The sequence below is a fragment of the Kribbella sp. NPDC003505 genome (assembly GCF_040610875.1).
Classification (GTDB): Bacteria; Actinomycetota; Actinomycetes; order Propionibacteriales; family Kribbellaceae; genus Kribbella.
This window is the reverse complement of sequence record NZ_JBEXNA010000001.1, coordinates 1-57,671: the sequence shown is the minus strand read 5'-3', so window position 1 is coordinate 57,671 and position 57,671 is coordinate 1. Positions and strand designations below refer to the sequence as shown.

Below are 57,671 nucleotides of genomic sequence, written 5' to 3'. Positions count from 1 at the left end.
CGGGCGCAAGCCTCTGTGGTGGGCGTCGTTGACCGGGCTGTTCGTGTTCGGCGTACCGATGTTCCTGCTGATGGGCACGAACCTGGCCGGCGCGATCATCGGCTTCGCGGTGCTCGGTCTGCTGTACGTGCCGCAGTTGGCGACGATTTCCGCGACGTTCCCCGCGATGTTCCCGACGCACGTGCGGTACGCCGGGTTCGCGATCGCGTACAACGTGTCGACGTCGCTGTTCGGCGGGACGGCGCCCGCGGTCAACGACTGGCTGACCGCGAAACTGGGCGACTCGCTGGTGCCGGCGTACTACATGATGGCCGCCTGCCTGGTGGGTGCGCTCGCACTCGCCCGGGTGCCCGAGACGTCGCGGTGCCCGCTCAACGGCACCGAGATCCCGGGGACCGAGGACGCCCCGCCGCCCGTGGCCCTCGACCCGGCTCACGCGAAGGCCTGACCGCAGGCCCGTCGAGGCAGGAAAAAGCCGGCCTGCGCTTTCCGGAACCGCATCACCTGGTGCGAACCATGTTCCGGAAAGGGCGGGCCGGCCCTCGTTCGCCGGTCAGCCGCGGCGCCGACCGGGGGTCAGCGGAGGGCGCCGGTGGCCGGGTCGGGGTCGGCCGAGGGCGGCGGTGGCTGTGGCCGGCGAGGGGTCAGCGGAGGGGTGGCCGGGTCTGGGTCGGCAGGGGTGGCGGTGGCCGGGTCGGGGTCGGCCGTGGCAGGGGCGGCCGAAGGCGGCGGTGGCCGTGGCCGCGGCGGGGGTCAGCGGAGGGCGGCGGTGGCTGGGGCCGCCGGAGGGTGGCGGTGGCCGGATCGGGGGGCTCGGCGGCGGTGGCCGTGTCCGGTGGGCCGAGGGTGGCCGTGGACGGGGCGGGGTCAGCGGAGGGTCGTGGCCGGGGCAGTCGAGGGTGGCGGTGGCTGGGTTGGGGTCAGTCGAGGATGGCGGTGACTGCGTCGGACCAGATGCCGGCGGCTTCGTCGACCTCGTCGGGGGAGACGACCAGCGCGGGAATGAAGCGGACGACCTGGCCCCAGGCGCCGCAGGTGAGCAGCAACAGGCCTCGCCGCGCCGCCTCCTGCTGGACCGCGGCGGCCGTCACCGGGTCCGGCGTGCCGTCGGCGTCACGGAACTCGTTGCCGATCATCAGCCCGAGTCCGCGGACATCGGTGATCTGCTCGTGCTTGTCCGCGACCAGCCGCAGCGCCTGCTTCAGCTGCGCGCCGCGGTCGGCGGAGTTCTGCACGAGCCCCTCGTCCTCGATCACGTCGAGCGTGGCGAGCGCCGCCGCGCAGGCGACCGCGTTCGCGCCGTACGTACCGCCCTGGGATCCGGGCCACGCCTTCTCCATCAGCTCCGACGACGCGGCGATCCCGGACAGCGGGAAGCCGGAGGCCAGGCCCTTCGCGGTGACCAGGACGTCCGGGTGCGACCCGAAGTGGTCGCCGCCCCAGAACTTGCCGGTCCGCCCGAAGCCGGTCTGTACCTCGTCCACCACCAGCAGCATCCCGTGCGCGTCGGCGCGCTCGCGCAGGCCGGCGAAGAACCGCTCGTTCGCCGGTACGTAACCGCCTTCGCCAAGCACCGGCTCGACGAAGAACGCCGCGGTGTCGGCCGGCGTGCTCAACGTCTGCAGGGTGTAGTCGAGCTGGCTGAGCGCGAAGTCGGTGGCCTGCTCGACCGGCCAGCCGAAGTGGCCCGGGTCCGGGAACGGCGACACATGAACGCCGGCCATCAGCGGGCTGAACCCGGAGCGGAACTTCGTGCCGGACGTGGTCATCGAGGCGGCGGCCACGGTCCGGCCGTGGAAGCCGCCGTGGAACACGATCACGTTCGGCCGGCCGGTCGCCTGCCGAGTGAGTCGCAGCGCGGCCTCGATCGCCTCGCTGCCCGAGTTCGCGAAGAACATCCGGTCGAGATGCCGGGGGAGCACCTCGCCGAGCCGCTCGACCAGGGTGAGCAGCGGCCGGTGCATGACCGTCGTGTACTGCGCGTGGATGATCCGCCCGACCTGCTCCTGCGCCGCCGCGACCACCCGCGGATGGCAGTGCCCGGTCGACGTCACGCCGATGCCGGCGGTGAAGTCCAGGTACCGCCGGTCGTCCTCGTCGAAGAGCTGGACGCCCAGACCGCGGGCGGCGACCACACCGGTCGCCTGTTTCAGGATCTGCGAGAGCTCGGCCACGGCTTCCCCTCCACACGTCGACTGGTAGATTGTCGACAATCAGCGTATCTCAGCAGTTGAGGCCGGTGAAGGGGTGCGAATGAGCAACGACGAGCCGAACAACCCGCCCTACGACAAGCCGGACGACCAGCCAGGCCCAAGGCTGGGGCATGGGCCAGGCGACAGGCCGGGCAGCGGGCCAGCGCACAGGCCGGGGCATGGGCCGGGCTACGGGCCGGGTGACAGGCCGGGTGCCGGGCCGGGTGACAGGCTGGCGGGTGAGGCGAGGGTGGTCGACGCGGTCGAGAAGCGGTTGTTCGTCGACGGGAAATGGGTGGAGGCGACGCGCGGCGCGATCTTCGACGTCGTCGATCCGTCGACCGGTGAGGTGCTGTGCGCGGTCGCCGACGCCTCGCCCGCGGACGGCCGGGCCGCGCTCGAGGCAGCGGTCGCCGCCCAGCGGGACTTTGCCCGGACCGCACCGCGCGAACGCGCCGACATGCTGATGACGGCGTACGAGCTGCTGATGAAACGCGCCGACGAGTTGGCGCTGCTGATGACGCTGGAGATGGGCAAGCCGCTGCGGGAGGCCCGTGGCGAGATCGCGTACGCGGCCGAGTTCTTCCGGCACTTCGCGGGCGAGGCGGTACGGATCGACGGGGGGTACCAGACCGCGCCGGCCGGAAACGCCCGTTTCCTGGTCACCAGGCAGCCGGTCGGCCCGTGCCTGCTGATCACCCCGTGGAACTTCCCGATGGCGATGGGCACCCGCAAGCTCGGCCCGGCGATCGCGGCCGGCTGTACGAGCGTGATCAAGCCCGCCCATCAGACGCCGCTGTCGATGCTGGCGTTGATGGGGATCCTGGCCGAGGCCGGCGTACCGGCAGGCGCCGTCAACTGCGTCACCGCGATGGACGCGGGCGGCGTGATGGAGCCGCTGATCCGCTCCGGGCTGGCGCGCAAGCTGTCCTTCACCGGCTCCACGCGGGTCGGCCGGATCCTGCTCGAGCAGTGCGCGGAGAAGGTACTGCGGACGTCGCTGGAGCTCGGCGGCAACGCGCCGTTCATCGTGTTCGAGGACGCCGACCTGGACGAAGCGGTGATCGGCGCGATCGCGGCGAAGATGCGGAACATGGGCGAGGCCTGTACGGCGGCGAACCGGATCTTCGTGCACGCCTCCGTGATCGACGAGTTCGGCCGGCGGCTCGCGGAGCGGATGGCCGCGCTGACGGTCGGGCGCGGGACCGAGCCGGGCGTCGACGTCGGTCCGCTGATCGACGAGGCGGGCCGCGAGAAGGTCCGGTCACTCGTCGCGGACGCGGTCGGGCGCGGCGCGATCGTGCTCACCGGTGGAGACGTGCCCGCGGGGAGCGGGTACTTCTATCCGCCGACGGTTCTGACCGGCGTACCACGGGAGGCCGCGATGGCCGACCAGGAGATCTTCGGCCCGGCGGCGCCGTTGACGCCGTTCAGCACCGAGGACGAGGTGGTGCAGGCGGCGAACGACACCGAGTACGGGCTGGTCGCCTACGTGTTCACGAACGACCTGCGGCGAGCATTGCGCGTCGCGGAGGCGATCGAGACGGGGATGGTCGGGCTGAACCAGGGCGTCGTGTCGAACCCCGCCGCGCCGTTCGGCGGCGTGAAGCAGTCCGGGCTCGGCCGCGAGGGCGGCGCGGTGGGGATCGACGAGTTCCTCGAGACCAAGTACATCGGGATCGCGGTCAACGACTGAACGGGTGGCCGGGTCAGCGGTTGACGAGGCGCTCGATGGCGTCGTCCATGTGCGCGATCAGGAGCCGTTCGGCGCGCTCGGCGTCGCCGTCGCGGATCGCCTCGCCGAGGTTGTTGTGCTCGATGGCGCGGGCGTCGGCAGCCAGGTACGTCTCTTCGAGTGCGTGGATGCACATCCGCGTCTCGATGATGGACGTCTGGTGCATCCGCGACAGCCGCGGGCTGCCGGCCAGCCGGACGAGGAGCTCGTGGAACTCGATGTCGAGCTCGCCGATCGCCGCCGGGTCGCCGTCGGCGGCCAGCATCCGGTCGGCGACCGCGCACAGCGCCGCCCCCGCGGACGCGTGGTCGCCGCAGAGGATCTTCTGGATCGCGGCGCGCTCGACCGCCTCGCGGGCGAGGTACATGTCGCGGATGTCGTCCGGCGTCATGTCGATGACGAACAGGCCGCGGTTGCGGATCGAGACCAGCAGACCCTCCTGGGTCAGGCGCTGCATGCCTTCGCGCAGCGGCCCGCGGCTGACGCCGAGCTTGCGGGCCAGGTCGGCCTCGCCGAGCTGCGCGCCGGGCTTCAGCTCCCCATGGCCGATGGCCTTGCGCAGTTTGTCGGCGATGATGCTCGGCGTCGACTCCTGGGCCAGCGGCTCGATGTATGTGGTCACTCCGAATTCCCCCTTGTGGCGAACAACGTCCCCAGATGTGGCAAAGACGGTACAGGCCCGGCCAACTGGAGCCCCTTCCAGACCGTCACCTGGTTCGCGGTCAGCACCGGTTTGCCGACCGCGGCCTCCAGGTCGTCGACGATCTCGAGCGTGTGCATCGCGGTGTCCGGCACCAGTACCGCCTCGGCGTCCGGGTGGTCGGCCGCCTTCACCATCGCCACCACCTGGTCCGGCGCGAGGGTCCCGACCTCCGCGGCGGTGACGATGCCGTTGCTGCCCATCGACACCACCTCCAGGCCGCCCGCGGTCAGGAACCGGACGAAGTGCTGCGCGACGTCCTCGGGGTACGACGCGGCGACGGCGACCCGTTTCAGGCCGAGCATCCGGCACGCGTCGACGAACGCGATCGACGTCGAGGACGCCGGGACGCCGAGCGCCTGCGCGACGCCGGCTGCCTGGATGGTCGCGCCCTCCGGGCCGAACACGAAGCTGCCCGAGGTGCAGGCCCACATCACCGCGTCCGGCCGCGACGGTGCGAGCTCGGCGGCGCCCTCGGCCAGTCGTTCCGCGCGGCCGAGGTCGAGCAGGGCGTCGACCCGGTGCGCGTCCTCGCCGACCGAGGTGATGACGACCGGCAGCTTCACCGAACCGTCGAGCCGGGCCTCGAGCGCCGGGTAGTCGTCCTCCGCGCTGTGTCCGGGGTAAAGGAGTCCTACCGTGACCATCTGGCCTCCTGGCTGGTCGAACGACCGAAAGGTAGATTGTCGACAATGTTAACCCCAGAGCGCTCCGGTGCCGGAGCTGCGGCGTACGACGCCGCGCGGCTGGTCGCGACGTTGCGCCGGGAGTTCCGGGGCGAGATCGGCGACGACCGGCGGACACGCGCGCTGTACGCGACGGACGGGTCGAACTACCGCGCGGTGCCGGACCTGGTCGTCGTGCCGGCCGATGCCGAGGACCTGGCGGCGGCTGTCTCGCTGACCGCAGCCGCCGGCGCGCCGGTCGTGCTGCGGGGCGGGGGTACGTCGATGGCGGGCAACGCGATCGGGGTCGGGGTCGGGATCGGGGCCGGTGTCGGGGCCGGTGTCGGGGTCGGCGTCGGCGTCGGTGGTGGCGTGGCCGGCGGGGGCGACGTCGGCGGCGTCGTGATCGACACGTCCCGGCACGTGTGCCGGATCCTCGGCATCGACGCCGCCGCGCGGACGGCGGTCGTCGAGCCGGGCGTCGTACTGACGGATCTGCTGGCGGCCGCGCGACCGTACGGGCTGGCGTTCGGCGCGGACCCGTCGTCGGCGAGCCGGGCCACTCTCGGCGGCATGATCGCGAACAACGCGTGCGGCGCCCACTCGGTCGCCTGGGGTACGACTGCCGACAATCTGCAATCGCTCGACGTCGTCCTCGCCGACGGAACTCGTCTGACCCTCGACGCGCCTGGTGACGGATCGGGCGGGGCGGCCGCTCCCGGGCAGGATCGGCGTGCGGAGCTGGCCGGTCGGCCGGGGCGGGAAGGGGAATTGCATCGGGCTCTGCAGGACTTCGCCGGCCGGAACGAGCTGCTGATCCGCCGCCGGTTCGGGCAGTTCACCCGGCAGATCTCCGGGTATGCGCTGCATCGTCTGCTGCCGGAGTACGGGTACAACGTCGCCGGTCTGCTGGCCGGCAGTGAGGGCGGCCTCGCCGCGACCCTCCGCGCCACCGTCCGGCTCGTGGAGTTGCCGAAGACAAAGGTTCTGTGCGTGCTCGGGTTCGCCGACTCGATCACGTCGGCGGACTGTGTACCGGTCGTCCTGCGGCACGCGCCGCTGACGATGGAGTCGATCAACAACGAGCTTGTCGACAGGCTGCCGACCGAGGTGCGGGACGCGGCGGTCCACGCCGGGCTTCCGGCCGGGAACGCCTGGCTCCTGGTCGAGATCGGCGGCGAGGACGAGCTGGCGGCCGCCTCCGCTGCCCGCGCGATGCTCGACGAACTGCGGGATTCCGGCGCGACGGCGTCGCTGGTGACCGATCCGCGGGCGCAGGCGGTGCTGTGGCGGTGCCGTACGGACGCCGCGGGTCTGGCGACGCGGCGCGCGGACGGAGCCGAGGCGTGGGGCGGTTGGGAGGACGCCGCCGTACCGCCGGAGCGTTTGGGCGCGTACCTGCGCGGCCTGGACGAGCTGCTGGGGCGGCACGGTCTGTCCGGCGCGTCGTACGGGCACTTCGGCGAGGGCTGCATGCACATGCGGATCGACTTCGACCTGCTGAGCGCGCGGGGCATCGCGACGTACCGGGCGTTCGTCGAGCAGGCCGCGGACCTCGTGGTCGAGCTTGGCGGCTCGGTGTCCGGCGAGCACGGCGACGGGCGGGCGCGCGGCGAACTGCTGAGCAAGATGTACGGCGCTGACGGGGTCGCCCTGTTCGGCGAACTGAAGCGGATCTGGGACCCGGCGGGCGTGCTGAACCCGGGTGCGATCGTCGACCCGCCGCCGCTCGACCTCGCGATCCGGCACGACGGGCCGGCCAAGGATCGTAGATTGCCGACAATCTTCGACTACCCGGATGACGGTCACGACTTCGCGCAGGCGCAGCGGCGGTGCGTGGGGATCGGGAAGTGTCGGCAGACGTCCGGGAGCGTGATGTGCCCGAGCTATCAGGTCACGCGCGAGGAACTGCACTCGACGCGTGGGCGTGCGCACCTGCTGTGGGAGATGCTGCAGGGCGACCTGATCACCGACGGGTGGCGGTCGGCCGAGGCACGCGACGGGCTGGATCTCTGCCTGTCGTGCAAGGGGTGCCTGTCGGACTGCCCGGTGAACGTCGACATGGCGACCTACAAGGCCGAGTTCACCCACCACCACTATGCGCGCCGCCCGTGGGCCCGCCCGCTGTCGCACTGGTCGATGGGCTGGCTGCCGCTGTGGTCGCGCCTCGCGTCGCACGCCCCCCGCCTGGCGAACCGCTTCGCCCGCCTACCCCTGACCAAGCGCCTCGGAGGCATCGCCCCCGAACGCGAGGTCCCACCTTTCGCCCCGGAGACCTTCACCCACTGGTTCACCCGCCAAGCCACCCGCCAAGCCACCCGCCAAGCCACCCGGCAGGAGCACGCCCGGCCGGAGCAGATTAGGCCGGAGAGCGCGCGGCCGAGGAGTGTGGCGTCGGGGAGTGCGGGGCGGGTTGTGTTGTGGCCGGACACGTTTACCAACTACCTTGCGCCGGAGATTGGCCGGGCCGCGGTGGCTGTGCTGGAAGCGGCCGGGTTCGAGGTAGTGGTGCCGGCGAGGCCCGTGTGTTGCGGCCTCACGTGGATCTCGACCGGCCAGCTCACCCGAGCGCGCCGTGTCCTGACCCGCTCCCTCGGCGTACTCGCGCCGTACCTCGAGGCCGGCACACCGATCGTCGGTCTCGAGCCCAGCTGTACGGCGGCCTTCCGCCACGACGCACCTGCTCTGCTTGTCGACAATCCACTCGCCGCGGCGGCGGCCGCGAACACGCGAACGCTGTCGGAACTCCTCGTCGAGTCCGGCTGGCAACCGCCGCAGATCGGTGGCGCGGCGTTCGTGCAACCGCACTGTCACCAGCACGCCGTTCTCGGCTTCGACGCCGACCGGAAGCTGATGGCTGCGGCCGGCATCGAGGCCGGTCTCGCGGAACCGGGCTGCTGCGGCCTCGCCGGCAACTTCGGCTTCGAGCGCGACCACTACGACGTGTCCCAGGCGGTCGGCGAACGCACACTGCTCCCCGCCGTACGATCGTTGCCCGAGACAACCACCGTCCTGGCCGACGGCTTCAGCTGCCGCACGCAGATCAGCCAGTCGACAACGCGCGCCCCTTACCACCTCGCGCAGGTGTTGGCCCAAGCGCTCGGAACACGGCCGGACTAGCTCATCAGCTTGTCGGTGGCGCGACGCAAACGGGTGACGCCCTCGTGGATCCGATCGGGGGCGGTCGACGCGAAACAGAGCCGGAAAGCGTTTCGGAAACGGCCGGTGGGCGAGAACGCCGGTCCGGGGATGAAGGCGACGCCTTCGGCGAGTGCAACCTCGAACAGTTCCTCGGTCTCGACGCCGTTCTCCAGCGTCACCCAGAGAAAGAAACCGCCTTCCGGATCCGTCCAGTGCGCGATGTCGGCGAAGTGTTCGGTCAGCGCGGCATGCATCGCTTCCTTGCGCCGCTTGTACTCGCGGCGCTGCCGGACCAGGTGTTCCTCGAGATGCCCGCCGGTCAGGAATCCGGTCAGCAGCCGCTGCGCCGGGAGGTTCGTGCAGGTGTCCATTGCCTGCTTCGCGTTGATCAGCAGCGGCTGCAGTTCGGGATCCGTGTCCACCCAGCCGACGCGCAGACCGGGCGCGACGATCTTCGAGAACGTTCGTACGGCGAACACCAGCGGATCGCCCGCGCCGAGCTCCCGCAGCGTCGGCAGGGGATCACCGGCGAACCGGAGCAGACCGTACGGGTCGTCGTCGATCACCATCGACCCCCAACCGCGGGCCAGCTCGAGCAGACGCTGTCGCCGGCGGAGCGACATCGTCGCGCCGGACGGGTTCTGGAACGTCGGGATCGTGTAGATCGCCTTCGGCGTTCGGCCGTCGAGCAGCCGCGGTAGATCGTCGACAATCATGCCGTCGTCGTCGACCGGCAACTCGAGCAGCTCCGCGCCGTACGAGAGCGCCGTCGCGCTGCCGTTGGTGTACGTCGGTGACTCGACGACGACCAGATCGCCCGGGTCGACAAAGATCTTGCAGAACAGGTCAAGGCCCTGCATGCCCCCGGCCGTGACGGTGAGCCGATCGGCGGTGGTCTCGTCGCTGGTCCCGCGCAGCATCTCCAGCAGCGCCGCGTGCAGCGGCGGGTCGCCCTCGGTCGCCGCGTAGTCGAAGGCGGCGGGACGGCTCAGCTCCTCGGCCGCGATCGCGGACAGGATCCGCGCCGGTACGGCCTCCGCCGCGGGCGATCCCATCGCGAACCGCACGATGTCGTGCGTCTGCTTGTGCAGGAGCGACATACTCGAGTCGATCACCGAACCCACCAGACCGATGGCGCGGGCGGCGTACGGGAGCGCTGAGGGTGCTGGGCGTGCTGACAAGGGGGTTACCTCCTGATGGTCAGTTCGTAGGACAGGCCGGTCAGTCGTTCCACTCCGTCGGCGCTGACCACGACGGGTTCGGACAGTTCGTATCCCCACCCGTCCATCCACATTCCGAGAATGACGTGGAACGCCATGCCCGCGGTCAGCACGGTGGTCTCGCCGGAGCGCAGGCTGACGGTGCGTTCGCCCCAGTCCGGCGGGTACCCGATGCCGATCGAGTACCCGATCCGCGATTCCTTCACCAGACCGTGCGCCGCGATCACCGCGTTGAACGCGGCGTGCACCGCGCTGCCGGTGACGCCCGGCCGGATTGTCGACAACGTCGCCTGCATGCCGTCGGCAACGATCTTCGCGGTCTCGCGGAGCCGTCGCGGCGGGTCGCCGAGCATCACGGTGCGGGCGAGCGGCGCGTGGTACCGGCGGTGGACGCCGGCCAGTTCGACCGTGGTCGCCTGATTGTCGACGAACGGACGATCGCTCCAGGTCAGGTGCGGCGTCCCGGCCGCGTCGCCGGTCGGCAGCATCGGCACGATCGCCGGATAGTCGCCCCCGTGCTCCGGTGTTCCGGTCGCCTGCGCGGCGAGAATCTCGGCGGCGACGTCGCACTGCCGCCGGCCCGGTCGGAGCCGGTCGAGCGCGACCCGCATCGCCTGCTCCGCGATCGCGCCGGCGATCCGGAGGTGGTCGAGCTCATCCGGCGATTTGACCAGCCGGACCCAATTCACCAGCTCGGCCGAGTCGACCAGCCTGCGGCCGGGCAGGCCGTTGCCCAGGGCAAGGTAGCCGCGGGCAGTGAAGTAGTGCGCATCGCTCTCGACGGCGACGTCCGCACCGGCTGGGATCAGCTCGTGGCAGATGGTCGCGATCCAGTCGTACGGATGGACGTCCGGCCGGTGTACCAGCACCTCGGGATACCCGTGGATCTGGTCGGCGCGCAGGTTGGAGGTGTACGACGCGCCGGCCGCATCCATCGCCCGCGCGAAGAACTGCACGTCACCGTCGGCCGGGACCAGCAGACACTGCGGCGTGTAGAACGACCAGGCGTCGTAGCCGGTGAGGTAGAAGAGATTCGCGGGATCGCTGACCACGAGCGCACCGAGGCCGCGCTCCGCCAGGACCGCGCGAACCCGGGTCAGCCGGGCGGCATATTCGCTCATCGGATTGTCAACAATCGTTGTCCCGGACCGACTCCTTCATGTCCGGCGAGTTCGAGCGCGGACCACATCGTGACCTGGTTCGCGGTCAGCACCGGCTTGCCGAGCGTGGCCTCCAGCCCGGCGATCACGTCGTACGTGGGCAGGTTGGTGCAGCTGATGAAGATCGCCTCGACCGCGTCGCTGTCGACGCTGCGGACCAGCTCGACCGTGGTCTCGTAGGGGACCGCCCAGATCTGCGCGATCAGACCGAGTCCGGCGGTCGCGACCACCTCGACCCCGGCCTGGGCGAGGAACGCGCTCAGCCCAGCGGTCAGATCGTTGGTGTACGGCGTGACCGTCGCGATCCGGTTGACCCGGAGCCGGCGCAGCGCGAGCAGCAACGCGCCGCTGGTGGTCACTGCGGCCGGCGCCCCGGCGCCGACCATCGCGTCCACGAGGGCGAGTTCACCGGTCAGCCCGCCGACGAAGCTGCCGAATGTGCAGGCGTATGCGACCACGAGCGGACCGACCGGCAGCACGTCGTACGTCGTCCGCGCGATCAACTCCGGATCCGAGATGTGCACGGCCATCTCGACTGTGGCGGCCATCGGCGCGTACGGCGTCCGCGTGACGTGCAGCGTGACGTCGTCGGGCACCCAGCGCCACAGCTCGCGGTCGAGCGCGAAGTCGTACGGCGCGACGACGCCGATCCCGGTCTGCAGCAGCGGCGGCACCACCGCCGGCAGCGGGTGGGTGGAGGGACGCGTGCTCATGCCAGTCAGTGTGCGGTGCGAGGGAGATTGTTGACAATCCTACTAGCGAGTTCCTAGCCTCGATCACGTGCCAGCCCTCCCGCCAGCAAGCACCGAGCGACCCGTGGTCGCGGTGCTCTGTGAGCGCGCGACGGATCGGCCGCCGGGGCTGGACGGGCTGCCGGTCGACTTCCGGTACTGCGCCGCGGACGGGCTGGCCACCGCGGTTCGGGGTGCGCGCGCACTGATGCTCTGGGATTTCTTCTCGACGGCGGTCCGGGATGCTTGGGCGGCGGCGGATGCGCTCGAATGGATCCATGTGACCGCAGCCGGTGTGGACACCTTGCTCTTCGACGAACTGCGCGACTCCGCCGTCGTGGTCACGAACGCGCACGGCGTGTTCGACCGGCCGATCGCCGAGTACGTGCTGGGCGCGGTGATCGCGCACGCCAAGGACAGCCTCCGCAGCTTCGGCCTGCAGCGCGAGCGGCGCTGGCAGCACCGCGAGACCCGGAGCGTCCTGGGGGCGAAGGCGCTGGTCGTGGGGACCGGCGCGATCGGGCGGGAGACGGCCCGGCTGCTGCTCGCGGCCGGGCTGGAGGTCCGGGGTGCCGGACGGATCGCGCGAGGGGGCGACCCGGACTTCGGCACGATCGTTGCCAGTAGCAACCTGCCGGCCGAGGTCGGCTGGGCCGACCATCTCGTGATCGCGGCGCCGTTGACCGCGGCGACCCGCGGACTCGTCGACGCCGCCGTGTTCGCCGCGCTGCGGCCGGGAGCGCACCTGGTGAACATTGCCCGCGGTCCGATTGTCGACGAAACGGCACTGCTCGCCGCTGTCGGCAGTGGACGGATCGCCGCCACGCTCGACGTGTTCGACACCGAGCCGTTGCCGCCGGACCATCCGCTCTGGGACGCGCCGAACGTCACCGTCACCGCGCACATGTCGGGCGACGTGGTCGGCTGGCGCGACACCCTGGCGGCGCAGTTCGCGACCAATGTGCGGCGCTGGCTGGCCGGCGAACCGCTGCTGAACATTGTCGACAAGAAGCTTGGCTACGTTCCGACGGGAGATCGATGACCGAGGCAACCGAGCTGGTCGAGGGCTACCGGACCGGCGCACTGTCGCCCGTCGAGGCGACGCAGCAGGCGCTGGACGCGATCGAGCGGTACGACGACCAGGTCAACGCCTTCGTCCTCGTCGACGCCGAAGGCGCGCTCGCCGCCGCGAAGGAATCGGAGACCCGCTGGCACGCCGGAACCCCGCTCGGGCCCGGCGACGGTGTACCGACGTCCATCAAGGACGCATTGTGGACAAAAGGCTGGCCGACACTGCGCGGCAGCACGATGATCGACCCGGCTGGGCCGTGGGACCAGGACGCGCCGTCCGTCGCCCGGCTGCGCGAGACGGGCGCCGTCATCCTCGGCAAGACGACCACACCGGAGTACTCCTGGAAGGGCGTCACCGACTCCTTCACCTACGGCGCGACCGGCAACCCGTGGGATCCGGCGAGGACATCGGGCGGCTCGAGCGGCGGCTCGGCGACCGCGGTCGGCCTCGGGATGGGTGTGTGGTCGCTCGGCACGGACGGCGGTGGATCCGTGCGGATCCCGGCCGCGTTCACCGGAACGGTCGCGCTGAAACCGACGTACGGGCTGATCCCGCTGTTCCCGCCGAGCGCGTTCGGGACGTTGTCGCACGCCGGGCCGATGACGCGGACCGTGCGCGACGCGGCTGCTCTGCTCGACGTGGTTGCCGGGTTCGACCCGCGTGACTGGTCGGCGATGCCGACACCGGCCCGGTCCTTCCTGGACGGTCTCGACGACGGCGTCGCCGGCCTCCGGATCGGTTTCTCGTCCGATCTTGGTTTTGTTGACAATCATCCGGAGGTCGACGCGCTGGTGCGCGCCGCGGTCGGCGTCCTCGCGGAGCTCGGCGCCGAGGTGACGGAGGTGGATCCCGGGTTCGCGGATCCGATCGACGCGTTCAACGTGCTCTGGTGGTCCGGTGCAGCGAAGGTGCTGTCGGCGCACGCGGTCGACGATCGCGTCGACCCGGGACTGCGCCGGGTCGCCGCGCAGGGGTCGGCTTTCTCGGCGTCGGACTTCCTGGACGCGACCAACGTCCGGATGGAACTCGGGACGCTGATGGGTCGCTTCCACCAGCAGTACGACGTGCTCGTGACGCCGACTCTGCCGATCACCGCGTTCCCGGTCGGCCAGGACGTGCCGGAGGGGTCGTCGTCGCCGGACTGGACCGACTGGACGCCGTACACGTATCCGTTCAACCTCACCCAACAGCCGGCGCTGAGTGTGCCGTGCGGCTTCACGAGCGACCGTCTGCCCGTGGGGTTGCAGGTCGTCGGAGCGCGGCATGCCGATGCGCTGACGTTGCGGGTCGGCCAGGCGTATCAGGCCGCGACCGACTGGCACCGCCGGACCCCGACCTTGGAGGGACGATGAAGCACATTACGGTCAGCCTGGACAAGCGCGGCGTGAGCTGCGTGGCGAAGCTGCTCGACGACGTTGCGCCCCGGACCTGCGCGGCGGTCTGGGATGCGCTGCCGCTGTCGGCGCCGGTGTTCCACGGAAAATACGCGCGGAACGAGATCTACACGCTGGTTCCGGCGTTCGCGTCCGATCCGGGCAAGGAGAACACCACCGTCACGCCGATTCCGGGAGACCTGTGCTGGTTCTCGTTCGACTCCGACGACCTGGGCAATCCCGCCTACGGGTACGAGAACACGACCGGTACCGGTACGACCGGCGCGATCGTCGACCTCGCGGTGTTCTACGGCCGGAACAACCTGCTGATCAACGGCGACCAGGGGTGGGTGCCGGGAAACGTTTTCGGCGCGATCATCGAGAACCTCGACGAGTTCGCCGCCGCCTGCCAGGACCTGTGGATGGGCGGCGCCCGCGGGGAGACGTTGTCGTTCAGCCGGTTGTGAGGGGCTGCTGCAATTCGGTGACCCAGTCGTCCGGGTTCTCCGGGGTCTCGAGGTAGAGCTCGCGGGCCGGCTCGGCGGCGCGCCGGCCGTTGTCGTCGAGCCAACGCGCGAGCGCCTGCCAGGACGGAAGTACCTGATCGATCGGTCCGCGGTGCACGAGCGTCGCTGCCTGCATTGCGGGCAGGTCGATCACCGCGAGGCCGTTGAGGTTGCCGTCGGCATCGACCGCGCCTGGGACCGTCGCACGTACGACGACCTCGTCCTCGGAGCTTTGTGCGTACAGACAGGTCAGCCGGCCGGCGGGGCGGACGTCTGCATCCGGTAGCAGCCGGCCGAGTTCTGCGCAGAGGGGATGGACCACGGGAGTGATGTCGTCGGGCGTGAAGCTGGCCGCCGTCGCGGTCAGTCCGACGAGTCGTACGGCTGGCAGGTCCTTGACCACGACGTCCGCGTTTGGGACGTCGTTCTCGAGGCCGCGCAGGCGTGACTCGACTTGCGCGAGCCGGGCCTGGCTCTCGGCCAGCGTGGTCTCCAGTTGTGCGCGTCGCATGGTGAGCATCGTGCGGAGCTCGGACAGGCTGAGATTGTCGGCAATCATCGTGTTGACCTGGTCGAGGGAGAAGCCGAGGTCCTTGAGTGCGACGATCCGATTCAGGTCGGCGAGCTGGGCGGCCGTGTAACTGCGGTAGCCGGTGGCGGGGTCGACGTACGCGGGGTGCAGCAGGCCGATGGCGTCGTAGTGCCGCAGCATCCGAATCGACACCCGGCCGTGGCGGGCGAACTCACCGATCGCGAACATGACGGCAGTCAACCAGCCAGGAGTTCCGCGAAGGTGATCGCGGTGTCGTCCTCGTGCCATGGGCCGATCACCTGAGCACCGATCGGCAACCCTGCCGGCGTGTGCCCGATCGGCATGCTGAGCGCGGGGTGCCCGGTCAGCGCGGCGTGGGCGATCCAGAAGACCTGCGTTTCGTACGGCAGGCCGTCGATTGTCGACGATCCGTGGGGGAACGCGACCGTGAAGCTGGTCGGGCAGAGGAAGACGTCGACATCCTCGAAGTACCGCTGCCATCGACCACGCGCCGCCATCCGCCGCCGATCCAGCCCGCGCACGTCCTCAAGCGTCAGACCACTCCCGGCCCCGCCGTCCGGGTCACCTTCGGAGTTGGCGTGGAGGGCGAAGAACAGTTCTACCTGGCGGCCGAACTCTTCGGCTTGCTCGGTGGGATCTACGCCGTCCGGCCAGTTGTCGACAATCTTCGCGCCGCTGTGGGCGAGCCGGTCGATCGTGTCGGACAGCGCGTCGCCGACCTCGCCGGTGACCGGGGCCGCGGGGTGGTCCAGGACCACGCCGACGCGATAGTCCGCGAGCCTGTCGTGCCGGGGGCGGGGCAGCGTGTACGAGTACGGCGCCTCGGGGCCGGCGGTGGCGTGGAGGGCGAGCCGTAGGTCGCCGGCGGTGCGGGCAAGTGGTCCGATTGTTGACAAGTTGGGCAGCTCGCTCGGGAGGTACGGCGTACCGGGGACCTGGAAGCCGCGCTGCGGGATCAGGCCGTTCGTGGGTTTGAGTCCGTACACGCCGCAGTACGCCGCCGGCAGGCGGATCGAGCCGACCAAGTCGGAGCCGTACTCCAGATAGGTGAGATCGGCGGCGAGTGCCGCGGCCCCGCCGCCGCTCGATCCGCCCGGCGTCCGAGTGAGATCGGCGGGGTTGTTCGTGCGGCCGTAGATCTCGTTCGCGGTCTGGCCGAAATCGGCGAGCATCGCGTGCACGTTGCTCTTCCCGATGACGATCGCCCCCGCGCGCTGCAGCCGCTCGACGACCGCCGCGTCACGGTCGGCGACGTGCTCAGCGAACGCCGGATTGCCCCACGTGGTGTGCAGACCGGCGACGTCGAAGCACTCCTTGACCGTCATCGGCACACCGTGCAGCGACCCGAGCGGCCCGAGCGATCCGAGCGATCCGCGCGCCGCCACCATCGCGTCGGCCCGATCGGCCGCCGCCAGGGCGTACTCCCGGCGTACCTCGACGACCGCGTTGACCTCCTGGTCGTCCGCGATCCGCGCCAGCAGCTCCTCGGTCACCTCACGCGACGACACCTGACCTGTGCGGATCCGGTCCGCGATCTCTCCTGCAGTCATCATGCGCCCGGTCTACGACCTGACACGGTGTCAGGGTCAACGCCCGACTTCGGCTCCGTTGTGAAAGACCCGCCGGATCCGGCCGTCGAGCGCGGTGCAGTCCAGCTCGGTGCCGTCGAGCAGCACCAGATCAGCACGCTTGCCCACCGCGATCTCGCCGCGGTCGTCCGCGAGACCCAGCAGTCTCGCCGCGCCGATCGTCGCCGCTCGCAGTGCACCCGCATCACCGAGGCCGGCGGCAGCCAGATGCCGCAGCTCCCACAGCACCTCGGTGTGCGGCCGGACCGGGTTGTCGGTGCCCATCGCGATGTTCACCCCCGCGGCGATCGCGAGTCGCATCGATTCGCGGTGAGCCTCCGCGGCGCCGTCCGGTACGGCGGCGGGGTCGGACTGGGTGACGGACAGCGTCGGTACGTACCAGGTCCCTGAGTCCGCCATTGCCTGTACGGCGGATTCGTCCAGGTACGTGCCGTGCTCGATGCTGCCCGCGCCGGCGCGGGCAGCGAGCTCCGCGGCCCGGGCTCCGTGCGCGTGCACCATGACGCGCCGCCCTCCGCGCCGCCGGGCTTCGTCGACGAGCGCGGTCATCTCGTCGTCGGTCAGCTCGAGGTCCGCGAGGCCTTTGCCGATCGCCAGGGATCCGGTGGCGGTCACCTTGATCCAATCCGCACCGGCCCGGATCATCCGCCGGACGACGGCCCGCGCCTCGTCGGCCCCGTTGAAGATCGGGTCCGGCAGCGACGGATCCTCGAAGAAGTCGAGCGGCCCGGTTCGCGGCGCCCAGAGGTCGCCGATTCCGCCGGTCGTCCCCACCTGCCGCAGACTGAGCAGCACCTGCGGCCCGTCTATCCAGCCTTTCTCGACGGCCATCCGTACGCCGGCGTCCGCGCCCCACGCGTCCCGCACAGTAGTGACGCCGAGACCGAGGAGTGTTCGCAGCACCGGTACGGCGGACAGCGGGCGAACGGAGCGCGGCAGCCCGAACGGGTCGATCCGCGTCTGCGCGATGCACAGGTGCGTGTGGCAGTCGATGAACCCGGGAACCAGCAGCCCACCCTCGCAGTCGACCGCCGCGTCACCGTCCGAACCGATCCCGACCTCGACGATCCGCTCACCGGCCAGCACCACATCAGCCCGCCGCACTTCACCGGACGCGACATCGAGAACCGACCCGCCCCGAAGCAGCACCCGGCGCGTCACAGCAACCTCAGCGCGGCCAGCGCGTAGGCGCGTGCCGCGATGACGAGTTCGGCCACGGCGACCGATTCGTCGGCGCGGTGTGCCTGGGTGGTGACCGAACCGGGGCCGAGGACAACCACCGGTACGCCGAGGTCGCGGGCGACGTACCCGCCGTCGCAGGCCGCGGTCCAGCCGGCCAGGGGGAGCGGAGGTCCGCCGGCGTCGAACCGGGCCGCCTCGGTGACCCGGACCAGTTCGTGCTCCTCGGGGGTCTCGAAGGCGGGCATCTCCATCGGCATCGCGAGCTCGACCGTGAGGCCGCGATCCTCCAGATGCAGGGCGGCAATGCGGCGGCCGAGGTCGGCGAGGACCTCGGCGGGGGATTCGCCCGGCAGGAGCCGGCGGTCGGCGACGACCACGCAGTCGGCGGGGACGATCGAGCCGCCGGTGCCGCCGTTGATCTGGCCGACGCTCCAGGTCGCGGGGCCGAGCAGAGGGTGCGGTGCGGCGGCGAGTTCGTGATGCAGGCGTTCGATCTCGGCGACCACGGCAGCCGCGCCGTAGATCGCGTTAGCGCCGCCGTCCGGGTTGCCGGCGTGCGAGGCGCGACCGTGCACCGAGACCTGCAGATACGAGTCGCCGCGCGCCGCGATGATCGTCTGCAGGTCGGTGGGCTCGGCGGTGATGCAGCCGAGGTACCGACGGGACTGGGTGTTGGTGGAGTTGTGTCTCGCCCCTGTCCTTTCCGCTTCAAGTCTATCGAGCGGCGGGCCGGGCGCGGCTGGGTTATCCACAGGCGCGGGCTGGGCGGCTTCGACGTAGGCGCGGATGCCCTTGCCGGTTTCTTCTTCGTCTACGACGGCGAGTAGCTCGACCGGGCCGGTGAGAGTGGCGCCTCGGAGGGCGGCCAACGCGACCAGGGCTGCGGCGAGGCCGCCTTTCATGTCGGAGGCGCCGCGGCCGTAGATCCGGCCGTCACGCAGGAGACCGCCGAAAGGGTCGACTGTCCAGCCGTCGCCGACCGGAACCACATCGGTGTGCCCGAGCAGCAACAGGCCGGGACCGTTGCCCCCGGCAAGCGTGACCGAGACGTTGTCGCGGTCACGCTCGACGGGTGTCGTCCGGACGTCGAGGCCGAGTTCGTGCGCGGCCGCGGCGAGAGCGGCCACGGTGGCGCTCTCCTCGCCGGGCGGATTCTGGCCGGGTGCCCGGAGCAGGTCCTGCGTCACCCGGACCAGCAGGTCCTCGTCGATCCGGTCCAGCACTGTCTGTTCGGCGGGCGTGAGGCTCATGCCCACCAACCATAGGGTCAGCTCCCGGCCAGGTACGCCCGCCAGCCGCCCGCCGCCGTGATGTCCCGCGCCGGGTCCGCGGCATCCGCCGTACAGACGAACCCGAGCACCTGCTGTCCGTCCGACAGTTCCACAGGGCCGATCGCCAGCGGCGGATCGATGGTCGTCGCGAAACCGCCGAGCTCGGTCGCGGGCAGCCTCCACACCTCGACCTCGATCCCTGGACCGTCCGCGCCCGTCAGCGTCCGGGTCAGTCCCGGACGCGGCCCGTCGACGAGGTACATCCGGTACGACGACGCGGTCCGCGCGGCGAACGCCAGCCGTGCACCACGCCGTACCAGCTGGTCGTTGAGCGGCTGGCCGGACAGATGCGCGCCCGCGACCGCGAGCAGAACGTCGCCGTCCGAAGCCGGCACGTCCTCGCCGGTCCACGCGGATGCCAAGTCGATGAGCTTGAGATCATGCCCGGCCGGTGCCAGCAGCTGGATCCCGAACGGCAGACCGTCGGCGCGATCCGGTCCCGGGAACGCCACCGCGCACAGATCGAGGAGGTTGACCATGTTCGTGAACCGGCCGAGGCGGCCGTTCGCGCCGATCGGATCGGCCGCGACCTCCGCCACCGTGGGATGCCCGGGCGTCACCGGTAACAGCAGCGCGTCGAGCTTCGTCCACAGGTGTTCGCTCGCGCGGGCCAGGGCCGCGAGCCGGTCGAAGCCCGCGAACGCGGCGGCCGCGGTCAGCGACGCGCCGCCCCGCACGATCGTTCGCACGGTCGGGTCGACCGCCGGATCGTCGTCCAGCTTGTCCCCGAAGGCGAGCCAGCGCTCGGCCAGCCACGGCCCGGAGTACAGCAGGTCCGCGGCCTCGAGGAGCGGCCGCACATCCACCTTGACGACGTCGCCGAGCCGATGTGCCTCGGCGAGCGTCTCCTGCCAGGCCGCCTCGTGCAGCGGATCCAGGTCGAGCCCGATGTCCGGTACGCCGATCACGCCGCCGAAGCCGCGCCGCCGCCGGGGCAGGTCGGAGGCGCGCCGCGACCACGCGTCGTCCGGGTCGTACGTGGCCATCACCTCGTACGCCGCCCGCGCGGTGGTCACGGTCCTCGCCATGACGGTCACGCAGTCGAGTGACCGGCAGGCCGGTACGACGCCGCGCGCCGAGACCAGCCCGCGGCTCGGTTTGATGCCGACAATCCGATTGAAAGCAGCCGGCACCCGTCCGCTGCCGGCCGTGTCGGTGCCGAGCGCGAAGTCGACCTGACCAGTCGCCACAGCGACGGCACTGCCCGAGCTCGATCCGCCGGACACATGCCGGTCGGAGAAGACCGAGTGGCACGCGCCGTACGGCGATCGCGTGCCGACCAGCCCGGTCGCGTACTGGTCGAGGTTCGTCTTCCCCAGCGGTACGGCGCCGGCCGCGATCAGCTGGTCGACGACGAAGGCGTTGCGCTCCGCTGGACGCGCGTTGCGCGGGTCGCCGGCCGTCGTCGGCACCCCGGCGAGATCGATGTTGTCCTTCAGTGCCATCGTCAGCCCGTTCAGGACCCCGGGGAGCGGTGCGATCGGGTCGACCCGGGTGATCCACTCGTTGTTCATGCACCCCACCGTGCCCTCTCGGCCTCGAACGCGGCGCGCCGTCCGGCCCGCACGGTCGCGATTTCCACAGGTGCCTCCTGCTCGATCTTGCGGACGTCGGCGATCGAGAACGTCGCCGGCGCGGTCTTGAGATCGGCTCGCCCGGCAGCGATCTCGGCCCGCTCGTGGGCGAGTTGCTCCGCGCTCACCGGGACGAATCTGATCAGGTCGAACTGCCGCAGGAGCCAGGGCTGCTCGTCGGCGGGGGACAGCCGCCAGACGGGGACGGTGCGTCCGACCAGCTGGTACCCGCCCGGGCCTTCCATCCCGTACACACACAGGTAGATCCCGCCGATCCCGACCGCGTTCTGCGGCGTCCAGGTCCGGGCCGGGTTGTACTTCGTCGTGACGAGGCGGTGCCGCGGATCGACCGGTACGGCGACCGGTGCGCCGAGGTACACGTCGCCGAGACCGACCACCAGGTACGTCGCGGCCTGCACGATCTCGAACACGTCGTCGCGCGCGCCGAGATCGTTGACCCGGCGGATGAACTCGACGTTGTCCGGGCACCACGGCGCGTCCGGCCGCACCGACGTCGCGTACCGGCGCATCGCCTCGTGCGCCTCGGGGTGGTCGAACGCGATCGGCAGCACGACCTCGCGGGCAGGCAGCACCACGGTCTCGGGATCAGCCAGTCCGGCCGCCAGGAACGCGAGCTGTTCCGCGAGCGAGGTGAGGGCGATCCGGGCTGAGTCGACCGCGACCAGCAGCGACCGCACACCCTCGACGATCTCCGTCACGCCGGCCGGGCGCTCGTTTCGGAGGGCTTGAGCCAGCAGGTGGATCCACACCCGGACGGTGAGATCCAGTTCGGCCGGCCCGGCTTCGACCAGCAGGTGCCGTTCGCCCGCGCATCTGATCGTGTACGCCGGAGTGGTGCCGGCCGGATCGCCTCGGTGCAGTGTGTTCGGGCGTTCGGGTGCAGCGGCCGACGTGGCGACCGCGGTCGGCTCCTGGCGTAGGTCGGTCAGCCAGCGGCGGCGGGCCCGGATCGCTTCGGCGGCCGTCTCCTGGGTCACCGGGACCAGTTGCACGGAATCGCCCGCGCTCAGCTGGCCGAGCATCCACCGGTCGGCCTCGATCACCACGGCCGGTACGACGAAACCGCCCAGCGACGGGCCGTCCTTGCCGACGATCACCGGGGTGTCGCCGGACAGCATGATGCCGCCGACCGGGTACGCCGAATCGTGGACGTTCGACGGATGCAGGCCTGCCTCGCCGCCGTCGGTCCGGGCCCAACCGGGAGTCGGACCGAGCAACCGGACCCCGGTGCGATCGGAGCGATGGTCGACAATCCAGTTGTTGGCGAAGAACGCGTCGACACCGTCTGCGGTGAGATGCTCCGGCGCACCGTGCGGCCCAGGGATGACGCGGATCTGCCACGAGCCGGACATCGACGGCAACTCCACCGACAACGGGGTCAGCAGGTTCTCCCGGCGGCCCAGCGGAATCCGGTCGCCGGCGGCCAGCGGGCGACCGTCGTGTCCGCCGAAGCCGCCGAGGATGAACGTGGACCGGCTCCCGAGCACGCGCGGCACGTCCAGTCCGCCCTGAACGGCCACGTATCCCCGCATCCCGGGACCGTCGAGCGGGCCGACATCCAGCACGGAGCCGGCCGGCCAGCGCACGACCATCCCCGGCCTGATCGGCAGATTGTCGACAGTCGCACGGCGGACCGCGCCGCCGACGCAGATCAGCCGGTCCTCGTCGCATGTCAGCACGGGCCCGGACAGCACGCACTCCAGGCCGGCTGCCGTGTCCGGATTGCCGACCGCAGCGTTCAGCAGGGCGAACGTCAGCTCGTCAGCGGCGCCGGACGGCGGCACGCCGACATCCCACAGCCCCGGCCGCCCGGCGAGATCCTGCACCGTCGTTTGGACACCAGGATTGTTGACAATGATCACGGCCACCGGTCACCACCGGCCCAGCAGCTGGATCGGCGTCGGGTTCCAGCCGTTGCACGGATTGTTGACCTGCGGACAATTGCTGATCAGCGCGAGCAGATCACGGCTCGCGGTGACCTCGACGTACTTACCGGGCGCCGACAGACCGTCCTCGAACGTCAGCCCGCCGCTCGCCGTCACCGGCACGTTCATGAAGAAGTTGATGTTGTGCGTGAGCTGACGCTGACCGATCCCGGCCGCGGCGCCGTACCGCAGGAAGGTCTGCCGGCAGGCGTGCTGGTGCCGCGTGAACTCGCCGTACCGGATGACGTTGCTCTCCTGTGAGCACGCGCCGCCGACGGTGTCGTGCCGGCCGCAGGTGTCGTCGGTGATCACCGCGAGCTCGTCGAGCCGCGTCGACAGCAGCCGTGACCCGGTGGTCAGGAACACCGCCCGCTGCTCGCGGATCGTGTCGAAGGCGGAGTAGCGGTTCTCGATGTCGTGGGCGTCGTAGAACAACGTGTCCACGGCCTGGTTCCCGTGCAGGTCCACGATCCGCAGGCGCCCGCCGGCCGGAACGGTCACCAGGGCGCCGTCGCCCGCCGGTACGACGATGTCGAGGCTAGTGTCGAGCCCTGTGTCGAGCCCTGTGTCGAGGCCGGTTGCCGTCTCGGTCGCGGTCATGCGATCAACTCCCGGGTCAGCCGCAGCGCGCGGATCGCTTCCTCCCGCAGGTCGGGATCCTCGGTGTGTTCCGGCGTCTCGATCTGTACGGCGACACCGACGGCAGGCAGATCGGACAGCGCATGAGCCGCGGTCGACACGAAGACCAGCAGGTCCTGGTCCGCCCGGAGCGTGACGGTGTCACCCGCGCGGGCATGACCCGGGACGAAAGCCAGCGACGCGCGGGTGTCGTCCGCGACGCCGACCTTGCTGAAGAAGTTGATGCAGCCATGCAGATCCGCTGCACCGAAACCCTGCTTCACGAGTTCGAGCAGCAACCGGTCCGGCGCCGCGCCGGTCAGGCAGTCGTGCCAGTCCAGACTCGAGGCCAAGACTGTCGCCAGCGCCAGCCCGCGGTCCGACATCAGCACCATGCCGGGCCTGATGCGCGCCGACATCTGCGCCTTGAGCGTGTCCGGGATGTTCAGCCGGTCCAGACGGTCGGCGCCGATGATCAGCACCGACGCGTTCGCGCCGTCGTCGAGCGCCGTCAGCGTCATGACACGTCCGGCCCGCACCGGCGCCGACCACGCCGCGTCACCGGGGATGTCGTGGGTATGCGTGGCAGTCATGCGCCGGCTCCTTCGACCTCGACAACCGGCGCGGCAGTGCGCACAGGAAGCCCGATCGACGCGTAGTAGGCGCTCCGCTGAGCCCGGAAGGCGAGAAGACCGCCGACGGCGACGACGGTGAGGGTGATCAGCGGAAGGTAGTGCAGGTACCAGCCCTCACCCGCGGGGTCGTAGACCTCGGCGCGCGGCCAGCCGAGATTGATCGCCATCGCGAGTCCGTAGCCGACGGCAACGAAGTTGACGAGCACGCCGAACCGGCCGAGCGAGAACAGCGGCCGCCCGTTCTCGTCCACCCCGGCGGACAACCCGCGCCCGGTCAGGCGGCGTACCAGCAACGGCGCGGTGACCATCAGGTACGCGACGTAGAGCAGCATGATGCAGACGCTCGCCAGACCCAGGAACAGGCCCGCGTTCCCCACGTTGACGACCAGGCAGACACCCGCGAGCACGCCGGGCACCACGGTCGCGGCGACCGGCGTACCGGTCCGCGGCGACACCTCGCGAAGCCGGCGCGACCCCGGCAGCACGTTGTCGCGCGCCATCGAGAAGATCATCCGCGCCGCGGCGGTCTGGATCGCCAACGTGCACACGCACACCGCGAGCGCGACGTCGAGCAGCAGCAGCTTGCCGGGCGTCGTACCCAGCCGGCTCGTCAGCACGTACGGAAGCCCTTGCGTGGCGAGATCTCCGTCGGTCACCGACGGCGCGGCCATCAACGCCGCGACGATCAGGAACGCGCCGCCGATCCCGGACGCGATCACCGCCCGGAGGATCGTCCGCGGCGTCGTCGCGCGCGGCTTGTGCGTCTCCTCCGACAACTCGCCCGCACTGTCGAACCCGACCAGCACGTACGCCGCCATCAGCGCCGACACCAGCAGCGGTACGACGTACCCGGTCGTGCTGTCGAGGTTCGTCGTGTGCAGGACGACGGACGGCCCGCGCTCCGCCTTGCTGGTCAGCAGGACGACGATCAGCACGACGCCGATCAGCTCGCAGGTCACGCCGACCGAGTTGACGACCGCTGTGATGCGCACACTCGTCGCGTTGAGCACCGTCGTCGCGACGAGCAGCAGGCACCCGAGCAGCACGGCGTTCGCGGCGCCGTCCCTCGACGCCAGCGCCGGATCCGTGCCGACCAACTGGAACCCCGGCCAGACCGCGGGCAGCACGACCTGCAGCGCGATCGCGGCCGTGGCCAGCGTGATGATCTGCGCGATCACCATCGTCCAGCCCGCGAACCACCCGACGACCGCACCGCCGAGGCGGCGGGCCCACTGGTAGATCGCGCCGGACAGCGGGTACCGCGCGGCGAGTTCGGCGAAGCACAACGCCACCATCAGCTGACCGGCGAGGACGGCGGGCCAGGTCCAGAAGAACGCCGTGCCGCCGAAGCCGAAGCCCAGACCGAACAGCTGAAAGACGGTGGTGAGGATCGAGACGAACGAGAACCCGGCCGCGAACGACGCGTAGCTGCCGACGCGGCGCGAGAGCTGCTGGGAGTAGCCGAAGCGGCCGAGGTCGCGCGCTCCCAGTTCATCGGTGGTCAGGGTTTCGGGGGGTGCTGACATGTCCGGCCTCCGCTGGATCGGGCCCGGAATGCGCGCACGGCAACCCGGGGCCTTCAAGGCCTCCCGGGCTTTTGTCCCGCCGTGGAACGGTGCCGCCGCACAACGCCGGCGACAGCACCGCCTCCCCTCTCGGACCAGACCTGCCATCGGCTCGACCAGCAGCGGAACCCTAGGGGCGCCCCGCCGTACCGGCGGGTCCTTTCCAGTTCAGGACCCGCCGGTTTCAGCGGTCGTCATCGCGTGTAACGCGGAAGTAAAGGAATCCTCTCACCGGCTTGCGCTGCTGTGAGCGAGCGGAGATCACAGTCCCTGGCGGAACCCGTCGCGCCAGGACGCGTACCCGGGTTGCCACTCGAAGGTCCGCTTGGCGAGGGAGTTGTCGACGCCGCGGATCTCGGTGAACGCCGCCACGCCGACATCGCCGACCGCGAGCCGTCCGAGCCACGCCGGGATGCGCCGCGGGGCCTTGGCGCCGAGGATCTTGGCGAGCTCGGGCAGCCAGACCGCGGCCTGTGCGGGGTCGTCGTCGGCGATCTGGAACACCCCGGTCACGTCGCTCTCGACCGCCTTCACCGTCGCGGCGGCGGCGTCGTCGTAGTGGATGAACGACCAGACCCCGGTGCCGTCGCCGATGATCGGCAGTCGGCGCTTCTGGATCAGCTCCACCATCGAGCCGCCCTTGCCGAGGTCGGCGGTCGGACCGTAGAAGTTCGCGTACCGCAGCGCGACGCCCTCGATCCCTTCGGCGTTCACCGCCGCCGATTCGACGTACTTGATGGCCGCCATCGTCTGCCGCTGGGCGGGCACCGGGTCCGGGTCGAGCGGGTCCGCCTCGGTCTTCGCCGCGGATCCGCCGTGCTGCAGGTTCCAGCCGGCGTACGACTGGACGACGAACCGTCGTACGCCGGCAGCCTTGGCGGCGGCCAGGAGGTTGTCCGTGCCGACCGTTCGCAGCCGGTTCGTCGTCGCGAAGCTGTCGTCGAAATGCTTGAAGTCGATCCCGCCCTTGAGCGCGGTCATCTGGTGTACGACGACCTCGGGCCGGACCGACTCCACGGCCGCGCGCACCGCGGCGGCGTCCAGGCCGTCCGCGAGCACGGCGTCCGCGCCGAACGACCGCACGCCGGCCGCGCCGGACTCGGACCGGGTCATCCCGGTCACCTCGTGCCCGGCCGCGAGCAGCTGCGGCACCAGTGACCGGCCCAGTCCGCCGGTCGCTCCTGCCACCAAAACCTTCATGTCATCCTCCGTCGTCCGTGATTACGACCCGGAGGACACGCGCCGCGTCAGTCCTGTGACATCGGCTCCGAAGAAAGCCGGAACTCGGTCGGGCCGAAGGAGACGTTGAGCCTGCCGTCGACCGTCATCGTGCCGCCGTCGACGCGGCACGTGAGGGTGGCGACGAACGGGGTCTCCACCCAGCGCAAGGTGGCCACGAACGCGGCGCCGTCGCCGTACGCGCTGGTCAGGACGCGCTCGCCGGCTTCCGGAGCGGCGTCGTCGACCGTGCCCGGCGCAGCCTGCTCCTGCCAGTCACCGGCCGCACACCGGATCTCGTGGGTTCTGCCGTCGCCCAGGTCGCTGAACGTGAACGTGCCGGAACCGTCCGCGTCGATCCGGACCGAGGTGAGACCGGCTGGGTTGGCCGCCGCGAAACGGTACGTCCGGCCGTCCCCGGCGGCCGGTGCGGCACCTGCCGGCGGCACCAGCTCCAGCCGCTCGGGCCGGGGGACGACCGGCACCTCCTTGCCCTCGAGTGCGGGCAGCAGGTGCTCCCACACCGTGTTCAGGATCGCCTGCATGTCGGTCGTCGAGCTCGTGATGATCAGCGCCGCGTCGTAGTCCGGGAACACCAGGCAGAACTGACCGAACGCGCCATCACCGCGATACGTGTTGTGGCGGCCGCGCCAGAACTGGAAACCGTAGCCCTGCTTCCAGTCCGGGTTCTCCTCGGTGTCGTTCGGGACCTGCTTCGACGTTGCCGCCTCGAACCACTCGGCCGGGACGAGCTGCTTGCCCTGCCACTCACCGTGCTGCAGCAGCAACTGCCCGAAGGAGGCCAGCGACTCCGTGTTGATGCTCAGGCCCCAGCCGCCGACCGTGATGCCTTCCTTCGACACCTGCCAGGTCGCCTCGGTCGCACCGAGCGGCTCGAACAGCCGCGGCCGGAGGTAGTCGAGCAGGCGCTCGCCGGTGCGCCGCTGCAGGATCGCCGACAGCATGTAGGTCGCGCCGCTGTTGTAGGCGAACACCGTGCCGGGCTCGTGCTCGACCTCGAGGCCGAGGAAGATCTTGACCATCCGGCGGTCCCGACTGAGCGCGTCGACGGTGTCCTTCGAGTGCCCGGTCGTCATCGTCAGCAGATGCCGGACCTTCATCGCGGCCAGGTTGTCGCTGACCGTCTCCGGCAGCTCGTCGGCGTCGAAGAACGAGATCACCTGGTCGTCGAGCGAGAGCAGCCCGGCGTCGATCGCCAGCCCGATGCCCGTCGACGTGAAACTCTTCGACACCGAGAACAACAGGTGCCGGTCGTCGAGCCGGTACGGCGCCCAAGCCTCCTCCAGCACGACCTGGCCGTGCCGCAGCAGCATGACAGTCTGGATCTCCGGCTCGCCCGCGTCCAGCGCCGCGACGAAACTGTCGAGTGCTGCGGTGGTCAAGCCCTGGGCTTCTGGGGTACTCCGTGGAAGTCTGCTCACACCCAAGACGCTATCTTCAGAAACGGACAAATATCAGGTGAGTTCTGCCAAGCGGGCAGCCGTGATCGTCAACCCGGTGAAGGTCGACGGCGACAAGTTCCGCCGCATCGTCGAGACGGCCCTGTCCGAACGGGGCCTCGGCGAGCCGTTGTGGCTGGAGACGACCGAGGACGACGCCGGCGTCACGATGGCCCGGCGCGCGATCGACGAGCAGGTGGACCTGGTGCTGGTCGCCGGGGGCGACGGCACCGTCCGGGTGGTGTGCGCCGAGCTGGCCCGCACCGCGATCCCGGTCGCCGTCCTGCCCGGCGGCACCGGGAACCTGCTCGCCCGCAACCTCGGCATCTCGCTCGACCTCGACGTCGCGCTGACCGAGCTCCTCGACGGCTCCGAGCGGCGGATCGACAGCGTGCTGGTCGAAGGTGACCAGCTGACCACCGACCGGTTCGTCGTGATGGCCGGGCTCGGCCTCGACGCGGCGATCATCGAGGACGCGCCCGACGACCTGAAGAAACGGGTGGGCTGGGCGGCGTACGTCGTGTCGACGCTGAAGAACCTGAACCACCCGTCGGTCCGGGTCACGATCACCGTCGACGACCGGGCGCCGGTCCGCCGGCGGGCGCGCACCGTGGTGATCGGCAACGTCGGCACGCTCCAGGCCAACATCCCGCTGCTGCCGGACGCCGTACCCGACGACGGCACGATCGACGTGGTCGTCCTCGCGCCGCGCCGGATCACGCACTGGCCGCGGCTCGCGCTCGGCCTGGTCGTGAAGTCCTGGCGCGAGCGTCACGTCGAGCGCTTCACCGGCCGGCGCATCCAACTGCGCGCCGACCGGGTGGTACGCCGCCAGCTCGACGGCGACGCGATCGACGAGGGCACGTCGCTGACCGCTGAGGTCGACCCGTCGGCCCTCGTCGTCCGCGTGCCCTAGCGCTGCATCAGTACGGCGACCGTCCGGGCCGGGACGGTCGCTGTGCCCGTCGCGGACGACCAGGTGGTTTGTTTGACGACCGGGTCGGAGCCGGCTGCTTGGACGGGGGACAGGGACAGGTTGGCGCCGGTCAGGCCCGGGACCTGCTGGGTGACCGCGGCGTTGGTGGAGTTGAAGACGACCACGACACCCTTCAGCGACGGGTCGACGTCAGCCCCCACCGTGTCGTCGATACGCATGGTGATGACACCGGGCGTCGTACCGCTCAGCGGGAAGCTCAGCTTCTGGTTGATCAGCGCGGCCGAACCGAGCCGGAACAGCGGCGTCGAGAACCGGAGCTTCAGCAGGTCGGCGGCCGCGGCCGAGGCTGTGGCCACGTCGGTCGCTGACGGCTTCAGCGCCGGGTTGGCCAGCAGCGGCTTCATGTACGGCCACTTGGCCTCGTTGTCGGGTTTCGGCGGCAGCCCGTGGCCGAAGCCGTTGTCGGCGCCGGTCCAGTCGAGCGTGTTGAACCAGTCGCCGGAGTCGTACGAGTTGCGGTCCAGTGACTTGCTGCGCAGCATGTCCGCGCCGGCGTGCCAGAACGACGGCGTCTGCGCCAGTGCGGTCGTGGCCAGCGACAACGTGTTCATCCGGATCCGGTCCGGCATCGGCAGGTCGGTCGGCAGCTTGTACGTCAGCGTGTCCCACAGCGTCTCGTTGTCGTGCGCGTCGACGTACGTGATCACCTCGTCCGGCTGGTCGGCGTACCCAGCCGGCTGGCCGTTGTAGTCGACCTGGTCACCGCGGACGGCCTGTCCGGACTCCGCCGACGTGAAGCTGAACGACCGGAGGTTGGCGGCCAGCCCGAGCTGAACCAGGTCGGTGTCGTGAGCGAGCCGCTTGGCGCGCTCGGCCGGCGTGCCGTTCACCGGGTCGCCGTTGGGGTCGCTCGCCTCGCCGGAGCCGAAGCCCTGGATCCGCGGGTTGTCGTCGAAGGGGCCGCCGCCGCGGACCGCGTCGCGCAGCCGGTCGGAGAAGGTGCCGATCCCGGTGCCGCCGAGGTTGCCCTGCCGCGCCTGGACGAACAGCGCGTCGTCCGCCACCTCGCCGAAGTTCCAGCCCTCGCCGTACAGGTAGATCGACTTGCCGTCGACACCGTCCTTGGCGAGCGTCAGCTTGTCCAGGGCGGCCCGGACCTTCAGCATGTTCGCCTTGGAGTGGTGACCCATCAAGTCGTACCGGAAACCGTCCACGTGGTAGTTGCGCGCCCAGCTCACCGTGCCGTCGACCATGATCTTCTCGGCCATCGCGTGCTCGGTCGCGATGTTGCTGCAGCAGGTCGAGGTCTCGACCTTTCCGGTCGAGTTCAGCCGCTGGTAGTACCCGGGCACGATGCGGTCCAGCACCGACGTCGGGGCCTGGCCGGCGGCCGGGGTGTGGTTGAAGACCTGGTCGAGTACGACGCGCAGACCGGACTTGTGCAGCCCGCCGACCATCGTTCGGAATTCGGAGACCCGGGCCAGGCCGTCCTTCTGCGTGGCGTACGAGCCTTCTGGCGCCAGCCAGTGGAACGGGTCGTAGCCCCAGTTGAAGCCGTCCTTCGCGGCCACTGCTGTCACGCATGCCTGCTGCTGGTCCGAGTCCGCCGGGAGTGCCTTCAGATCACACGCGGGTGTCTGCTGTCCGGTCTCCGGGATGGACGCGATGTCGAAGGTCGGCAGGAGGTGCACCGTGTTCAGCCCTGCTGTCTTGAGGTTGCGCAGATGCTTGGTGCCGTCGCCTTCGTCGGCGAAGGCCAGGTAGGTGCCGCGGTGCGCGGCAGGCACTGTGCTGTCGTTGACGGAGAAGTCACGGACGTGCAGCTCGTAGATCGTGGAGTCGACACCACGGGCGAGCTTCGGAGCGGGGGTCTTGGACCAGAGCGCCGGCTTTCCGGCCGGGTCGTTCAGGTCGACGGCGACGGAGTAGGCCGAGTCCGTGGTCAGGGCAACCGAGTACGGGTCCGTGACGACGTTCGTCTCCACCTTGCCGGTGCTGGGTGCATACACCGTCACCTGATAGCGGTACGGCGCGTTCTTCCACGACGGCCGTCCCACGACGGACCAGGCTCCGTCGTCGCTGCGCCGCATGCGGATCGTGGACGATCCGATCAGCAGCTTCACGTCTTGAGCCGTCGGCGCCCAGAGCGTGAAGGTCGGTGCTACGCCTTGCCACGTGACGCCGTAGGAGCGGGTGGTGGCGCTGCCGTACACATCGTCGAGGACGCCGGGGATCTGGACGCCGGTCGCGTCGAGGAGGCGGCCGGCGTCGTCGTACTGTGCGAGGCCCAGTTGGCCGGTGAGGATCTTCTCGACGTCGGCGTCTTCGAGGCGCAGGGTCGTGTAGCCGGGCTTCACCTCCGCGGTGTCGTACCGCAGTGCGGCCGACGAGCCGCCGATGTCGTTCGCGTCGACCTTCAGCGAGCCTGTGTCCGACCAGTGCAGTCGCCACCGGTACCGCTCCGGGTGCGCGACCGCCGGTACGGCGAGGGTGTCGCGGTCCAGCCAGTACGCCTTCGCCTGGCTCAGGTCCGGCTGTGCGCCGGGCTTGGCCGTCGTCACCGTGAACTGGTGGGTCGCGAGCACGTACGAGAACGTGACGACCAGACCGTCACTCGGCACCGAGACCGGCACGTTGTTCGCCGGGTAGCTCTCGTCCCAGGACAGGTTGTGCGCGACCTTCGCCTCATAGGTGCCCGCCTTCAGCTCGCTGGTGGACCAGGTGTAGGTCCCGTCGCCGTCCTCGTCGGTCAACCAGGGTCGCATGCAGGACGGGTCCCAGTCCGTCGGACAGCCCAGCTCGGTCTGGAACGACCCGGGCGCCGTGATGATCGGCCCCTGTGCAGTGGACGTGACGAAGTGGCGGCCGTGCTCGTAGTAGAAGCTGACGGGCCCGTTCGGCGCGGTGTACGAGATGTTCGCACCGTTCTTGACGCCACCGGCGCCGTAGTTCTCGTCCCAGGTCTTGTTGATGGCCGCCTTGTACGCGTGCTCGCCGGCCGGCAGCGTGTACGTGCCCTTCCAGACCTTGTCCTTCGGGTCCAGCGTCAGCTGAGCCTGGTCGCAGTCCGGCGACCAGTCCGCGGGACAGCCCATCTCGCTGTTGTGGTCACCTGGCACGGACACGTTCGCCGGCTGTACGACGGGACCAGTGCCGCCACCGCCACCACCGGGTGCGGCCGCGTCACCCACCACGCCGTACGAGCCGGAGACGGAGTAGTTACCTGAGATGTCCCGCAGGACGGCGCGGTACTCGAGCAGCGTCCCCTTCGGCAGCCCGGACACGTCCTGGAAGACGCGGTACGGCGCGTTGTCGTCCGCACCGAGCCGCTGCCACGCCGTCGTACCCACGGGCCGATATCCGAACGTCACAGTCGCCGGGGTGTTCGCGGGAACCGCCGCAGCGATCTCAGCGCGCCCACCGACCGTCGCACCGAGCTCCGGCGAGCTCATGTACACGCTGGGAGCCTTGGCGCGGGATGGGACCTTGTTCTGGGCCTGGTAGACCGTCACGGACAGCGGGGCCTGGCTGACGACCACCCTGCCCTCGCGGTCGGTCTTCAGCGCCTTGGACCCGCCGTAGACGGGCTTCAGCCACGTGTTCGAGCCGTACGTCGGTACCGTCGCCGAGGCTGCCGTCGTGGAGTTGTTCGCGACGACCAGGTACTCGACGTTGTCGCTGCCGAGCCGACTGAACGCGTACAGCCCGTTGAACTTGGACGAGTACCGATGTACCTGGCGACCGTCGGACAGTGCCGGGTACTTGGCGCGCAGCTTCGCCAGCCCGGCGATGTGCTGGTACATCGGCGCGTTGACGTCGTACCGGTCCTTGCTGCCGATCGTCGTCGTGCCGGTGCCGTCGACGACCTCGTCGTCCGCGTAGTCGGCGGTTCGGGTCGCGAACATGTCCTGCCGCGCGTCCTTGTCACCGCCAGGGCCGGTGAAGCCCTGCTCGTCCCCGTAGTACACGACCGGCTGGCCGCGCGTCAGGTACATGAGCGAGTGCGCCAGCTCGTCCCGTGCCAGCAACTCGGCGCCGGACGCGCCGCCCTGCTTCAAGAACGTGCCGACGCGGCCCATGTCGTGGTTGCCGAGGAACGTCGGCAGCTCGTACGCGTTCGAGTCCGTGTCGGTGTAGTAGTCGTCGTCGGCGTAGAAGTCCTGCAGCTTGGTGCTCGGGTCGCCCTTCGCGTACGCGACCGCGTTCTGCTGGAATCCGAAGTCGAGCGTGGCCTGCAGCGCGCCCTTGGTCGTGTACGTCGACATGAACTGCGGGTTGGCGTCGAAGACCTCGCCGAACATGAAGAAGTCCTTCGACCCGGCGGACTGCGCGGCGGCCAGGATCTGCGGCGAGAACTTCTGCCAGAACTCGATGTTCACGTGCTTGACGGTGTCGATCCGGAACCCGTCGATACCGAACTCGGCCCACGTCTTGTAGACGTCGATCATCCCGTCGCGGACCCGCGGCTGCTCGGTGAACAGGTCGTCCAGCCCGACGAAGTCGCCGTACTCCGCGCTCTCGCCGGCGAACGTCGAGTCGCCGCGGTTGTGGTACAGCGTCGGGTCGTTCAGCCAGCCCGGCACCTTCACGCTCGCGTCGGCCGGCGTCCTGAAGACCGGGACGTTCGGGAAGCTCACGGCCGCGTCGAGCGGCGGGAACGTGTCGCCCCCGGCGTACTGCTTGTCGTCGAAGACGTTGCCGGCGGCATCCTTGTACGGCGCGGTGGACTTCGGGATGTAGCCGTACTGGCCGGACTGGTACGCGATCACGTCCGCGGTGTGGTTGGTGATGATGTCGAAGAAGACCTTCATGCCCTTGCGGTGCGCGAGGTCGATCAGCCGCTTCATGTCCGCGTTCGTGCCCAGGTGCGGGTCGATCTGGGTGAAGTCGGTGATCCAGTAGCCGTGGTACCCGGCGCTGACATCGGCGCCGGAGCCCTGCACCGGGCGGTTCTTGAACGACGGGGTCAGCCAGATCGATGTCGTCCCCAGAGACTTGATGTAGTCGAGCTTCTGGATCACACCGGTCAGGTCGCCGCCGTGGTAGAAGCCCTTGTCCGTCGGGTCCAGCCCGGTCGTCAGCCGGTCGCCGGTGAGCCCGCCGTTGTCGTTGGACTTGTCACCGTTGGCGAACCGATCCGCCATCAGGAAGTAGAACCGCTCCTTGGTGAGGTCCGGTCGCAGGCTCGGCGTCGCGAGCGCCCGGTCGGCGGCTGTCACGTCCGGTCCGGCGAGATTCACCGGCTTCACCGTGACGACGTGGCTCGTGTCGTCGTAGCTGAACTCCAGCTTGGCCGGACCCTCGATCCGCAGCGGGATGTTCTGGCCGTTGAGGACACCGCCCGCGCCGTAGTTCTCGTCCCAGCTCTTGTTGACCGTGACCTTGAACTCGTACGAGCCCGTCGGTACGTCGAACACCTTCGTGTACGGCGCACTCGCGCCAAGACTGGTCGCGTCACAGCCCGGATCCCAGTCGGCCGCGCACCCGAGCTCACTCTGCAGCGAGCCCGCCACGGTGATCACCCGGTCCGCGGCCACTTGGGCCGGAGCCGGTGCAGCCGTACCCAGTCCGAGTACGACGACCGCGGCCGCCGTAAAACCTGCCGTCCAACGCCTGAACCCGCGCATCACGGTCCCCTCCCCGCCAACTGATCTGCCGGGGACGCTAGCCGCCGCTCTTTACCGTGAGGAGGGCTCGAAGATCACGGTAAGGTCACGAGGTCCGGCAGCGTGGTCTCGATCGGTGTGCGCAGCACTGTCGTCGCGTGCTCGTCGTACGGCGTCGGCTGCGCGTTCAGGATCACCAGCGGCTTCCCGGCGTTCAGTGCGAGGTCACACAGGCCAGCGGCCGGGTAGACCTGCAGCGACGTGCCGACAGCCAGGAACAGGTCTGCTGCCTCGGCGGCCGCGACGGCTCGGTCCAGGACGACCCTCTCGAGGGATTGGCCGAACGAGACCGTGGCGGACTTCAAGATGCCGCCACAGACCTCACACGCCGGATCCTCGTCGCCTGACTCGAGCCGGGGGAGGACGTCGGCCATCGGGATCCGCCGGTCGCACTGCAGACAGTCGACGTACCAGACCGTGCCGTGCAGTTCGTGGACCAGCTCCGGCGAAGAGCCGGCCTTCTGGTGCAGCCCGTCGACGTTCTGCGTGATCAGGCCGGTCAGGCGGCCCTGCCGCTCCAGCTCGACCAGGGCGAGGTGGCCCGGGTTCGGCTGCACTGTCCAGGCCGGCACCGAGAGCCGGTGCTTCCAGGTCGCCACGCGGACCTCGCGACTGGCGACGTACTCGTCGATGTCGAACATCGCCTCTGCCGCCGGGTCCTTCGTCCAGACGCCCTGCGGTCCCCGAAAGTCCGGGATCCCCGACGCCGTCGAGATCCCGGCCCCGGTCAGCACAGCGATGCGGTCAGCTCGGATCACCCTCCGACGGTACCCAGTCCTGAGCCAGGACGGACATCACGACCTCGTCCACCCACTCGCCGTCCCAGAGCAGGGCGTCTCGGAGTACGCCCTCAGTGGTGAAGCCGGCCTTCTCGTAGGCGCGCTGGGCGCGCGGGTTGAAGGCGTAGACGCCCAGGCTGATCCGGTGCAGCTTCAGCTGCTCGATGCCGTAGCCGACGATCAGCCGGGTCGCCTCGGTCCCGAGGCCGCGGCCTCGGCCGGACGGCCCGATCAAGATCCGGAAGTTGCAGCTCTGGTTGTCAGGGTCCCACTCGTTGAGCACGGCCTCACCCACGACGGCTCCTGCGGCCTTGTCGACGATGGCGAGGTCCAGTCGATCGGTCTGGTCCTGGCGGGTCCGGTACCACTCGCGGGCCTTCTCCTCGCCGATCTCGCCGTGGCTGCCGGTCAGGCGAGCGACGTCCGGGTCCGCCATCGCGACGGCGAGTGCCTCGTAGTCACCCTCATCCACAGGTCGCAGGACGACCAGGTCCCCGGACAGGGTCGGCTTGTGCGCGAAGTCGGTCACGCGGCGCAGTGTGTCAGCTGACCCGCCGGACGACGTACTGGTTTTCCCCGGCCGACACCAGCTCCTGGGACCGCATCCGGCACCAGGCGGGGATGTCGGTCGCCGCGGCCGGGTCGTCGGCCAGCACGGTGACCGTGTCGCCGACGGCAACGGTCGGTAGCGTCTTGGCCAATTTGATCACCGGGAGTGGGCAGAGCAGGCCGGTGCAATCCAGGTCCATGTTCACATCCCCACCTCCGCCCGGATCCGCCGCACGATCCCTGGTAGCACTGCACAGAGCCGTTGTACGTCGTCGTGGCTGGTGTCGCGTGCGAGAGAGACCCGGACGTTTCCGTGGGTGAGGACGCCCATCGCCGCGAGTACGTGGGAGGGGCGGAGCGTGCTCGACGTACACGCTGAACCGCTGGAGACGGCGAACCCCTCAGTGTCCAGTGCGGTCACCAGCGCCTCACCGTCCACGTACAGACAGGAGAACGTGAGGATGTGCGGCAGGCGGTCCGCCGGGTCGCCAACAACCTCCACGTCGGGGATGTCAGCCGCCACGCGACGCCGTACCTCGTCGATCCAGGCCCTGTGCTGCTTGTCGAGCTCTTCGGCCTCGGCCAGCCGGGCCTGTAACGCAGCGGCGGCGGCCAGCGTGTTGGGTACGTTCGGGAACCCAGGGGAGAGGCCGTCCTCCCGCTCGTCCAGCGGCCACGCCGGTGCGATCCGCGTGCCCTTCTTCACAGCGAGCAACCCCACACCGGCCGGTCCGCCCCACTTGTGCGCGCTGGCGGCCAGCGCCGACCACCCCTCCGGCAGCGCGTCGTGCCCCACCGACGCCGAGGCGTCCACGAACAGGGGCACGCTGCCACAGGCCTGCGCGAGCGCGGCGATCGGCTGCCTGGTACCGACCTCGTGGTTGGCGGACTGAACCGCAGCCACCGCCACGGCAGGTCGCCGTACCGCGTCCTCGAACGCCTCCTGATCCACCCGGCCCTGAACGTCCACCCCGACCTCGACGCCGTCAGCGCCGGCACTGTGCAGGACAGCAGAGTGCTCGACAGCCGTGTGGACCACTGTGGTCCCGACGCGGCGGCGGGCGGCCTGGAGAGCGGTCAGACCGGCCTGGATCGCCGCCGTCCCCGAGGTGGTCAGGTACAGCTCGTCCGGCCGTACGCCGACCGCCTCGGCAAGCACCGCCCGGGCGTTGTCCAGCAGCAATCTCGCGGTCCGGCCCTCGTGGTGCAGACGCACCGGATCGGCCCATCCGGAATCCACTGCCGAGAGCAACATCTCCCGTGCCGCGGGGTGCATCGGCTCGGCCGACGCGGCGTCCAGATACGTACGCTCGCTCACACGGGAAACGCTAAGCCCTACCTATGCGCAGAGACGCGAAAGGTGTCCAGTAGTGTTTGGTCGTCAGTCTCACTTGGGAAGGGAAAGGCGCCCCGTGGGTTCGAACGGCACGCCCGGAGTGGAGGAGCGACCGGCAGGTTCTGCCGGCGCCACACGGCCGGCGAAGCGTCGCCTGCTGGTCGGCAGTGCAGTGGTGCTGGGCACCCTGCTGCTGACCGGTTGCTCGACGGCGACCACTGAGCAGTGGAAACGACTCGGTCTGCCCGAGGGCGCATCGGACCGGACCGAGGCCATCCGCAGCCTCTGGATCGGGGCCTGGATCGCCGCCCTGATCGTGGGCGTAATGGTCTGGGGCCTGATCCTGTGGGTCGTCGTGCGGTACCGCAAGCGCTCCGACGACGCACCCCGGCAGGTGCGCTACAACCTGCCGCTCGAGGTGCTCTACACCCTGGCGCCGTTCGCGATCATCGGCGTGCTCTTCTTCTACACCGTCGAGCACGGCAACCAGGTCACGAAGATGAGCGCCAATGCGCAGCACACCGTGAACGTGGTGGGCCAGCAGTGGCAGTGGACCTTCAACTACAAGGACATCGTCGACGGGCAGCAGGGCGTCTGGGAGACCGGCACGCTGGACAAGCCCGCGACGCTGTGGCTCCCGGTGAACGAGTCGGTGCACTTCGACCTGACCTCGCCGGACGTCATCCACTCCTTCTGGGTCCCGTCGTTCTACTTCAAGCTCGACGTCATCCCGGGCAAGACGAACAAGTTCGAGCTGACCCCGACCAAGACCGGCACCTTCGCCGGCAAGTGCGCTGAGCTCTGCGGCCTGTACCACAGCCGGATGATCTTCAGCGTCAAGGTGGTCAGCCGCGACGAGTACGACGCACACCTGCGCGAGCTGGCCGCCAAGGGCCAGACCGGCGCCGCAACCGGTGGCGCCGACGCCACCACCATTCCCGGTACAGGGGGCGAGAAGTGACGGACTTCGCCGAGCGCACCGGCGCCATCGGCAGCACCACCGCGCTGCCCCGGCGGCGCACCAAGGGCGAGCTGCTGGTCAAGTACCTGACCACGACCGACCACAAGCTGATCGGGCACATGTACCTGGTCACGTCGTTCGCGTTCTTCCTGATCGGCGGCGTGATGGCGCTGCTGATCCGCGCCGAGCTGGCCAAGCCGGGTCTGCAGATCGTGAACGAAGAGGTCTACAACCAGCTCTTCACGATGCACGGCACGATCATGCTGCTGCTGTTCGCGACGCCGCTGTTCGTCGGCTTCGCGAACGAGATCATGCCGATCCAGATCGGCGCTCCCGATGTGGCGTTCCCGCGGCTGAACATGTTCAGCTACTGGCTGTTCCTGTTCGGCGGCCTGATCACGATCAGCGGCTTCTTCACCCCCGGCGGTGCCGCCGACTTCGGCTGGTTCGCCTACGCCCCGTTGTCGAACGCGGTCCGTTCGCCGGGGATCGGCGGTGACCTGTGGATCATGGGTCTGTGGATGGCCGGCCTGGGCACGATCCTCGGTGCGGTCAACTTCATCACCACGATCATCACGATGCGCGCACCCGGTATGACGATGTTCCGGATGCCGATCTTCACCTGGAACATCCTGGTCACGTCGATCCTCGTCCTGATCGCGTTCCCGATCCTGGCGGCGGCGCTGCTGGTGCTGGAGGCGGACCGAACACTCGGGGCCCACGTCTTCGACGCGGCCAATGGCGGACCAATACTCTGGCAGCATCTGTTCTGGTTCTTCGGCCATCCCGAGGTCTACATCATCGCGTTGCCGTTCTTCGGCATCGTGACCGAGATCCTGCCGGTCTTCAGCCGCAAGCCGGTCTTCGGCTACATCGGTCTGGTCAGCGCGACCCTCGGTATCGCGGTCCTGTCGGTGGCGGTGTGGGCGCACCACATGTTCGTCACCGGTGCGGTGAACCTGCCGTTCTTCTCGTTCATGACGTTCCTGATCGCGGTCCCGACCGGGGTGAAGTTCTTCAACTGGATCGGCACGATCTGGGGCGGCTCGGTGTCGTTCGACACGCCGATGCTGTGGTCGATCGGGTTCCTGACGACCTTCCTGTTCGGCGGTCTGACCGGCGTCATCCTGGCCTCGCCGGCGCTGGACTACCAGCTGTCCGACTCGTACTTCGTGGTCGCGCACTTCCACTACGTCGTGTTCGGCACGGTGGTGTTCGCGATGTTCGCCGGGTTCTATTTCTGGTGGCCGAAGTTCACCGGGCGGATGCTGGACGAGCGGCTGGGCAAGCTGCACTTCTGGCTGCTGTTCGTCGGTTTCCACACCACGTTCCTGGTGCAGCACTGGCTGGGCGTCGAGGGTATGCCGCGGCGCTACGCGTCGTACGGCGCCAACGAGGGCTTCACCACGCTGAACGAGGTGTCCAGCGTCGGCGCCTTCATCCTGGGCGCGTCGATGCTGCCGTTCTTCTACAACATCTACAAGTCCCGCAAGACACCGCCGGTCGGCGTCGACGACCCGTGGGGCTGGGGCCGGTCGCTGGAGTGGGCGACCAGCTCGCCGCCACCGCGGCACAACTTCGTCAAGCTGCCCCGGATCCGCTCGGAGTCCCCGGCGTTCGACCTCCACCACGCCGACGTGGCGCTGGCGGAGTACCCGGACAACCGGGCCGGCGCGGACAACCTGCTGGACGCCGGTGAGGACCAGGGCCGCGTCGAGCACCTGATCGAGCAGACCGACGGAGCCGACGGGACCGAGGGGAAGGACAAGGCGTGAAGGTCGAAGCCTGGGTCTTCGGGATCCTGAGTGTGTTCGTGCTCGTCGTCACGCCGATCTACTGGCTGATGTCAGAGGACCCGACCGGCACCACCGCGCTGGTGATGACGTTCTTCCTGTCGCTGCTGGTGGCGTTCTACCTGAGCGTCACCGCACGCCGGATGGACGCCCGGCCGGAGGACCGCAAGGAAGCGGAGATCGTCGAAGGGGCCGGTGAGCTCGGCTTCTTCCCGCCGCACTCCTGGTGGCCGCTGTGGTGCGCGCTGACGCTGTCGGTGGTCGTCCTCGGCATCGTGTTCGGGTGGTGGCTGTTCATCGCCGGCGTCGGCATCGGCATCGTGACGCTGAGCGGTTTCATCTTCGAGTACTACCGCGGTGACCACGCTCACTAGTTGAGAGTCGTACGAAAAACGCCGTCCGGGAGCGAACCGGACGGCGTTTTCGTGCGTCTTGAGTAGTGCCGCCGGGTACAGAGAGTTGTGGTCCGTACCAGTGAGGTGGCGAGCGGATGCAGGGAAATGTCGCCGCGGCAGGTTACCCTTACCGCGGTTTGACTAAACAGGGGAGAGCTGGGGAATGGTGAGCGGTTCGGTGAGGAAGCACGGCCTTGCCGTGGCGGGTATCTGCGTCCTGCTGCTGGCCGGGACGGCCTGTAGCGACACCAAGGCCGACGGCAGCGGTGGCCAGTCGACGCCCGGTGCGTCGACGTCGCAGAGCAACACGCCAGGTGCCTCGAGCACCCCGGATGCCTCGAGCACTCCGTCGGAGTCCGCTGCTTCGGCCAGCATCGCGGTGGTGCCCGCCAAGGGCGCGACGTCGGTGCAGCCCGACAAGCCGGTGACGGTGACCACCACGGCCGGCAAGCTGACCGCGATCACGCTGAAGGACGACGACGGCGACAAGGTCACCGGCAGCTTCAACACCGACAAGACCCAGTGGACGTCGCAGCCGCAGCTCAAGCCCGGCGCGTCGTACACGGTGAGCGGCTCGGCCGAGGGCACCGACGGCGCCACCGTGCCGATCAGCTCGACCTTCAAGACGCTGAAGGCGTCGAAGAGCCTGAAGGCCTCCGTCGTCCCGCTGAACGGTGAGACCGTCGGCGTCGCGCTGCCGATCCAGATCTTCTGGAACAACCCGGTCAAGGACCGCGCCGCGGTCGAGAAGCGGCTGTCGGTGAAGACGTCGGTCCCGGTCGACGGCAGCTGGCACTGGGTGAACAGCAAGCAGGTCAACTACCGCCCGAAGAACTACTGGCCCGCCGGCACCAAGGTGACGGTGAACATCGACACCCAGGGCGTCAACGCCGGCAACAACACCTGGGGCACCTCCGGCCGGACGATCGCGTTCAGCATTGGCAAGTCGGTGGTCAGCAACGTCAACGTCAAGACCCACACGATGACGGTGACGATCAACGGCAAGCTCGCCCGGACCATCCCGATCACCGCCGGCAAGGACGGCTTCACCACCCGCAGCGGCGTCAAGGTGATCATGGAGAAGTTCACGGTGAAGCGGATGGACGCCGCCACCGTCGGCCTCAAGCCCGGCGACCCCGAGTACTACAACATCCCCGACGTGAAGTGGGCCCAGCGCGTCACCAGCTCCGGCGAGTTCATCCACGGCGCACCGTGGTCGTCCGGCAGCCAGGGCAGCGCCAACGTCAGCCACGGCTGCGTCGGCATGAGCCTCAAGGACGCCCAGTGGTTCTTCAACCAGACCCTCCGCGGCGACCCGGTCATCGTCACCGGCACCACCCGCCACATGGAGCCCGGCAACGGCTGGACCGACTGGAACACCACCTGGGCGGCCTACAAGGCCGGCTCCGCCCTCTCCTGACCCTCTGACCCAACAGCCTCCCCACCGCATGCCCGCGGCCGGGAGGCTGTTGTGTTTCCACCAGCTCCTAGCGCGTGTGTCCTACTCTCGTGGGCATAGCGTCAAATCCCCGGGGTTGCGATGACCGACGCGCTCGTCGAGACCAAGTTCTTCCCGCCCGTGCCACGGGCCGGCCTCGTCGCGCGGGCACGGCTGGACGAAGACCTGACTCGGGGCGGCCGCCTGGTGCTGGTCTCGGCGCCGGCAGGATTCGGCAAGACCACCCTGCTGGGACGGTGGATCGACAACCACGCAGCCTCGACGGGAGCGACAGTCGCGTGGGTCGCCCTCGACGAGGGCGACCGCGAGGCCACGTCGTTCTGGACGTACGTCGTCACCGCCCTGGACCGTGCCGTTCCAGGCGTCGCTGCCAGCGCCCTCCCGCTGCTTCAGGCTGGGCAGACGCCGATCGAGGCAGTGTTGACCGTGGTTCTGAACGAGCTGAGCGTTCGACCCGACGAGGTCATCCTGATCCTGGACGACTATCACTTGGTCGACAGCCTCGGCCTCCGGCAGGCAATGACCTTCCTCCTCGACCATCTGCCTCCGCAACTGCGGCTGATCATCAGCACCCGAGCAGACCCCGGCCTGCCGCTGGCACGCCTGCGCGCACGCGGCGAGCTCCTGGAGATCCGCGCCGCCGACCTTCGCTTCACCCTTGCTGAGGCGGTCAGTTACCTCAATGAGGTGAACGACCTGCGTCTGACCGCCGAGGACATCGCGTCACTCGAGGAGCGCACGGAGGGGTGGGCCGCGGCCCTGCAACTCGCGGTCCTGTCACTTCGCAGTCGCGGCGACGCCGCCGACTTCATCGCCGGATTCGCCGGAGACGATCGCTTCGTCGTCGACTACCTCGTGGAAGAGGTTCTGGACCGCCAGCCCGACACGGTACGGCGGTTTCTGTTGGCGACCTGCATTCTGGACCGTCTCACCGGACCCCTGTGCGATGCGGTGACCGGCGAACACGACGGCAAGGCGATGCTGGAGCGGCTCGACCGCGCCAATCTCTTCCTGGTCCCGCTCGACGACCAGCGACGCTGGTATCGGTATCACCACCTCTTCCGCGACGTCCTCCACGCCCATCTGGTCGACGAGGACATCGACGTCGCAGAGCTCCATCGACGCGCTGCCGACTGGTACCGCGATGCCGGCCGGCCGGAGCCGGCCGTCCGGCACGCGCTCGCGGCCGGTGACGTTGCGCGGGCGGCCGACATGGTCGAGCGCGCCGTACCTAAGCTGCGCAAGAACCGCCAGGAGCGCACCTTGCGCCGCTGGATCGACGAGCTTCCCGATGACGTGGTCCAGCGCCGGCCCGTGCTCGCGATGGGGTTTGTCGGCGCGCTGATGGCCGGCAACGAGTTCGGCGACGTCGAGCGCAGGTTGCGCCACATCGAGCAGTTGTTGAACGGGCCCGAAGAGATCGTGGTCGTCGACGAACTCGAACTCGCCAGGCTGCCTGGCGGCATCGAGCTGTACCGGGCCGCGCTGGCACTGATCGGAGGCGACCGCAGCGGCACCTTGGCGCACGCCCGCTCGGCGGTCGACCGTGCGCCCGAGCACGACCACCTGACCAGGGCTTCGGCCGAGGCGCTGGCCGGAATCGCCTCCTGGACTGCGGGCGACCTCGAGGCCGCACACCGCAGCTACACCGCCGCTGCCGACGGGCTTCACCGGGTCGGGTACGTCGCCGACGTCCTCGGCTGCTCCATCACGCTCGCCGACCTCGAGATCACGCAGGGCAGGCTGCGCGAGGCGCAGCGGTGCCACCGAGCATCTGAGACGTGGCGATCAGTTCGGGGAGCAGTTCGGCCTGCCGCAGAACCCGTACCGATGGCGGGTGGCGATGGCACAGCTCCGCGAGGCCGAGGGTGATCTCGACGCGGCGCTCGGGCTGCTCGCCGAGGCCGAACGGGTGTACATCGGCGACTTCGCGCCGAATGTGCGACCGATCCCGGCACTGCGCGCACGAATGCTGGCTGCGCACGGGGACGTGGCCGCCGCCCTGGAGTGGGCACGCGAGTACGGCGTATCCGTGCACGACGAGGCGTCGTACCTGAGCGAGTACGAGCACGTGACTCTCGTCCGGGTCCTACTCGCGGAGGGATCGCGGCCGCAGGACGCCATCGGGCTGCTCGAGCGACTCATCGCCGTGGCCGCGGACGGCGGTAGGCAGGGCACCCTCATCGAGCTCCTGACGCTCATGGCGCTCGCCCAGCAGGCGACCGGGGACGACAAGGAGGCCCGGGCGGTGCTGGAACGCGCGCTGACTCTGGCCGAGCCCGAAGGCTATGTGCGGGTCTTCTCCAGCCAAGGGCAGCCGATGGCCGAGTTGCTCACTGCCTTGGCCTCTGGCCGGTCGTACGTACGGCGACTCCTGGACGCCTTCCCGGGTGCGGCGGGCGTCCCCGCCTCTCGCGACGGGTTGATCGAGCCGCTGACCGAGCGTGAGCTGGATGTCCTGCGGTTGCTCGCCGGCGATCTCGACGGGCCGTCGATCGCCCGCCGGCTCGTCGTGTCGCTCAACACGGTGCGGACCCACACCAAGAACATCTACGCCAAGCTCGGCGTCAACAACCGCCGTGCTGCGGTCCGCCGGGCGCACCAGCTCAACCTGCTGTCTCAGCGCCGCTGAAGATCATCACCGAGTTCACCAGATGATGTGAGGACCTCTCACCACATCGGCTCCTAGTTTGCGGGTATCGAACAAGAGGAGCGTCCCGTGAACAGCACGCCGCAGTGGTACGAGATCCGCCTCCAGGGGCGCCTCGATCCGCGGTGGTCGGCCTGGTTCGACGGGCTCGTCCTCACCGCCACCACCACCATCAGGGGCCCCGTCGTGGACCAGGCAGCCCTGCACGGGCTGCTGCAACGACTCCGCGACCTCGGCCTTCCCCTCCTCTCGGTCGCCCAGGTGGAGCCCGCTCCGCACGCCAACCACGAAGATCCGCACGACCCGAAGACCGGAGACAGCCATGACCACCACCGCACGACCCACCACAGCGACCAGTGACCCGACCCGCAATCACGCCCGCGCAGCAGGCATCTTCTACCTGCTCACGTTCGCGGCGTCCTTGCCCGCCTTCGCCTTCATCGGCTCGGCAGTCAACCCGGACCTCACCGTCGCCGTCGGGCACGACACCCAGCTCCTGTCGGCCGGCTTCCTGGACTTCGTCAACGCCCTCGCCTGCATCGGCAGCGCCGTGGCCCTGTTCCCGGTCCTGAAGCGTCAGAACCAGTCCCTCGCCCTCGGCTTCGTCACGTCGCGGCTGCTCGAGGCCGCCATCATCATGACCGGCGTCGTCAGCCTGCTCGCGGTCGTCACCCTGAACCAGAACGGCACCAGTACGACGGGAACCAGCCAGGCGCTCGTGGCCGTCCGCGACTGGACGTTCCTGCTCGGTCCGGGCTTCATGGCCAGCATCAACGCCGTACTGCTCGGCACGCTGATGTACCAGTCGCGGCTGGTCCCGCGGATCATCCCCACCCTGGGGCTCGTCGGGGCGCCGCTGCTGTTCACCGCCAACGTCGCGACCGTGTTCGGCCACAACGAGCAGACCTCGGCCATCACGATGCTCGCCACCGTCCCGATCGCCTGCTGGGAGCTCTCGGTCGGCAGCTGGATGGCCTTCAAGGGCTTCAAGCCGGCGCCGGTCACCGCCGGCCTCACCAAGGTCGACTGACTTCCCCGGTGCGGTCCATCGCCGATGGCGGTGGGCCGCATTCGCCTGGCTGATCGCTGATGTGAGGAAACCGGACCGGGTCGGCTGGTCGCCGGCCTGGGCGGCGGGTGCGTCGGCATCCTGATCGTGGCGCTGGCACCGACTATCGCCGTCGTCCTGGTCGGATGGTGCCTCGCGCAACTCGCCCTGAACGCTCTGCTCGCCGCACTGGTGGCCGTCCTGCCGGACCAGGTCCCGGTCAATCAACGCGGTTCGGTCGCGGGTGTCCTCGGCATCGGTCTGCCCGTCGCGTCGGTGACCGCGACCTATCTGGTCCAGTTGTTCACCGGGAATCGGCTCCTGATGTTCCTGGCTCCGTGCGCGATCGGTGGGTTCTTCGTCCTGCTCTTCGCGGTCACCCTGACGGATCGCCGTCTCGACCCGGCCGACAAGCCGCCCTGGTCGGTCCGGGAACTGCTCAGCACCTTCTACTTCAACCCACGCACGAGCCCTGATTTCGCCTGGGCGTTCACCAGCCGGTTCCTGCTGGTGCTGGCCTACGCCTTCCTCGCTACCTACCAGGCCTATTACCTCCTCGACCAGATCGGCAGCCCGGAGGCCGACGTACCGCATCAGATCTTCCTGGGCACCCTCGCCCAGTCCGTCGTCCTGATCGCCGCATCCCTCGTCGGTGGCTACCTCTCGGACCGGACCGGCAGGCGAAAGATCCTCGTCGTCACCGCGTCGATCCTGTACGGCGTCGCGATGTTCGTCATCGCCGTCTCCCACACGTTCGCCGGCTATCTCACCGGCACGGCGATCAGCGGCCTCGGCTTCGGCTTGTACGTCGCAGTCGATCTCGCTCTGGTTGCGGACGTACTCCCCGACCGGGCCACCGCCGCAAAGGACCTGGGAGTTTTCAACATCTCCAGCGCCCTCCCGTTCTTCGTCGCACCCGCCCTCGCGCCGGGCATCTTGGCCCTGGGCAACGGCAGCTACGTCGTCCTCTACACAGCCGCGGGATTGTCCACCACGCTGGGAGCTGCCGCGATCCTCGGTGTGAAGCGGGTCGGGTGACCCCTCCGCAGTCCCTGAGCGCTGTCTCCATCCGAAGGAGCCAGACGCTGGTACGCGGTGTCAGAGGTGTCTGTGGCCGCAGGTGCTGTGCGGGGTCAACGGGCACCGCTGCGCTGCGACGGTCTTATCGGCCGGCCTTGCCGGCATGCGCGTTACCCGCACGGCATCTGATCTCGGTGTCGGCTGCAGTGGTGTCTCGCGGGCGCCGCCTGGTCGCCGACAAGGCAGGCTAGGTTCTCTCCTGCCCTTTGACCACGCAGGCATGCCCGCGGCCGGGAGGTTGTTGTGTTCTGACCTAGCCGGTCGGTGGTCCGGTCAGGGCGAAGTCGGCAGCTTCCTGGAGGACGGCACCGTCCGCCTGCCACTTCGAACGCACGCCATCGGACACCACCTCGCTACCACCGAGCAGCGCGCTGGGCAGTGCGCCCGGTGGCGTGGCGGATGGATGGTTCGGTCTAGGCGCGGCGGCCCGTCGGCGGAAGCGGTGGGGGCGTGCGGGGTCCGCGTCGGCCCAGCTGGGGCGGGCGACGTGGACTTCGCCGTTGGTGATGGTGATGTGCCAGCGGCCCTTGTGTAGGTCGGTGTGGTGCCGACGGCAGAGCAGGGCGAGGTTCGAGACTTTGGTGTGGCCGCCGTCGATCCAGGAGATCAGGTGGTGGGCGTCGCACATGACCGGCGGGGCTCCGCAGACCACGCAGCCGCGGTCGCGGGCCTCCAGGGCGCGGCGCATCGCCGTGGTGACCAGCCGCACGCGGCGGCCGACGTCGAGCGGTTCGGAGTTCGAGCCCAGTACCAGCGGGATGATGTTCGCGTCGCAGGCCAGCCGCCGGATCGTGGCCGCGGACAGCCCGCCGCTGTAGACGGTGCGCCCGACCGCGTCCGCGGTCGCGGCCTTCAGGTCGTCGAAATCGATCGTGACCGTGATAATCGCCTTCGCACCATACCCGGCCACCCGACCACCTGTCCCCGCGGCGCCCGCGACGCCCGCTGTGTTCTCGGTGTCCTCGGCGCTCTCAGCCGCCGAAGCCACGGCTGCGATGTCCCCTGTACCCGCGGTGCGCGCGGCGCCACCTGTACCCGCGGTGTCCTCAGTGCCCGCGGTGTCCTCGGTGCCCGCGGTGCCCGTGGCGGGGCCGGGTGTGGGGCCGGGTGTGGGGCCGGTGGTGGGGCCGGTGGTGTCCCACACGGCGGCGGCGATGCCCAGGGCGCCGGACAGCGCGTCGGCCTGGCGCTTGTCGCGTGGCCGCGGGTCGTGTTCGCCGTCGACGGTCTTGTGCGGGCGGGCACCGGCGTGCACGACCGCGCGCAACAGCTCGGCGTTCTCGTTGGCCAGGAAGCCCTTGAACTTCACGCCGTTGTCCGCGGCCGACAGCGTCAGGGACTCCCGGGCGTAGGCCTTGTGCTCGTCGGGTTCGGGGCCGTCGGAGTCCAGCAGGTCGGCGATCTCCTTCGCGGCCGTGCGCAGCTCACCGGGCGACAGATGACCGGCCAGCCCGACCAGCTGCTCCGCGGCCGCGTCCAGATGCTCCACCGGCACCCGGGAGCGGACCCGGTCCAGCCCGAATACGATCGCGGCCGCCTGCGCCGGCCGCAGCAACCAGCCACCACCACCACCAGCACCAGCACCGCCAGCACCGCCAGCATCGTCGTCGGTCTCCTCGCAGGAGGCAGTGTCCTCGAGGGCGGCCGAGACGGCCGGGTAGTGCGGGGCGGTCTGGGCCAGGCGGAGGGTGCGGCGGGCGGCCGGGGCGTCCAGGCGGTACCGGAACCGCAGCAGTTCGGCGGTGTCGCGGGCGCCGAGCTCTTCGGCGTACCCGGTGGACTCGATCGCGGCGATCACGCTCAACCGGTACGCCTCCCGGCGGGCCAGCTCGGCCTCCAGCTCGTCGAGAGTGGACAGCAGTTCGCTGCCACTCATCGACCACACCGGCCGCTCGCCCAGAAGTTCCATGGCATCGACTCTAGACGGCGCCACCGACAGTTTCCGAGCCGGAATCCCCTTATTTTGTGGGCTTTTCGTGGGCCCACACAGCCCACACCCGCCGCGGACTACGGCTGGGCGTCCTCAGCGGCGTACGAGAGAACGCGCTCGGTGTTCAGCACGATCCAGACGTCGACCCACTTCCAGACATTGGGCCAGCTTCGATCGACAGCTGTGCGCAGGTCGTCGGGGAGGTCGTCGAGCCCGACCAGCTGGGCAGGCCCCTCGGCGATGACGGCGATGTGGCTCTCGTCGTCGTTCTCGGCGACCACCAGCGTCAGCCAGGGGTTGGTCCGCAGGTTGCGAGCGCGGACCGAGCCGCCCACAGCAGGCAGCCAGAAAGCGCTACCGCTGCGGATGTACATCGACATCGACGCGTGCGGCCGCCCGTCCGGCCGGCTGGTGCCGACCACTGCGTACTCACGGCGCCCCAGATAGCTCGTCAACTGCTCGGCGGTGAGCCGGCGCTCCGGCGGATAGGTGCTCGCCGTCGCTGCCGTGGCACGCTCAAAGGTCCGATCCTGCAGCTCTGCCAGTACCTCAGTCATGCCCCAACGCTAGACGCGACGTCAGTTGCGTGCTTATCGATTCCTGACCAGATGCGCCAGTAGCGGCGGAGCGACCTCGTCGGCATGCAGTGCAGGCAGCGAATGGTGGGTTGCAGTGTCGAGCTGTACGACGGTTGCGGCGGGGGAGAGCGTTGTGACTCGGCGGGTGAGGTGGGCGGCGTCCTGGCTCTTGCTGCGGCCGGCGACGAAGACCAGGGGAGTGATGTCGCGCAGTTGGTCGTCGCTGGGGCGTTTGGTGCGGACGAACGGTGTAGACGGCTGCTCCGCGGCCAGACCGGCCAGCTCCAGGACTTGGGGGTCGAGGGGCAGGCCCTGGGTCTCCCAGCGCAAGAACGAGGCGGTCCGCTCGCGGGAGGGGCGCAGCAGGCTCGGCAGCGCTCTGAGGATGTACGGGAGGCGCAGACCGGTCCAGCAGTCCGTCGGGTCGAGGAGAGCCAGGCGCTCGACCCGCTCCGGGTGAGCGATCGCGTACGTGAGCGCGATCCAGGCGCCGTACGAGTGACCACACAGCGCAGCCCGCTCGATGCCGAGGCCGTCGAACGTGGTGGAAAGCCAGCTGTGCAGGTCGTCCGGTGTCTTAGGGGTCCGGCCGGTGTTGGTACTGCGGCCCGCGTCCACGATCAGGTCGACCGCGTACACCCGGTACTGCTCCGCGAGCCGCGGGGCGACCGCGAACCACACCGGCGAGGTCGCGCCGTGACCCGGAAGCAGGACGACGGGCGGCCCGTCCGCAGGGCCGCACGCGTTCACGTGCGTCGTACCGAACTCGTCGGTCAGCTCGAGCTGCTCGACCGGCACGCCCCAGCGGGCGAGCAGATCGTCGTACGCGTCCTGAAAGCTCATGCTGCCGAGAATAGCTCACTCAGTGAGGTAAATTGAACCGTATGCGAGAAGGAGTGACACCGTCCGACCCGGATCGGGCCGCCGCGCTGGACGTGGTGCACTTGCTGCGCGAGGTCGCCCTGCGGCTCGAGCTGGCGGTAGGGGAGTTCGCGCGGACGACCGGCCTGCACGGCACCGACGTCCGGGCGCTCGTACGCCTCCTGGACGCCGAACGCGCCGGAGTGGACGCAACACCAGGATGGCTCGCTCAGCAGCTTGGAATGACCTCTCAAGCGACGACGGCGGTCATCCACCGCCTGGAGGCCGCCGGCCATGTCGAACGCCTCAGAAGCCGCACAGACGGCCGCAGCACCCGTCTCCAGGTCTCGGACAGCGCGGTCGCGCTCGGCTGGCAGTTCTTCGGCCCGCTCCTGGACCGCCTGATCGTCACCACCCAGGGCCTTGGCCCCGACGACCAGACCGTGGTCAAGGAGTACCTGAGCGCGGTCTCGGACGCACTGGGGTAAACGAAAGGGCCCCGGCAGATGCCGGGGCCCTTCGCACTACGTACGACGTCAGGAGCGGTCGCTGGTGACCTCGCGGTACGTCTCGGTGTCCTCCGTCAGCTCGTGGATCTCGTCGGCGTCGTGAGCGTGCTCGTGCGCCTCCTCGAGCTCTTGGGTGGTCGGCTTCTGGACGGCGTCGGCATAGTAGAAGCGGGACAGCGCGGCGCGGGCCTTGTGCAGCGCCCGGCGCGGGGCGCGGACCCCGTTCTCGTCCGTCTCCGGACCGAGCTCGTGCGGCACCACCCGGTCCCGCGCGGTCAGCGAGTACGCCTCGTACGTCGAGATCGGCTGGTGCTTCTCGGTGTACTTGCCGTCCGCGTCGCGCATGATCACGCCGGTCTCCAGACCGTGCATCAGCCGCTCCTGGTCGGCCCGCTGCAGCGAGATCGCCCAGCGGCGCGCGATCCAGAAGCCCAGGATCGGGCCGAGGATTACCGCGAACCGTAGGAACCACGTCACGTTGTTCAGTGAGATGCCGAAGTGGGTGGCGATCAGGTCGTTACCGCCACCGATCCACAGCAGCGCGTAGAAGGTGATGAACGCGACGCCGATACCGGTCCGGGTCGGCACGTCCCGCGGCCGGTCGAGCAGGTGGTGCTCGCGCTTGTCGCCGGTGATCCAGCCCTCGATGAACGGATACAGCGCGACGATCGTGACGAACGCCGGCGGGATGATCAGGGCCGGGATCAGCAGGTTCCAGCTGATCGTGATGCCCCAGAACGTCGACTCGAAGCCCGGGAAGATCCGGACCGAGCCTTCCAGCCAGCCCATGTACCAGTCCGGCTGCGATCCCGCGGTCACCTCGGCCGGGTTGTACGGCCCGTACAGCCAGACCGGGTTGATCTGCATCAGTGCGCCCATCAGCGCGGTGATGCCGAACACCACGAAGAAGAAGCCGCCGGCCTTGGCCGTGTACACCGGGAACAGCGGGTAGCCGACCACGTTCTTCTGCGTCCGGCCGGGGCCGGCGTACTGCGTGTGCTTGTGGTACACGACCAGGAACAGGTGCACCGTGACCAGCGCCAGGATGATGCCCGGTATCAGCAGTACATGGACGATGAAGAACCGGGAGACGAAGTCGTCGCCGGGGAACTCACCGCCGAAGATGAAGAAGTTCATGTACGTGCCGACCACGGGTGACGCCTGGATCATGCCGTTGGTGATCCGCAGACCGGTGCCGGACAGCAGGTCGTCGGGGAGGCCGTAGCCGATGAAGCCCTCGACGATGCCCAGGAACAGCATCCCGAAGCCGATCAGCCAGTTCAGTTCCCGCGGCTTGCGGAACGCGCCGGTGAAGAACATCCGGAGCAGGTGCACCATCATCGCGGCGATGAACAGCACAGCCGCCCAGTGATGGATCTGCCGGACCAGCAGACCGCCGCGGACGTCGAAGGTGATGTCCAGCGTGGAGGCGTAGGCCTCCGACATGTGCAGACCCTTGAGCAGGCTGTACGAACCCTGGTACTCGACCTCGGCCATCGAGGGCTTGAACCAGAACGTCAGGAAGGTGCCGGTCAGGATCAGGATGATGAAGCTGTAGAGCGCGATCTCGCCCAGCATGAAGGACCAGTGGTCGGGGAAGACCTTCCGCAGGTTCTTCTTGCCGATCTTGGCGATGCCGAGGCGATCGTCGACCCACTTGACCGGTCCAGGGAACTCTGTGCTTGTTGACACTGTTGTCACCCTCGTTCGAAGAAGCTCGGGCCGACCGGCTCGTGGAAGCCGCTCTGCGCAACCAGGTAGCCCTCACTGTCCACTGCCAACGGTAGCTGAGGCAGCGGCCGGGCCGCAGGACCGAAAACGACCTTGGCGCCGTCAGCGAGGTCGAAGGTCGACTGGTGGCACGGGCAGAGCACGTGGTGCGTGGTCTGCTCGTACAGGGAGATCGGGCAGCCCACGTGGGTGCAGATCTTCGAGTAGCACAGGATGCCGTCGACGCCCCAGTTCTCCCGGCCCGGTGGGGTGCGGATCTCGCTGGGCTTGATCCGGACCACGATCACCGCGGCCTTGGCCTTGGCGTTCTGGTACTCGACCGGGCTCTCCTCCTGCAGCGGGGCCAGGTTCGCCGGCGCCGCGTTGACCAGCTGGCCGACGACCATGTCGGACGGCTTGATCGGGCGGTCGGTGACGTCGTTGACGACCCGGATGCCCTTCGCCCAGATCGTGTTGTACAGCGCCCGGCCCGGCAGCGGGCCGAGGTCGCGGAGCAGGATGATGGCCGGCAGGCCGAGGACGCCGAGCGCACCGATCAGCGAGTTGCGGATCATCTTGCGCCGGGTGAAGCCGGACTCCGCCGTGCCCTGCTGGAACGCCTCGGTGATCTCGGCGATCTGCTGCGGCGAGGAGTGCGCCGGGTGCCGCTCCTCGGAGATCTCCTCGTCGACCATCAGCTTCTTGGCCCACTGGATCGCGCCCGCCCCGATCAGGAACAGCGCGAGCCCGATGCACAGGCCGATGACCATGTTGTTCGCGTTGCCGGACAGCGGGCCGAACTCGAGGATCGAGTCCCGCGGGATCGCGAAGTACGCCACGCAGGCGCCCAGCACCAGCAGCGTCGCCAGGCCGAACATCGCCGACACCTGGCGCTCGACGCGGTCGGCCGCCTTCGGGTCGATGTCGGTGATCCGCGGCTCGTGCGGCTCCAGGCCGGGGTCCGGGATCGGCTCCGCCACCTCGACGGCGCTGCCGTGCTCGTCCTCCGGCTTCACCGGAAGGTTCTTGTCGTCACTCATTCGCGTCCTCGCTTCGCTGCGGGCGCGAATGAGCGCCGACAGTCGCTGCTGTGCTCATTGGTGAGTTCGCTTCGCTCACTCACTTGCCTTCGCTCCCTTGGCCTTGACGCCCTTGGCGCCGATCCAGACCGCTACGCCCACCAGCAGGCCGATTCCGACGAACCAGCCCCAGAGGCCCTCGGACACCGGGCCGAGCCGGCCCAGTCCGAACCCGCCCGGGTCCTTCTGGGTCTGCAGGGCCTTCAGGTACGCGATGATGTCGCGCTTGTCCTCCGGCTGCATGACCTGGTCGGAGAAGACCGGCATCTGCTGCGGACCGGTCAGCATGGCTTCGTAGATGTGCTTCTCACTGACACCCATCAGCGACGGTGCGTACTTGCCGTTCGGCAGCGCGCCACCGCGACCGGCGAAGTTGTGGCAGGCCGTGCAGTTGGTGCGGAACAGCTCGCCACCGCGGGTGACCTGCTCGTCGGTGGCCTTGCTCACGTCGTACGACTCCGACGCCGGCACCGCGGGACCGGGGGCGAGCGAGGCGACGTACGCGGCCAGGGCCTCGATCTCCTCCTCCGTGTACGCCGGGGCCTTGCGCGGGATCTGCGCGCCCGGCTGCATCGCCGGCATCCGGCCGGTACCGACCTGGAAGTCGACGGCGGCGGCGCCGACGCCGATCAGCGACGGGCCGGCCATCTTGCCCTCGCCGTTCCCGCCGCCCTCGGCGTTCAGGCCGTGGCAGCTGGCGCAGCCGACCGCGAAGAGCTTCTTGCCCTCCTCGATCTGCTGGGACTGGGCCGAGTTGTCCGCCACCGCGTTGTCAGGGGCGAAGGCGGCGTACGCCGAGCCCACTGCCAGGAGGCCGAACAGGAGCACGACGAGGCCGGCGGACCGGTGCCGTCGTCGCGCGGAGAGAAAGCGCGCCGGTGACAAGGAAGGTCTCTTCTCACTCATTTGAGCAGGTAGATGGTCGCGAACAGGGCGATCCAGACCACGTCGACGAAGTGCCAGTAGTACGACACGACGATCGCCGAGACGGCCTGTTCGTGGGTGAACTTACGAGCCATGTACGTCCTGGCCAGGACGAACACGAAGGCGATGAGGCCGCCGGTCACGTGCAGCGCGTGGAACCCGGTGGCCAGGTAGAACACCGAGCCGTAGGCGTTCGAGGAGATCGTCAGACCCTCCTGCACCAGAGCGGTGTACTCGGTCACCTGACCGGCGACGAAGACGGCGCCCATCATGTACGTGAGGATGAACCACTCACGCATGCCCCAGTTGCGCGGGTTCGCCAGCGAGCCGGTACGGCCCACCTTGCCGTGCTCGGCCGCGAAGACGCCGAACTGGCAGGTGAACGACGACGCGACCAGGATCAGCGTGTTCACCGAGGCGAACGGCACGTCCAGGCGCTCGGTCGAGAGCTGCCAGAGCGTCTCCGCCCCAGGGGCGGCGGCAGCGGTCGTCACCGACCGGATCGTGAAGTACGCCGCGAACAGGGCGGCGAAGAACATCAGTTCGCTCGAGAGCCAGACGATCGTGCCGACACTGACCATGCTGGGACGGTCGTGGTGTCCGTGTTCACGAGACGCTGGGAGCGCGGTTGCAGTGGCCACGCGGTCATTATGTCGGTCCCGCTGTTCAGCGCCACGACCACCCCCGTGCATGTCGCCGAACCGTTGTTCCTACTGTGGAAACGTGCTTCCCCTTCACGCCACACCCGGCGACCGGATCGAGCCGCTGACTCCGGTCCGGTTGCTGACGGCATGGACCTTCGAACCGGTGTTACTCGCCGTGATCGTCGTGCTCGGCGCGCTGTACCTGTACGGCGTCCACAAGCTGCGCAAACGCGGCGACAAGTGGTCCCGCGGCCGGACCTTCTCGTTCGTCGGGGTGGGGCTGGGAAGTGCCGTGATCGCCACCCAGTCCGCGCTCGGCACGTACGACACCGTGCTGATCAGCGTGCACATGGTGCAGCACATGATCCTGTCGATGCTGACGCCGCTCGCGCTGGCGCTCGGCGCGCCGGTCACGCTGGCGTTACGGACGCTGCCGCAGCGCCCGCGGAAGTGGTTGCTCTCCGTGTTGCATTCACGGTTCGCGAAGGTGATCTGCTTCCCGCTGATCGGCTTCACGCTGTTCGTCCTGAGCCCGTGGGCGCTCTATTTCAGCGGCTGGTACGACGCGACGCTCCACTCGACCGTGCTGCATGACCTGCTGCACCTGCACTTCATCCTGGTCGGCTCGCTGTTCTTCTGGCCGCTGCTCGGGCTTGACCCGGTGCCCGGCCGGGTGATCTACCCGTTCCGCCTGATCCTGGTGTTCCTCACACTGCCGTTCCACGCCTTCCTAGGCATCACGATCATGTCCGCGAACACGCTGATCGCCGAGGACTGGTACACCAGTTTCGGCCGGTCCTGGCCGCCCTCGCCGTTGCACGACCAGTACATCGCGGGCGGTCTGCTGTGGGGCTCGGGTGACATCGTCGGCGTGGTGTTCTTCGCCGTTCTCTTCGTCCAGTGGGTGCGCGAGTCGCAGCGTGAGGCCCGCCGTGAGGACCGGCGCCTGGACCGCTTGGAGGAACAGGCTCGCCGGGCCGAACAGGCGCCCCGGTAGCATGCGCGGTGTTGTTTGAATGTCCAGTCTTGTTCAGAACACAGCTTGGGATGGATCGATGAGTTCAGAGCGTTCGCTGAAGGTCCTGGTCTACAGCGACGACCGTACGACGCGGGAGTCCGTCCGGCTGGCCCTCGGCAAGCGGCCCGCGGCCGATCTGCCCGAGCTCGAGTACGTCGAGTGCGCCACCGAGCCGGCCGTCATCAAGACCATGGACAAGGGCGGCATCGACCTGGCCATCCTCGACGGCGAGGCCGTTCCGGCCGGCGGCATGGGGATCGCCCGGCAGCTGAAGGACGAGATCTTCCAGTGCCCGCCGGTCCTGGTCATCACGGGCCGTCCGCAGGACGCCTGGCTGGCGACCTGGTCGCGGGCCGAGGGCGCGGTCTCGCACCCGATCGACCCGATCAAGCTGGCCGAGGTCACCGCGCAGCTGCTCCGGCAGCGGCTGGCCAAGCTCCCCGCCACCACCGCCTGACGCACCATGGGGGCTTACACCTGGCCGCAGGTGCTGAACCCGCTGCTGCGGCGTGAGGATCTGGAGGCCACCGCCACGGCGTGGGCGATGGAGCAGATCCTGTCCGGCGCCGCGTCACCCGCGCAGCTCGCCGGGTTCGTGATCGCGCTGCGCTCCAAGGGCGAGACCGTGACCGAGGTCGAGGGCCTGGTCGCCACGATGCGCGACTTCGCCACCCGGATCTCGGTGCCCGGCCGGACGCTGGACGTCGTCGGCACCGGTGGTGACCAAGCCCACACGGTGAACATCAGCACGATGTCCGCGATCGTCGCGGCCGGGGCGGGCGCGAAGGTGCTGAAGCACGGCAACCGCGCGGCCTCGTCGGCCTGCGGCGCGGCGGACGTCCTCGAGGAGCTGGGCATTCCGCTTGACCTGACCGCGGCGCAGGTGGCCGAGGTGGGGGAGCGGGTCGGGATCACGTTCTGCTTCGCTCCGGCGTTCCACCCCGCGCTGCGGCATGCCGCCGTACCGCGGCGGGAGCTCGGGGTGCCCACCACGTTCAACTTCCTCGGCCCGCTCGCGAACCCGGGGGACCCGTCGGCGCAGGCGGTCGGCGTCGGCGACGGCCGGATCGCCGGGCTGATGGCCGGTGTCCTCGCGCGGCGCGGCATCGACGCGCTCGTGTTCCACGGCGACGACGGCCTGGACGAGCTGACCACGCGGACGACGTCACAGGTGTGGACGGTCGGCGGCGGACAGGTCGAGGGACCGGTCACGCTCGACCCGCGGGAGCTGGGCATCGAGCCGGTGGCCGCGGAGGCGTTGAAGGGCGCGGACGCGGCGTACAACGCGAAGGTCGTGCGAGCCCTCGTCGACGGCGAGCCGGGAGCGGTGCGGGACGTCGTACTGCTGAACGCCGGCGCGGCGCTCGCGGCGTACACGCCGGAGGCCGGCACCGTGACGGAGCGGATCCGCAGCGGGATGGACCGCGCGGCCGAGGCGATCGACTCCGGGGCCGCGAAGGACGTGCTGGACCGCTGGATCGCGGCCTGCGCCGAGGTGCGCGGCTAGGGCATGTCTGATAATCCAGCGCCTACTGCGGGGCACTCGGCACGGCATCTCGCCGCACGTGAGCAAAGGCCACGATGCGCCGCATCGAGACC

General features: G+C 69.4%; 48 protein-coding genes and 1 pseudogene (1 of these 49 running past the window's edge). 20 read left to right on the top strand and 29 right to left on the bottom strand.

Going from position 1 to position 57,671, the window contains the following annotated elements:
• Positions 1-448: the final stretch of an MFS transporter gene (locus ABZX12_RS00245; RefSeq protein ID WP_355688400.1), read on the top strand. It extends 914 nt beyond the left edge of the window; 448 of the gene's 1,362 nt are visible here — the last part of the coding sequence; its start codon lies off the left edge, out of view; the stop codon is at positions 446-448.
• 472 nt (positions 449-920) lie between these two features.
• On the opposite strand, the gene ABZX12_RS00240 is transcribed toward ABZX12_RS00245, so the two are convergent.
• Entirely contained in the window at positions 921-2,174 is a 1,254-nt protein-coding gene (locus ABZX12_RS00240; protein ID WP_355688398.1) for an aspartate aminotransferase family protein, read from the bottom strand.
• Between the two features lie 268 nt (positions 2,175-2,442).
• Here ABZX12_RS00240 and ABZX12_RS00235 point away from each other — a divergent pair, with 268 nt between their 5' ends.
• Positions 2,443-3,888, top strand: coding sequence for an NAD-dependent succinate-semialdehyde dehydrogenase (locus tag ABZX12_RS00235; protein ID WP_355688396.1), 1,446 nt, complete (start codon positions 2,443-2,445; stop codon positions 3,886-3,888).
• A 13-nt stretch (positions 3,889-3,901) separates the two neighbouring features.
• On the opposite strand, the gene ABZX12_RS00230 is transcribed toward ABZX12_RS00235, so the two are convergent.
• On the bottom strand, positions 3,902-4,549 hold the full coding sequence (locus ABZX12_RS00230) for a GntR family transcriptional regulator (RefSeq protein WP_355688395.1): 648 nt from the start codon (positions 4,547-4,549) through the stop codon (positions 3,902-3,904).
• Positions 4,546-5,274, bottom strand: a complete 729-nt coding sequence (locus ABZX12_RS00225; RefSeq protein WP_355688393.1) for a maleate cis-trans isomerase — start codon at positions 5,272-5,274, stop codon at positions 4,546-4,548. The genes ABZX12_RS00230 and ABZX12_RS00225 overlap by 4 nt, the downstream gene beginning before the upstream one ends.
• Before the next feature lie 45 nt (positions 5,275-5,319).
• Here ABZX12_RS00225 and ABZX12_RS00220 point away from each other — a divergent pair, with 45 nt between their 5' ends.
• Positions 5,320-8,412, top strand: coding sequence for an FAD-linked oxidase C-terminal domain-containing protein (locus tag ABZX12_RS00220; protein ID WP_355688392.1), 3,093 nt, complete (start codon positions 5,320-5,322; stop codon positions 8,410-8,412).
• Here the strand turns inward: ABZX12_RS00220 and ABZX12_RS00215 are convergent.
• The 3 genes from ABZX12_RS00215 to ABZX12_RS00205 all read right to left on the bottom strand — a co-directional run bounded on the left by ABZX12_RS00215 (position 8,409) and on the right by ABZX12_RS00205 (position 11,526).
• On the bottom strand, positions 8,409-9,548 hold the full coding sequence (locus tag ABZX12_RS00215) for a PLP-dependent aminotransferase family protein (RefSeq protein ID WP_355688390.1): 1,140 nt from the start codon (positions 9,546-9,548) through the stop codon (positions 8,409-8,411). The genes ABZX12_RS00220 and ABZX12_RS00215 overlap by 4 nt on opposite strands.
• Positions 9,549-9,619: 71 nt before the next feature.
• Positions 9,620-10,774 (bottom strand): M24 family metallopeptidase, encoded by a 1,155-nt coding sequence (locus tag ABZX12_RS00210; protein ID WP_355688388.1) that lies wholly within the window; start codon positions 10,772-10,774, stop codon positions 9,620-9,622.
• Entirely contained in the window at positions 10,771-11,526 is a 756-nt protein-coding gene (locus ABZX12_RS00205) for an Asp/Glu racemase (RefSeq protein WP_355688386.1), read from the bottom strand. The genes ABZX12_RS00210 and ABZX12_RS00205 overlap by 4 nt, the downstream gene beginning before the upstream one ends.
• A gap of 67 nt (positions 11,527-11,593) precedes the next feature.
• Here ABZX12_RS00205 and ABZX12_RS00200 point away from each other — a divergent pair, with 67 nt between their 5' ends.
• The 3 genes from ABZX12_RS00200 to ABZX12_RS00190 are packed head-to-tail and all read left to right on the top strand — an operon-like array spanning position 11,594 to position 14,456.
• Positions 11,594-12,586, top strand: coding sequence for a D-2-hydroxyacid dehydrogenase (locus ABZX12_RS00200; protein WP_355688384.1), 993 nt, complete (start codon positions 11,594-11,596; stop codon positions 12,584-12,586).
• The gene (locus ABZX12_RS00195; RefSeq protein WP_355688383.1) at positions 12,583-13,968 is read left to right on the top strand and encodes an amidase; all 1,386 of its coding nucleotides are present in this window, start codon (positions 12,583-12,585) and stop codon (positions 13,966-13,968) included. The genes ABZX12_RS00200 and ABZX12_RS00195 overlap by 4 nt, the downstream gene beginning before the upstream one ends.
• Positions 13,965-14,456: a DUF3830 family protein gene (locus ABZX12_RS00190; protein ID WP_355688381.1), complete on the top strand. Its 492-nt coding sequence runs from the start codon at positions 13,965-13,967 to the stop codon at positions 14,454-14,456. Before ABZX12_RS00195 ends, ABZX12_RS00190 begins: the two co-directional genes overlap by 4 nt.
• Here the strand turns inward: ABZX12_RS00190 and ABZX12_RS00185 are convergent.
• The 11 genes from ABZX12_RS00185 to ABZX12_RS00135 all read right to left on the bottom strand — a co-directional run bounded on the left by ABZX12_RS00185 (position 14,443) and on the right by ABZX12_RS00135 (position 28,109).
• Complete coding sequence (locus ABZX12_RS00185; protein ID WP_355688379.1) at positions 14,443-15,255, bottom strand: MerR family transcriptional regulator; 813 nt, start codon at positions 15,253-15,255, stop codon at positions 14,443-14,445. The two genes, ABZX12_RS00190 and ABZX12_RS00185, sit on opposite strands and share 14 nt — an antisense overlap.
• 8 nt (positions 15,256-15,263) lie before the next feature.
• A complete protein-coding gene (locus ABZX12_RS00180) occupies positions 15,264-16,601 on the bottom strand; it encodes an amidase family protein (protein ID WP_355688377.1) in 1,338 nt (445 codons plus the stop codon).
• A gap of 33 nt (positions 16,602-16,634) precedes the next feature.
• On the bottom strand, positions 16,635-17,798 hold the full coding sequence (locus ABZX12_RS00175) for an amidohydrolase family protein (protein ID WP_355688375.1): 1,164 nt from the start codon (positions 17,796-17,798) through the stop codon (positions 16,635-16,637).
• Positions 17,795-19,069, bottom strand: a complete 1,275-nt coding sequence (locus tag ABZX12_RS00170) for a M20/M25/M40 family metallo-hydrolase (protein ID WP_355688373.1) — start codon at positions 19,067-19,069, stop codon at positions 17,795-17,797. Before ABZX12_RS00170 ends, ABZX12_RS00175 begins: the two co-directional genes overlap by 4 nt.
• A gap of 17 nt (positions 19,070-19,086) precedes the next feature.
• Positions 19,087-20,664, bottom strand: coding sequence for an allophanate hydrolase (gene atzF, locus ABZX12_RS00165; RefSeq protein ID WP_355688371.1), 1,578 nt, complete (start codon positions 20,662-20,664; stop codon positions 19,087-19,089).
• Entirely contained in the window at positions 20,661-22,613 is a 1,953-nt protein-coding gene (locus ABZX12_RS00160; RefSeq protein ID WP_355688369.1) for a 5-oxoprolinase/urea amidolyase family protein, read from the bottom strand. Before ABZX12_RS00160 ends, atzF begins: the two co-directional genes overlap by 4 nt.
• A 3-nt stretch (positions 22,614-22,616) precedes the next feature.
• On the bottom strand, positions 22,617-23,270 hold the full coding sequence (locus tag ABZX12_RS00155; RefSeq protein ID WP_355688367.1) for an urea amidolyase associated protein UAAP2: 654 nt from the start codon (positions 23,268-23,270) through the stop codon (positions 22,617-22,619).
• Positions 23,267-23,881, bottom strand: coding sequence for a DUF1989 domain-containing protein (locus ABZX12_RS00150; protein ID WP_355688366.1), 615 nt, complete (start codon positions 23,879-23,881; stop codon positions 23,267-23,269). Before ABZX12_RS00150 ends, ABZX12_RS00155 begins: the two co-directional genes overlap by 4 nt.
• On the bottom strand, positions 23,878-25,449 hold the full coding sequence (locus tag ABZX12_RS00145) for an amino acid permease (RefSeq protein ID WP_355688364.1): 1,572 nt from the start codon (positions 25,447-25,449) through the stop codon (positions 23,878-23,880). Before ABZX12_RS00145 ends, ABZX12_RS00150 begins: the two co-directional genes overlap by 4 nt.
• Positions 25,450-25,749: 300 nt before the next feature.
• Entirely contained in the window at positions 25,750-26,688 is a 939-nt protein-coding gene (locus tag ABZX12_RS00140) for an NAD(P)-dependent oxidoreductase (protein ID WP_355688362.1), read from the bottom strand.
• Positions 26,689-26,735: 47 nt separating this feature from the next.
• The gene (locus tag ABZX12_RS00135; RefSeq protein WP_355688360.1) at positions 26,736-28,109 is read right to left on the bottom strand and encodes a serine hydrolase; all 1,374 of its coding nucleotides are present in this window, start codon (positions 28,107-28,109) and stop codon (positions 26,736-26,738) included.
• Between the two features lie 76 nt (positions 28,110-28,185).
• On the opposite strand from ABZX12_RS00135, the gene ABZX12_RS00130 reads away from it, so the two are divergent.
• Positions 28,186-29,082 (top strand): diacylglycerol kinase family protein, encoded by an 897-nt coding sequence (locus ABZX12_RS00130; RefSeq protein WP_355688358.1) that lies wholly within the window; start codon positions 28,186-28,188, stop codon positions 29,080-29,082.
• Here the strand turns inward: ABZX12_RS00130 and pulA are convergent.
• From pulA to ABZX12_RS00105, 5 genes are all read right to left on the bottom strand, one after another.
• Positions 29,079-34,730 carry a pullulanase-type alpha-1,6-glucosidase gene (gene pulA, locus ABZX12_RS00125; RefSeq protein WP_355688356.1) on the bottom strand — a complete coding sequence of 1,884 codons (5,652 nt, stop codon included), beginning with the start codon at positions 34,728-34,730 and terminating at the stop codon, positions 29,079-29,081. The genes ABZX12_RS00130 and pulA overlap by 4 nt on opposite strands.
• A gap of 74 nt (positions 34,731-34,804) precedes the next feature.
• Complete coding sequence (locus ABZX12_RS00120; RefSeq protein WP_355688354.1) at positions 34,805-35,527, bottom strand: Sir2 family NAD-dependent protein deacetylase; 723 nt, start codon at positions 35,525-35,527, stop codon at positions 34,805-34,807.
• Positions 35,514-36,077, bottom strand: coding sequence for a GNAT family protein (locus tag ABZX12_RS00115; RefSeq protein WP_355688352.1), 564 nt, complete (start codon positions 36,075-36,077; stop codon positions 35,514-35,516). Before ABZX12_RS00115 ends, ABZX12_RS00120 begins: the two co-directional genes overlap by 14 nt.
• A 13-nt stretch (positions 36,078-36,090) precedes the next feature.
• The gene (locus ABZX12_RS00110) at positions 36,091-36,297 is read right to left on the bottom strand and encodes a sulfurtransferase TusA family protein (protein WP_355688350.1); all 207 of its coding nucleotides are present in this window, start codon (positions 36,295-36,297) and stop codon (positions 36,091-36,093) included.
• A 2-nt stretch (positions 36,298-36,299) separates the two neighbouring features.
• Complete coding sequence (locus ABZX12_RS00105) at positions 36,300-37,415, bottom strand: aminotransferase class V-fold PLP-dependent enzyme (RefSeq protein WP_355688348.1); 1,116 nt, start codon at positions 37,413-37,415, stop codon at positions 36,300-36,302.
• Positions 37,416-37,509: 94 nt separating this feature from the next.
• On the opposite strand from ABZX12_RS00105, the gene coxB reads away from it, so the two are divergent.
• From coxB to ABZX12_RS00060, 9 genes and pseudogenes are all read left to right on the top strand, one after another.
• Positions 37,510-38,394 carry a cytochrome c oxidase subunit II gene (coxB, locus tag ABZX12_RS00100; RefSeq protein ID WP_355688346.1) on the top strand — a complete coding sequence of 295 codons (885 nt, stop codon included), beginning with the start codon at positions 37,510-37,512 and terminating at the stop codon, positions 38,392-38,394.
• Complete coding sequence (gene ctaD, locus ABZX12_RS00095) at positions 38,391-40,169, top strand: cytochrome c oxidase subunit I (protein WP_355688344.1); 1,779 nt, start codon at positions 38,391-38,393, stop codon at positions 40,167-40,169. Before coxB ends, ctaD begins: the two co-directional genes overlap by 4 nt.
• Positions 40,166-40,561 (top strand): cytochrome c oxidase subunit 4, encoded by a 396-nt coding sequence (locus tag ABZX12_RS00090; protein ID WP_355688342.1) that lies wholly within the window; start codon positions 40,166-40,168, stop codon positions 40,559-40,561. The genes ctaD and ABZX12_RS00090 overlap by 4 nt, the downstream gene beginning before the upstream one ends.
• 199 nt (positions 40,562-40,760) lie before the next feature.
• Positions 40,761-42,002 carry an Ig-like domain-containing protein gene (locus ABZX12_RS00085; RefSeq protein WP_355688340.1) on the top strand — a complete coding sequence of 414 codons (1,242 nt, stop codon included), beginning with the start codon at positions 40,761-40,763 and terminating at the stop codon, positions 42,000-42,002.
• A 120-nt stretch (positions 42,003-42,122) separates the two neighbouring features.
• Positions 42,123-44,328: pseudogene (locus ABZX12_RS00080) on the top strand (helix-turn-helix transcriptional regulator); the annotation flags it as partial.
• Positions 44,329-44,361: 33 nt separating this feature from the next.
• Positions 44,362-44,673, top strand: coding sequence for a LuxR C-terminal-related transcriptional regulator (locus tag ABZX12_RS00075; RefSeq protein ID WP_355689707.1), 312 nt, complete (start codon positions 44,362-44,364; stop codon positions 44,671-44,673).
• Positions 44,674-44,760: 87 nt separating this feature from the next.
• Positions 44,761-45,051: a hypothetical protein gene (locus ABZX12_RS00070; RefSeq protein WP_355688339.1), complete on the top strand. Its 291-nt coding sequence runs from the start codon at positions 44,761-44,763 to the stop codon at positions 45,049-45,051.
• Positions 45,014-45,721, top strand: a complete 708-nt coding sequence (locus ABZX12_RS00065; RefSeq protein ID WP_355688337.1) for a DUF4386 domain-containing protein — start codon at positions 45,014-45,016, stop codon at positions 45,719-45,721. Before ABZX12_RS00070 ends, ABZX12_RS00065 begins: the two co-directional genes overlap by 38 nt.
• 84 nt (positions 45,722-45,805) lie before the next feature.
• Positions 45,806-46,777: an MFS transporter gene (locus tag ABZX12_RS00060; protein ID WP_355689706.1), complete on the top strand. Its 972-nt coding sequence runs from the start codon at positions 45,806-45,808 to the stop codon at positions 46,775-46,777.
• A gap of 295 nt (positions 46,778-47,072) precedes the next feature.
• On the opposite strand, the gene ABZX12_RS00055 is transcribed toward ABZX12_RS00060, so the two are convergent.
• The 3 genes from ABZX12_RS00055 to ABZX12_RS00045 all read right to left on the bottom strand — a co-directional run bounded on the left by ABZX12_RS00055 (position 47,073) and on the right by ABZX12_RS00045 (position 50,170).
• Positions 47,073-48,728, bottom strand: a complete 1,656-nt coding sequence (locus ABZX12_RS00055; protein WP_355688336.1) for a DUF222 domain-containing protein — start codon at positions 48,726-48,728, stop codon at positions 47,073-47,075.
• Positions 48,729-48,826: 98 nt separating this feature from the next.
• On the bottom strand, positions 48,827-49,306 hold the full coding sequence (locus tag ABZX12_RS00050; protein ID WP_355688335.1) for a pyridoxamine 5'-phosphate oxidase family protein: 480 nt from the start codon (positions 49,304-49,306) through the stop codon (positions 48,827-48,829).
• Between the two features lie 33 nt (positions 49,307-49,339).
• The gene (locus tag ABZX12_RS00045; RefSeq protein WP_355688334.1) at positions 49,340-50,170 is read right to left on the bottom strand and encodes an alpha/beta fold hydrolase; all 831 of its coding nucleotides are present in this window, start codon (positions 50,168-50,170) and stop codon (positions 49,340-49,342) included.
• 41 nt (positions 50,171-50,211) lie between these two features.
• On the opposite strand from ABZX12_RS00045, the gene ABZX12_RS00040 reads away from it, so the two are divergent.
• The gene (locus tag ABZX12_RS00040) at positions 50,212-50,676 is read left to right on the top strand and encodes a MarR family transcriptional regulator (protein ID WP_355688332.1); all 465 of its coding nucleotides are present in this window, start codon (positions 50,212-50,214) and stop codon (positions 50,674-50,676) included.
• Between the two features lie 48 nt (positions 50,677-50,724).
• Here ABZX12_RS00040 and ABZX12_RS00035 read toward each other — a convergent pair whose 3' ends face one another.
• The 4 genes from ABZX12_RS00035 to ABZX12_RS00020 all read right to left on the bottom strand — a co-directional run bounded on the left by ABZX12_RS00035 (position 50,725) and on the right by ABZX12_RS00020 (position 55,051).
• Positions 50,725-52,398 carry a cytochrome bc complex cytochrome b subunit gene (locus ABZX12_RS00035; protein ID WP_355688330.1) on the bottom strand — a complete coding sequence of 558 codons (1,674 nt, stop codon included), beginning with the start codon at positions 52,396-52,398 and terminating at the stop codon, positions 50,725-50,727.
• Positions 52,395-53,447, bottom strand: a complete 1,053-nt coding sequence (locus tag ABZX12_RS00030; RefSeq protein WP_355688328.1) for a Rieske 2Fe-2S domain-containing protein — start codon at positions 53,445-53,447, stop codon at positions 52,395-52,397. The genes ABZX12_RS00035 and ABZX12_RS00030 overlap by 4 nt, the downstream gene beginning before the upstream one ends.
• A gap of 75 nt (positions 53,448-53,522) precedes the next feature.
• Complete coding sequence (locus ABZX12_RS00025; protein ID WP_355688326.1) at positions 53,523-54,392, bottom strand: cytochrome c; 870 nt, start codon at positions 54,390-54,392, stop codon at positions 53,523-53,525.
• Positions 54,389-55,051 carry a heme-copper oxidase subunit III gene (locus ABZX12_RS00020; RefSeq protein WP_355688324.1) on the bottom strand — a complete coding sequence of 221 codons (663 nt, stop codon included), beginning with the start codon at positions 55,049-55,051 and terminating at the stop codon, positions 54,389-54,391. The genes ABZX12_RS00025 and ABZX12_RS00020 overlap by 4 nt, the downstream gene beginning before the upstream one ends.
• Positions 55,052-55,133: 82 nt before the next feature.
• Between ABZX12_RS00020 and ABZX12_RS00015 the strand changes: the two genes are divergently transcribed.
• From ABZX12_RS00015 to trpD, 3 genes are read left to right on the top strand one after another with little or no spacing between them, the layout of a single operon-like run.
• A complete protein-coding gene (locus ABZX12_RS00015; protein ID WP_355688323.1) occupies positions 55,134-56,051 on the top strand; it encodes a cytochrome c oxidase assembly protein in 918 nt (305 codons plus the stop codon).
• A gap of 58 nt (positions 56,052-56,109) precedes the next feature.
• Complete coding sequence (locus ABZX12_RS00010; protein ID WP_355688321.1) at positions 56,110-56,529, top strand: hypothetical protein; 420 nt, start codon at positions 56,110-56,112, stop codon at positions 56,527-56,529.
• Positions 56,530-56,535: 6 nt separating this feature from the next.
• Positions 56,536-57,579 carry an anthranilate phosphoribosyltransferase gene (gene trpD, locus ABZX12_RS00005; RefSeq protein ID WP_355688320.1) on the top strand — a complete coding sequence of 348 codons (1,044 nt, stop codon included), beginning with the start codon at positions 56,536-56,538 and terminating at the stop codon, positions 57,577-57,579.
• The last annotated feature ends 92 nt before the right edge of the window (positions 57,580-57,671 follow it).

Coding starts and splice junctions, on each gene's coding strand:
- ABZX12_RS00225 (WP_355688393.1), bottom strand. CDS start 5,274: ATGGTCACGGTAGGACTCCTTTACCCCGGACACAGCGCGGAGGACGAC.
- ABZX12_RS00220 (WP_355688392.1), top strand. CDS start 5,320: ATGTTAACCCCAGAGCGCTCCGGTGCCGGAGCTGCGGCGTACGACGCC.
- ABZX12_RS00210 (WP_355688388.1), bottom strand. CDS start 10,774: ATGAGCGAATATGCCGCCCGGCTGACCCGGGTTCGCGCGGTCCTGGCG.
- ABZX12_RS00205 (WP_355688386.1), bottom strand. CDS start 11,526: ATGAGCACGCGTCCCTCCACCCACCCGCTGCCGGCGGTGGTGCCGCCG.
- ABZX12_RS00195 (WP_355688383.1), top strand. CDS start 12,583: ATGACCGAGGCAACCGAGCTGGTCGAGGGCTACCGGACCGGCGCACTG.
- ABZX12_RS00190 (WP_355688381.1), top strand. CDS start 13,965: ATGAAGCACATTACGGTCAGCCTGGACAAGCGCGGCGTGAGCTGCGTG.
- ABZX12_RS00185 (WP_355688379.1), bottom strand. CDS start 15,255: ATGTTCGCGATCGGTGAGTTCGCCCGCCACGGCCGGGTGTCGATTCGG.
- ABZX12_RS00180 (WP_355688377.1), bottom strand. CDS start 16,601: ATGATGACTGCAGGAGAGATCGCGGACCGGATCCGCACAGGTCAGGTG.
- ABZX12_RS00170 (WP_355688373.1), bottom strand. CDS start 19,069: ATGAGCCTCACGCCCGCCGAACAGACAGTGCTGGACCGGATCGACGAG.
- atzF (WP_355688371.1), bottom strand. CDS start 20,664: ATGAACAACGAGTGGATCACCCGGGTCGACCCGATCGCACCGCTCCCC.
- ABZX12_RS00155 (WP_355688367.1), bottom strand. CDS start 23,270: ATGACCGCGACCGAGACGGCAACCGGCCTCGACACAGGGCTCGACACA.
- ABZX12_RS00150 (WP_355688366.1), bottom strand. CDS start 23,881: ATGACTGCCACGCATACCCACGACATCCCCGGTGACGCGGCGTGGTCG.
- ABZX12_RS00145 (WP_355688364.1), bottom strand. CDS start 25,449: ATGTCAGCACCCCCCGAAACCCTGACCACCGATGAACTGGGAGCGCGC.
- ABZX12_RS00140 (WP_355688362.1), bottom strand. CDS start 26,688: ATGAAGGTTTTGGTGGCAGGAGCGACCGGCGGACTGGGCCGGTCACTG.
- pulA (WP_355688356.1), bottom strand. CDS start 34,730: ATGCGCGGGTTCAGGCGTTGGACGGCAGGTTTTACGGCGGCCGCGGTC.
- ABZX12_RS00110 (WP_355688350.1), bottom strand. CDS start 36,297: ATGGACCTGGATTGCACCGGCCTGCTCTGCCCACTCCCGGTGATCAAA.
- ABZX12_RS00075 (WP_355689707.1), top strand. CDS start 44,362: ATGGCCGAGTTGCTCACTGCCTTGGCCTCTGGCCGGTCGTACGTACGG.
- ABZX12_RS00065 (WP_355688337.1), top strand. CDS start 45,014: ATGACCACCACCGCACGACCCACCACAGCGACCAGTGACCCGACCCGC.
- ABZX12_RS00055 (WP_355688336.1), bottom strand. CDS start 48,728: ATGGAACTTCTGGGCGAGCGGCCGGTGTGGTCGATGAGTGGCAGCGAA.
- ABZX12_RS00050 (WP_355688335.1), bottom strand. CDS start 49,306: ATGACTGAGGTACTGGCAGAGCTGCAGGATCGGACCTTTGAGCGTGCC.
- ABZX12_RS00045 (WP_355688334.1), bottom strand. CDS start 50,170: ATGAGCTTTCAGGACGCGTACGACGATCTGCTCGCCCGCTGGGGCGTG.
- ABZX12_RS00040 (WP_355688332.1), top strand. CDS start 50,212: ATGCGAGAAGGAGTGACACCGTCCGACCCGGATCGGGCCGCCGCGCTG.
- ABZX12_RS00030 (WP_355688328.1), bottom strand. CDS start 53,447: ATGAGTGACGACAAGAACCTTCCGGTGAAGCCGGAGGACGAGCACGGC.
- ABZX12_RS00025 (WP_355688326.1), bottom strand. CDS start 54,392: ATGAGTGAGAAGAGACCTTCCTTGTCACCGGCGCGCTTTCTCTCCGCG.
- ABZX12_RS00010 (WP_355688321.1), top strand. CDS start 56,110: ATGAGTTCAGAGCGTTCGCTGAAGGTCCTGGTCTACAGCGACGACCGT.
- trpD (WP_355688320.1), top strand. CDS start 56,536: ATGGGGGCTTACACCTGGCCGCAGGTGCTGAACCCGCTGCTGCGGCGT.